Source organism: Nocardia cyriacigeorgica (assembly GCF_010858045.1).
Lineage (GTDB): Bacteria > Actinomycetota > Actinomycetes > Mycobacteriales > Mycobacteriaceae > Nocardia > Nocardia cyriacigeorgica_E.
In genome coordinates, this window is sequence record NZ_JAAGVC010000030.1 from 1 (window position 1) to 57,250 (window position 57,250).

Annotated in this window: 55 protein-coding genes and 1 pseudogene (1 of these 56 cut by a window edge); 23 read left to right on the plus strand and 33 right to left on the minus strand. The window is 69.4% G+C overall.

The window, feature by feature from the left end:
* Positions 1-116: 116 nt before the first annotated feature.
* A pseudogene (locus GV790_RS21310) lies at positions 117-1,934 on the plus strand (thioester reductase domain-containing protein); the annotation flags it as partial.
* A gap of 32 nt (positions 1,935-1,966) precedes the next feature.
* On the opposite strand, the gene GV790_RS21315 reads toward GV790_RS21310, so the two are convergent.
* Together GV790_RS21315 and GV790_RS21320 are read right to left on the minus strand one after the other, a co-directional pair.
* The gene (locus GV790_RS21315) at positions 1,967-2,887 is read right to left on the minus strand and encodes an NADP-dependent oxidoreductase (RefSeq protein ID WP_163815314.1); all 921 of its coding nucleotides are present in this window, start codon (positions 2,885-2,887) and stop codon (positions 1,967-1,969) included.
* A gap of 106 nt (positions 2,888-2,993) precedes the next feature.
* Entirely contained in the window at positions 2,994-6,230 is a 3,237-nt protein-coding gene (locus tag GV790_RS21320) for a BTAD domain-containing putative transcriptional regulator (RefSeq protein ID WP_256673444.1), read from the minus strand.
* A gap of 136 nt (positions 6,231-6,366) precedes the next feature.
* Between GV790_RS21320 and GV790_RS21325 the strand changes: the two genes are divergently transcribed.
* Both GV790_RS21325 and GV790_RS21330 read left to right on the plus strand, forming a co-directional pair.
* Complete coding sequence (locus tag GV790_RS21325) at positions 6,367-6,810, plus strand: DUF4267 domain-containing protein (RefSeq protein WP_163815317.1); 444 nt, start codon at positions 6,367-6,369, stop codon at positions 6,808-6,810.
* A 57-nt stretch (positions 6,811-6,867) separates the two neighbouring features.
* Positions 6,868-7,527, plus strand: coding sequence for a hemerythrin domain-containing protein (locus GV790_RS21330; RefSeq protein WP_163815319.1), 660 nt, complete (start codon positions 6,868-6,870; stop codon positions 7,525-7,527).
* Between the two features lie 86 nt (positions 7,528-7,613).
* Here GV790_RS21330 and GV790_RS21335 read toward each other — a convergent pair whose 3' ends face one another.
* The 4 genes from GV790_RS21335 to GV790_RS21350 form a co-directional block, all read right to left on the minus strand.
* Complete coding sequence (locus GV790_RS21335; protein WP_175585966.1) at positions 7,614-7,895, minus strand: hypothetical protein; 282 nt, start codon at positions 7,893-7,895, stop codon at positions 7,614-7,616.
* 97 nt (positions 7,896-7,992) lie between these two features.
* Positions 7,993-8,859: a DMT family transporter gene (locus GV790_RS21340; protein WP_163815321.1), complete on the minus strand. Its 867-nt coding sequence runs from the start codon at positions 8,857-8,859 to the stop codon at positions 7,993-7,995.
* A gap of 188 nt (positions 8,860-9,047) precedes the next feature.
* Positions 9,048-10,778, minus strand: a complete 1,731-nt coding sequence (locus GV790_RS21345) for an FAD-dependent oxidoreductase (RefSeq protein WP_163815323.1) — start codon at positions 10,776-10,778, stop codon at positions 9,048-9,050.
* A 112-nt stretch (positions 10,779-10,890) separates the two neighbouring features.
* Positions 10,891-11,322, minus strand: coding sequence for a nuclear transport factor 2 family protein (locus GV790_RS21350; RefSeq protein ID WP_163815325.1), 432 nt, complete (start codon positions 11,320-11,322; stop codon positions 10,891-10,893).
* Between the two features lie 93 nt (positions 11,323-11,415).
* On the opposite strand from GV790_RS21350, the gene GV790_RS21355 reads away from it, so the two are divergent.
* Complete coding sequence (locus tag GV790_RS21355; protein WP_163815327.1) at positions 11,416-11,925, plus strand: MarR family winged helix-turn-helix transcriptional regulator; 510 nt, start codon at positions 11,416-11,418, stop codon at positions 11,923-11,925.
* A 30-nt stretch (positions 11,926-11,955) separates the two neighbouring features.
* Here the strand turns inward: GV790_RS21355 and GV790_RS21360 are convergent, their stop codons facing one another.
* On the minus strand, positions 11,956-12,357 hold the full coding sequence (locus tag GV790_RS21360; RefSeq protein WP_163815439.1) for a MerR family transcriptional regulator: 402 nt from the start codon (positions 12,355-12,357) through the stop codon (positions 11,956-11,958).
* Positions 12,358-12,385: 28 nt separating this feature from the next.
* On the opposite strand from GV790_RS21360, the gene GV790_RS21365 reads away from it, so the two are divergent.
* A complete protein-coding gene (locus GV790_RS21365) occupies positions 12,386-13,081 on the plus strand; it encodes a methyltransferase domain-containing protein (RefSeq protein ID WP_163815329.1) in 696 nt (231 codons plus the stop codon).
* 180 nt (positions 13,082-13,261) lie between these two features.
* On the opposite strand, the gene GV790_RS21370 is transcribed toward GV790_RS21365, so the two are convergent.
* The gene (locus GV790_RS21370) at positions 13,262-15,505 is read right to left on the minus strand and encodes a glycoside hydrolase family 3 C-terminal domain-containing protein (RefSeq protein ID WP_163815331.1); all 2,244 of its coding nucleotides are present in this window, start codon (positions 15,503-15,505) and stop codon (positions 13,262-13,264) included.
* Positions 15,506-15,620: 115 nt separating this feature from the next.
* On the opposite strand from GV790_RS21370, the gene GV790_RS21375 reads away from it, so the two are divergent.
* Both GV790_RS21375 and GV790_RS21380 read left to right on the plus strand, forming a co-directional pair.
* Positions 15,621-17,333: a cation:proton antiporter gene (locus GV790_RS21375; protein WP_163815333.1), complete on the plus strand. Its 1,713-nt coding sequence runs from the start codon at positions 15,621-15,623 to the stop codon at positions 17,331-17,333.
* 58 nt (positions 17,334-17,391) lie between these two features.
* Entirely contained in the window at positions 17,392-18,054 is a 663-nt protein-coding gene (locus tag GV790_RS21380; RefSeq protein ID WP_163815336.1) for a GntR family transcriptional regulator, read from the plus strand.
* A gap of 21 nt (positions 18,055-18,075) precedes the next feature.
* Here GV790_RS21380 and GV790_RS21385 read toward each other — a convergent pair whose 3' ends face one another.
* Positions 18,076-18,585: a nucleoside deaminase gene (locus GV790_RS21385; RefSeq protein WP_163815338.1), complete on the minus strand. Its 510-nt coding sequence runs from the start codon at positions 18,583-18,585 to the stop codon at positions 18,076-18,078.
* The gene (locus GV790_RS21390; protein WP_163815340.1) at positions 18,582-18,905 is read right to left on the minus strand and encodes a hypothetical protein; all 324 of its coding nucleotides are present in this window, start codon (positions 18,903-18,905) and stop codon (positions 18,582-18,584) included. Before GV790_RS21390 ends, GV790_RS21385 begins: the two co-directional genes overlap by 4 nt.
* A gap of 80 nt (positions 18,906-18,985) precedes the next feature.
* Between GV790_RS21390 and GV790_RS21395 the strand changes: the two genes are divergently transcribed.
* The 3 genes from GV790_RS21395 (at position 18,986) to GV790_RS21405 (ending at position 20,944) form a co-directional block, all read left to right on the plus strand.
* Positions 18,986-19,522 carry an ankyrin repeat domain-containing protein gene (locus GV790_RS21395; protein WP_280213697.1) on the plus strand — a complete coding sequence of 179 codons (537 nt, stop codon included), beginning with the start codon at positions 18,986-18,988 and terminating at the stop codon, positions 19,520-19,522.
* Between the two features lie 64 nt (positions 19,523-19,586).
* Positions 19,587-20,363 (plus strand): SMI1/KNR4 family protein, encoded by a 777-nt coding sequence (locus GV790_RS21400; protein WP_163815342.1) that lies wholly within the window; start codon positions 19,587-19,589, stop codon positions 20,361-20,363.
* Between the two features lie 209 nt (positions 20,364-20,572).
* Positions 20,573-20,944 (plus strand): hypothetical protein, encoded by a 372-nt coding sequence (locus tag GV790_RS21405; protein ID WP_163815344.1) that lies wholly within the window; start codon positions 20,573-20,575, stop codon positions 20,942-20,944.
* Between the two features lie 146 nt (positions 20,945-21,090).
* On the opposite strand, the gene GV790_RS21410 is transcribed toward GV790_RS21405, so the two are convergent.
* From GV790_RS21410 to GV790_RS21425, 4 genes are all read right to left on the minus strand, one after another.
* The gene (locus GV790_RS21410; protein ID WP_163815346.1) at positions 21,091-21,885 is read right to left on the minus strand and encodes a DUF72 domain-containing protein; all 795 of its coding nucleotides are present in this window, start codon (positions 21,883-21,885) and stop codon (positions 21,091-21,093) included.
* 17 nt (positions 21,886-21,902) lie between these two features.
* A complete protein-coding gene (locus GV790_RS21415; protein ID WP_163815348.1) occupies positions 21,903-22,784 on the minus strand; it encodes an NAD-dependent protein deacetylase in 882 nt (293 codons plus the stop codon).
* Between the two features lie 56 nt (positions 22,785-22,840).
* Positions 22,841-24,190 (minus strand): NADP-specific glutamate dehydrogenase, encoded by a 1,350-nt coding sequence (gene gdhA, locus GV790_RS21420; protein ID WP_163815350.1) that lies wholly within the window; start codon positions 24,188-24,190, stop codon positions 22,841-22,843.
* A 168-nt stretch (positions 24,191-24,358) separates the two neighbouring features.
* The gene (locus GV790_RS21425) at positions 24,359-25,228 is read right to left on the minus strand and encodes an NAD(P)-dependent oxidoreductase (RefSeq protein ID WP_163815352.1); all 870 of its coding nucleotides are present in this window, start codon (positions 25,226-25,228) and stop codon (positions 24,359-24,361) included.
* 140 nt (positions 25,229-25,368) lie between these two features.
* Here GV790_RS21425 and GV790_RS21430 point away from each other — a divergent pair, with 140 nt between their 5' ends.
* The 3 genes from GV790_RS21430 (at position 25,369) to GV790_RS21440 (ending at position 26,979) form a co-directional block, all read left to right on the plus strand.
* The gene (locus tag GV790_RS21430) at positions 25,369-25,725 is read left to right on the plus strand and encodes a winged helix-turn-helix transcriptional regulator (protein ID WP_163815354.1); all 357 of its coding nucleotides are present in this window, start codon (positions 25,369-25,371) and stop codon (positions 25,723-25,725) included.
* A 240-nt stretch (positions 25,726-25,965) separates the two neighbouring features.
* Positions 25,966-26,715, plus strand: a complete 750-nt coding sequence (locus GV790_RS21435) for a nucleotidyltransferase domain-containing protein (protein ID WP_163815356.1) — start codon at positions 25,966-25,968, stop codon at positions 26,713-26,715.
* Between the two features lie 39 nt (positions 26,716-26,754).
* On the plus strand, positions 26,755-26,979 hold the full coding sequence (locus GV790_RS21440; protein ID WP_163815358.1) for a hypothetical protein: 225 nt from the start codon (positions 26,755-26,757) through the stop codon (positions 26,977-26,979).
* 62 nt (positions 26,980-27,041) lie between these two features.
* Here GV790_RS21440 and GV790_RS21445 read toward each other — a convergent pair whose 3' ends face one another.
* Both GV790_RS21445 and GV790_RS21450 read right to left on the minus strand, forming a co-directional pair.
* Positions 27,042-27,638, minus strand: coding sequence for a hypothetical protein (locus GV790_RS21445; protein ID WP_163815360.1), 597 nt, complete (start codon positions 27,636-27,638; stop codon positions 27,042-27,044).
* A 76-nt stretch (positions 27,639-27,714) separates the two neighbouring features.
* Entirely contained in the window at positions 27,715-29,355 is a 1,641-nt protein-coding gene (locus GV790_RS21450; RefSeq protein ID WP_163815362.1) for an Eco57I restriction-modification methylase domain-containing protein, read from the minus strand.
* Positions 29,356-29,653: 298 nt separating this feature from the next.
* Here GV790_RS21450 and GV790_RS21455 point away from each other — a divergent pair, with 298 nt between their 5' ends.
* The gene (locus GV790_RS21455; protein WP_163815364.1) at positions 29,654-31,015 is read left to right on the plus strand and encodes a M20/M25/M40 family metallo-hydrolase; all 1,362 of its coding nucleotides are present in this window, start codon (positions 29,654-29,656) and stop codon (positions 31,013-31,015) included.
* A 22-nt stretch (positions 31,016-31,037) separates the two neighbouring features.
* Positions 31,038-31,565 carry a YbhB/YbcL family Raf kinase inhibitor-like protein gene (locus tag GV790_RS21460; RefSeq protein WP_163815366.1) on the plus strand — a complete coding sequence of 176 codons (528 nt, stop codon included), beginning with the start codon at positions 31,038-31,040 and terminating at the stop codon, positions 31,563-31,565.
* A 68-nt stretch (positions 31,566-31,633) separates the two neighbouring features.
* On the opposite strand, the gene GV790_RS21465 is transcribed toward GV790_RS21460, so the two are convergent.
* The 3 genes from GV790_RS21465 to GV790_RS21475 form a co-directional block, all read right to left on the minus strand.
* Positions 31,634-33,463: an AMP-dependent synthetase/ligase gene (locus GV790_RS21465; protein ID WP_163815368.1), complete on the minus strand. Its 1,830-nt coding sequence runs from the start codon at positions 33,461-33,463 to the stop codon at positions 31,634-31,636.
* 206 nt (positions 33,464-33,669) lie between these two features.
* Positions 33,670-34,338, minus strand: coding sequence for a GTP cyclohydrolase II (locus GV790_RS21470; RefSeq protein WP_163815371.1), 669 nt, complete (start codon positions 34,336-34,338; stop codon positions 33,670-33,672).
* Positions 34,339-34,423: 85 nt separating this feature from the next.
* Positions 34,424-35,905: a PfkB family carbohydrate kinase gene (locus GV790_RS21475; RefSeq protein ID WP_163815373.1), complete on the minus strand. Its 1,482-nt coding sequence runs from the start codon at positions 35,903-35,905 to the stop codon at positions 34,424-34,426.
* Between the two features lie 345 nt (positions 35,906-36,250).
* Between GV790_RS21475 and GV790_RS21480 the strand changes: the two genes are divergently transcribed.
* Positions 36,251-36,616, plus strand: a complete 366-nt coding sequence (locus GV790_RS21480) for a hypothetical protein (RefSeq protein WP_163815375.1) — start codon at positions 36,251-36,253, stop codon at positions 36,614-36,616.
* A 14-nt stretch (positions 36,617-36,630) separates the two neighbouring features.
* On the opposite strand, the gene GV790_RS21485 is transcribed toward GV790_RS21480, so the two are convergent.
* From GV790_RS21485 to GV790_RS21495, 3 genes are read right to left on the minus strand one after another with little or no spacing between them, the layout of a single operon-like run.
* A complete protein-coding gene (locus tag GV790_RS21485) occupies positions 36,631-37,710 on the minus strand; it encodes a quinone-dependent dihydroorotate dehydrogenase (protein WP_163815444.1) in 1,080 nt (359 codons plus the stop codon).
* A gap of 8 nt (positions 37,711-37,718) precedes the next feature.
* Entirely contained in the window at positions 37,719-37,970 is a 252-nt protein-coding gene (locus tag GV790_RS21490) for a DUF5703 family protein (RefSeq protein WP_130916523.1), read from the minus strand.
* A complete protein-coding gene (locus GV790_RS21495) occupies positions 37,970-39,004 on the minus strand; it encodes a hypothetical protein (RefSeq protein ID WP_163815377.1) in 1,035 nt (344 codons plus the stop codon). Before GV790_RS21495 ends, GV790_RS21490 begins: the two co-directional genes overlap by 1 nt.
* Before the next feature lie 160 nt (positions 39,005-39,164).
* Here GV790_RS21495 and GV790_RS21500 point away from each other — a divergent pair, with 160 nt between their 5' ends.
* The 6 genes from GV790_RS21500 (at position 39,165) to GV790_RS21525 (ending at position 45,324) form a co-directional block, all read left to right on the plus strand.
* On the plus strand, positions 39,165-39,515 hold the full coding sequence (locus GV790_RS21500) for a hypothetical protein (RefSeq protein ID WP_163815380.1): 351 nt from the start codon (positions 39,165-39,167) through the stop codon (positions 39,513-39,515).
* 6 nt (positions 39,516-39,521) lie between these two features.
* Positions 39,522-40,076, plus strand: a complete 555-nt coding sequence (locus GV790_RS21505) for a hypothetical protein (RefSeq protein WP_163815381.1) — start codon at positions 39,522-39,524, stop codon at positions 40,074-40,076.
* Between the two features lie 22 nt (positions 40,077-40,098).
* A complete protein-coding gene (locus tag GV790_RS21510) occupies positions 40,099-42,258 on the plus strand; it encodes an MMPL family transporter (protein WP_163815383.1) in 2,160 nt (719 codons plus the stop codon).
* Between the two features lie 165 nt (positions 42,259-42,423).
* Entirely contained in the window at positions 42,424-42,855 is a 432-nt protein-coding gene (locus tag GV790_RS21515) for a hypothetical protein (RefSeq protein WP_228806514.1), read from the plus strand.
* 107 nt (positions 42,856-42,962) lie between these two features.
* Positions 42,963-43,967, plus strand: coding sequence for a BtrH N-terminal domain-containing protein (locus tag GV790_RS21520; protein WP_163815386.1), 1,005 nt, complete (start codon positions 42,963-42,965; stop codon positions 43,965-43,967).
* Between the two features lie 196 nt (positions 43,968-44,163).
* Positions 44,164-45,324 carry a hypothetical protein gene (locus GV790_RS21525; protein WP_163815389.1) on the plus strand — a complete coding sequence of 387 codons (1,161 nt, stop codon included), beginning with the start codon at positions 44,164-44,166 and terminating at the stop codon, positions 45,322-45,324.
* Positions 45,325-45,601: 277 nt separating this feature from the next.
* Here GV790_RS21525 and GV790_RS21530 read toward each other — a convergent pair whose 3' ends face one another.
* The 6 genes from GV790_RS21530 to GV790_RS21555 all read right to left on the minus strand — a co-directional run bounded on the left by GV790_RS21530 (position 45,602) and on the right by GV790_RS21555 (position 50,453).
* Entirely contained in the window at positions 45,602-46,693 is a 1,092-nt protein-coding gene (locus tag GV790_RS21530) for an MBL fold metallo-hydrolase (protein ID WP_163815391.1), read from the minus strand.
* Positions 46,694-46,839: 146 nt separating this feature from the next.
* Positions 46,840-47,127 carry a hypothetical protein gene (locus GV790_RS21535; protein ID WP_163815393.1) on the minus strand — a complete coding sequence of 96 codons (288 nt, stop codon included), beginning with the start codon at positions 47,125-47,127 and terminating at the stop codon, positions 46,840-46,842.
* Positions 47,128-47,345: 218 nt separating this feature from the next.
* Positions 47,346-47,948, minus strand: a complete 603-nt coding sequence (locus GV790_RS21540) for a 2'-5' RNA ligase family protein (RefSeq protein WP_163815396.1) — start codon at positions 47,946-47,948, stop codon at positions 47,346-47,348.
* A complete protein-coding gene (locus tag GV790_RS21545) occupies positions 47,941-48,783 on the minus strand; it encodes a hypothetical protein (RefSeq protein WP_163815313.1) in 843 nt (280 codons plus the stop codon). The genes GV790_RS21540 and GV790_RS21545 overlap by 8 nt, the downstream gene beginning before the upstream one ends.
* Entirely contained in the window at positions 48,741-49,451 is a 711-nt protein-coding gene (locus GV790_RS30790) for a hypothetical protein (protein ID WP_218586451.1), read from the minus strand. The genes GV790_RS21545 and GV790_RS30790 overlap by 43 nt, the downstream gene beginning before the upstream one ends.
* A gap of 357 nt (positions 49,452-49,808) precedes the next feature.
* A complete protein-coding gene (locus GV790_RS21555) occupies positions 49,809-50,453 on the minus strand; it encodes a class I SAM-dependent DNA methyltransferase (protein WP_163815398.1) in 645 nt (214 codons plus the stop codon).
* A gap of 356 nt (positions 50,454-50,809) precedes the next feature.
* On the opposite strand from GV790_RS21555, the gene GV790_RS21560 reads away from it, so the two are divergent.
* Positions 50,810-51,559, plus strand: coding sequence for a recombinase family protein (locus GV790_RS21560; RefSeq protein ID WP_163815400.1), 750 nt, complete (start codon positions 50,810-50,812; stop codon positions 51,557-51,559).
* A 220-nt stretch (positions 51,560-51,779) separates the two neighbouring features.
* Here the strand turns inward: GV790_RS21560 and GV790_RS21565 are convergent, their stop codons facing one another.
* The 5 genes from GV790_RS21565 to GV790_RS21585 all read right to left on the minus strand — a co-directional run.
* Positions 51,780-53,474, minus strand: coding sequence for a hypothetical protein (locus tag GV790_RS21565; protein WP_218586452.1), 1,695 nt, complete (start codon positions 53,472-53,474; stop codon positions 51,780-51,782).
* Between the two features lie 149 nt (positions 53,475-53,623).
* Entirely contained in the window at positions 53,624-54,736 is a 1,113-nt protein-coding gene (locus GV790_RS21570) for a serine hydrolase domain-containing protein (protein ID WP_163815402.1), read from the minus strand.
* A 77-nt stretch (positions 54,737-54,813) separates the two neighbouring features.
* A complete protein-coding gene (locus GV790_RS21575; RefSeq protein ID WP_163815404.1) occupies positions 54,814-55,680 on the minus strand; it encodes a helix-turn-helix domain-containing protein in 867 nt (288 codons plus the stop codon).
* Positions 55,681-55,833: 153 nt separating this feature from the next.
* A complete protein-coding gene (locus tag GV790_RS21580; RefSeq protein ID WP_163815406.1) occupies positions 55,834-56,706 on the minus strand; it encodes a heme ABC transporter ATP-binding protein in 873 nt (290 codons plus the stop codon).
* 205 nt (positions 56,707-56,911) lie between these two features.
* Positions 56,912-57,250 carry the final stretch of a FecCD family ABC transporter permease gene (locus GV790_RS21585; protein ID WP_163815408.1) on the minus strand. The gene runs 741 nt beyond the window's last position, so only the last 339 of its 1,080 coding nucleotides appear in the window; its start codon lies off the right edge, out of view; the stop codon is at positions 56,912-56,914.

Here is a 57,250-nt window from a genome sequence, read left to right on the forward strand (position 1 = left end):
CTGCCGCGTCGATCGCGGCCTCGGTCGGCACCACCACCGCGAGCAGATAGGCGCGCACGCTGCTGCCGTAGACGAAGATCTGCCGGATCAGCGGGCTGCCCGCGAACACCGGTGAGCTCACGGCGTCGATCGCCGCCTCGGTGCGTGCGGTGGCGGCCGAGGCCGGGCTGGAACCGTATGAGATTCCGCGCGAGTTCATCGTGGAGACCGAGCCGTTCACGATCGAGAACGGGCTGCTGTCGGGAATCGGTAAGCTGCTGCGCCCGGCGCTGGAGCGCCGGTATGGTCCGCGGCTCGAGCAGATGTACCGCGATCGCGCCGAGGGGCGTTCGGCGCAGCTGCGGGACCTGCACATCAGCGCGGGCGAGGTCGCCGTGGTGGACACGGTGCTGGGAGCCGCGCGCGCCGTGCTGGACTGCACGCCCGAACAGTCGAGCCCGCAGGCGGGTTTCGCCGACCTCGGCGGTGATTCGCTCTCGGCGCTGTCGCTGGCGAAGCTGCTGACCGAGATCTTCGGCGTCGAGGTGCCGGTCAGCGTGGTGACGAGCCCGGCGACCACGCTGGGCGATCTCGCCGAATACATCAGCACCGCAAGGGAATCCGGTGCGCAGGTGGTGTCGTTCGCGAGCGTGCACGGCGCCGGGGCCGAACAGGTGGCGGCCGCGGACCTGACGCTGGAGAAATTCATCGGCGCCGACACCGTGGCGGCGGCGCCAGGGCTACCGCTGGCTGCGACGACGTCGACGGTGTTGATCACCGGCGCCAACGGCTACCTCGGGCGGTGGCTGTGCCTGCTGTGGTTGCAGCGGATGGCGGCCGTCGGCGGGCGGGTGCTGTGTGTGGTGCGTGGCAAGGACGCCGACAGCGCGCGCCGCAGGCTCGACGCGGCGTTCGACTCCGGTGATCCCGAGTTGCTGCGCCGCTACCGGGAATCGGCCGATGCCCACCTCGAGGTGATCGCCGGCGATATCAGCGCGCCCCGGTTCGGGCTCGACGAACCGGCCTGGCAGGAGTTGGCGCGGCGCGTGGACCGTGTCGTGCACTGTGCGGCACTGGTGAACCATGTGTTGCCGTATGAGCAGTTGTTCGGCCCCAATGTGGTCGGTACGGCCGAGGTGATCCGGTTGGCGCTCACCCATCGGCTCAAGCCGGTGACCTATCTGTCGACGGTGGCGGTGGCCGCCGACGTCGATCGCACGGTGTTCACCGAGGGCGGCGATATCCGGGCCGGTAGCCCGGTGCGGCGCAACGGCGCCGGGTACGCCGCGGGGTACGGTAACAGCAAATGGGCGGGGGAAGTGCTGCTGCGCGAGGCGCACGATCTGTGCGGCCTGCCGGTGGCGGTGTTCCGCTCGGATATGGTGCTGGCCCATCCGCGCTTCCGTGGGCAGCTCAATGTGCCGGACATGTTCACCCGGCTGCTGATCGGGCTGGCCGCCACCGGACTCGCGCCCGCCTCGTTCTACCGCCGTGCCGGCGACGGTGCGCGGGCGCGGGCCCACTACGACGGGCTACCAGCGGATTTCACCGCCGAAGCGATCACCGTGCTCGGCGCCGCCGTCGACGCGGGCCATCACAGCTTCCATGTGGTGAACCCGCACGATGACGGGATCTCGCTCGATACGGTGGTCGACTGGCTGATCGAGGCCGGTGTCGCGATCGAACGCGTCGACGACTACGCCGAGTGGGTGACCCGTTTCGAGGCGGCGCTGCGTGGGCTGCCGGAGCCGCAGCGCAGCGCCTCGGTGCTGCCGCTGCTGCACGCTTTCGCCCGGCCCGCGCCGGCGTTCGCGGGTTCGGCCATTCCGGCCGCCGAGTTCCGGGCCGCGGTGCGCGCCGCGCAACTCGGCCCGGACGCCGACATCCCGCACCTGAGTGCGGATCTGATCACCAAATACCTGGGCGACCTTCGATGGCACGGGCTGATCCCGTGAGGCATCGGTGTCCCCGGGGGCGGGCTGCTCGGTCAGGGCTGGAGCACGTAGCGTCCGCGCGTCCCGCCCTCGGCCATCGCCCGGTGGGCGTCGGCGGCTCGGGACAACGGCAGGACCGCATGCACTCGGGCGGGCAGGCGACCGGACTCGGCGAGGGCGAGTAGCTGCTCCAGTCGCGTGCGGTCGGACTGGGTCAGCAGCGCGTTCACCGTGATGCCGCGTTCGGGTGCGGGCGCGAGATTGGGCCGGACACCGACAAAGGCGCCGCCGTCGCGGACGGGGGTCAGGCCCCACGTCTGCTGTGAGCTGGTGTCGACGACCGCGTCCCAGCCCGGTGCGGCCTCGGTGACGAAGTCGGCGCCGAGACCGCGCACGAACGCCTCGTCGGCGGGGCGGGCCAGACCGGTCACCTTCCAGCCGCGCTCAGGGGCCAGCGCGGCCACATAGGCGCCGATCGCACCGGCCGCGCCGGTCACCAGCAGCCGGTTGCCGTCGGCGGGTGCGTCGCCGAGCAGGTCGACGATCCGCGCCGCACCCAACCCGTTGAGCGGCACTGTCGATGCCGCGACCAGGTCGAGCCCGTCGGGCACCACCGCCACCTCGGCGGCGGGCACGACGAGTTGTTCGGCATACGTGCCGAAGTCACGGTCGAATCCGAGGACCACGCCGGCGACCCGGGTGCCGGGCGTCAGGTCCACTCCTGGCCCGGCAGCGAGCACGGTGCCGGCGAAATCCCAGCCGAGACCGGTGTGGGCGGGTTGGTCGATCATGCCGAGTTCGTGGAAGAAGCCGCTGACGACGCCGAGGTCGGTGGGGTTGACCGGCGCCGCCGCGACCGCCACCCGTACTTCGCCTGGTCCGGGCTCGGTGACGGGTACGTCGATGATCTCGATCGAATCGGGTCCGCTCGGCGTGCGGACGACGGCGGCCCGGAAAGTTGCTGTGCTGCTCATGGGTGACTCCTCCATCAGTTCGGTTCTGATGGCTCGACAGTGGTCCCGGGGCTTTGGAAGGCGCTTGGAGCCGGCTTGGAACGCCGTGCCGGTGCCGGGGAGCGGATCAGCTCAGGTGCGCGTTCCACAATCCGGCGATGGCGTCGGCGCGGGCGAAGTGGGCGTCGGCTTCGGCGTCGCGGCCGAGGAATCGGGCGAGTTCGCCGAGGGTGTGGGCGACCGGACGCACGGCCAGCGACAGGCTTTCCGCGCCGGCCGGGGGACCGTCGCGGTGGGGGAGCAGGTCGGTGTAGATCTGCTCGGCGGCGGCGCGGTCGCCGACGGCGAGGATGGCCATGGCGCGCAGGCTGGTCAGGAAGGTGAAGAAGAAGTCGGGGCGGATCGGGGTCGGTGCGGTGCGGGTTCGGCGCGCTTGCTCGGTGTGGCCGGCGGCGTGCAGGGCGAGGGTGTGCAGATCGGCGACCATGGGGCCGAGTGCCGTGTGCAGGGCGCGGATGTCGTCGAGGTGGTCGCCGAGGGTGCCCGCGTTGAGCCAGGTCGCCGCGAGCGCCAGGCACAGGAAGCCGGTGGCGTGCACCGATCCGGCGCGTTCCAGGCGTTCGGTGGCGTCGATGTAGCAGTGTTCGGCGTCGGCGAACCGGCCCTCGATGAGCAGCAGTGAGGCCAGCGCGATCTCGGCGGCGCCGATCGCCTCCGGCATCCGGTAGGTGCGGGCCAGTTCGAGTGCCTGCCCGATCAGCTCGCGCATGGTGGCCGGGTCGTTGGCCCCGGCGGCGTTGGCGGCCAGGTTGAGCAGCCCGGTCACCCGGTAGACGGGCAGATCGTGCTCGATGCCGATCCGCACCAGCTCACGGGAGTACTCTTCCCGGCCCGAGTCGCGTGCCAGGACCAGTAGCGCCCCGGCGCGCAGGCGCGGTGAGGCGGCCAGTGCCAGCGCTTCCCGCCCGGCCGCCATGACGGTCGGGTCTGCTTCGCCGACCAGTTCGTGGGTATAGGCGATGAGCAGGTGGGCGCGCACCTCTGCGGCGAGGTCGGTGCGGTCGAGCAGTCGGCGGAGGCGGTCGACGATGGGATGGTCGACCGTACCGTAGGTGCGGGCAAGCCAGGGGGTGGGTTCGGTCCAGGCGGTGAACGCCGCGATCATCAGGTCGTCGCGGCCAAGGGATTCGGCGTAGGTGACGGCGTGTTCGCGGGTCTGTCTGGCCGCGGCGACGTCTCCGGCTCTGACCTGGGCGCGCAGCAGCCTGCCGCACAGGTCGATGCGTTCGTCCGGGTCGCTGGAGTTGGCGACGGCGTCGGTGAGCAGTGTGGCCGCCACGTCGTGGGCGTAGCGGGCCTCGGCCAGTTCGGCGGCGCGCACGCAGTAGCCGACGGCCTTCGGTGAGCCGGCGCGCGCATAGTGGTGGGCGAGGGCGGCGATATCGCCGGTGCCTTCCAGAGCGGCGGCGATCCTGGCGTGCATCCTGGTGATGCGCAGTCGGCTGACGTCGGTGACCAGTGTGTCCCTGACCAATGCGTGGACGAATCGGACCCGCCCTGGCCCGGGCTCGTCGAGCAGCCCGGCGATGACGCCGGCGTCCAGTGCGTCCAGCACGCCGTCCTCGTCGGTGTCGGCGGCCTGCACCAGCACGTCCACCGAACTTTCCCGGCCCGCGACCGCGGCGAGCCGCAGCACAGCAACACTGCTTTCGGGGAGCCGGGCCAGGCGGCGCCGCAGGACGTCGCGGACACCGTCGGGCACCTCCGACAACGCGATCAAGGCGCCCTCGCCGTTGAGCAGCCGCGCACTCTCCCGCACATAGAACGGGTTGCCGCCGGTGCGTTCGGCGATTCCGGTCACGGTCGCTTCATCGGCCCGGCATTCGGCGCGCACGAGCTGGGCGACGGCGGCGCGGTCGAGTCCGGCGAGATCGAGCCGCAGCGGCGCGGTGCGGGCCAGGGCGGCCAGCGTCGCGGTGAGGTGCTCGCTCTCGTCGGCGCGGTAGGCGGCGACGACGAAGATCGGGGCGCGCGTGTCGAGGCAGCCGCCGAGTAGTTCCAGCGTGGCGGCGTCGGCCCAGTGCACATCGTCGACGACGATGGCGACCGGACGCTCGGCGGCGGCCGCGGTGAGAAAGGCCCACACGGCCTGCCGCAGCCGGAACCGCCCGGCGGCCGCGTCACCGGTGACCGCTGCCGCATCCGACAGCAGCGGCGCGAGGTCGTCGGCGAACTCGCCGGCCGGTACGGTCGCGGCCACTGTGCGCAGGACCTCGACCCACGCCCAGGCCGGCGGGGCGCTGTCGAGATCGGGGCAGCGTCCGGTGGCCACCAGCCACCCGTGGTGTTCGAGTCGGGCGGTGAGGTGTTCGAGCAGTGTCGATTTGCCGAGCCCGGCTTCTCCGGTGACGAGCGCGACGCGCCCTCGGGATTCGATCGCATCGGTCGCGGCCGCCAGTAGTGCGGCGAGTTCGTCGTCGCGTCCGACGAACGTCCCCGCGTCGGGTGTGCCCGGATCGGTGCCGGTTCGAATGCTGTTGTCCGGCACGGTGTTCGCGTGGGGTGCGTCGTTTCGGGGTGGTGGGCCGGCCTCGCGGAGGATGTCGGTGCGCTGGGTGAGGATCGCCTCTTCCAGCGCGAGCAGATCCGGTCCGGGGTCAAGGCCGAGTTCGTCGGCGAAGGTGGCGCGGGCGCGGCGGAGCGCGGCGAGCGCATCGGCCTGGCGGCCGCTGCTCCACAGGGCGAGCGCGTGCAGTCGCCAGCCCTCCTCGCGCAAAGGATGGTCGCGGGTGAGGATTTCGGCGTCGGGCGCCACCGTCGCGGGAAGATCGAGACGCAGGCGCGCCGCGAGGTGCAGTTCCCGGGCCACCAGGTGCAGCTCGCCGAGGCGGCCGGTCTCGGTGACAGCCCATGGTTCGTCGGCGAACTCGGCGAACGCGGGTCCCCGCCACAGGGCCAGTGCCTCGTCCAGCCTGGCGCGGACCGCGCCGGGGTCGGTGCGCGTGCGGGCCTGGTCGAGCAGTTCTTCGAAACGCCAGGCGTCGACCGCCGACTGCGGCAGGCGCAAGGCGTAGCCGGGTGCGGCGCTCACCAGCAGGCGGGCCGGAGTGCGTGGCGGGCGGCCGGGTTCGAGCAGACGGCGCAGGTTGGAGATGTAGGCCTGCAGCGACGCCAGCGCGCGGGCGGGCGCCTCGCCGCGCCACAGGTCCTCGACCATGCGGTCGACCGGCACGACGTGGCCGCGCGCGGCGACGAGCAGGGCGAGCACGCCACGTTGGCGCGGTCCGCCGAGGGGAATGGGTTCGCCGTCGGCTTCGGCCGCGAACGACCCCAATACCCGGATGAAGACCATGACCTGGCACATCGTACGCACCACCGCTGTGACCGGTGTTCCAAGTCGGTTCCAGGTGACCTCCAAACCCGCGCACGCAGTCTCGGAGCAGACCGAACACGGTCCCATCGGACGGAAACGATCCGCCGACCAACCGAGGAGAACCATCATGACGAAGTATCGCTTGACCACCGTGCTGGCCGTGATCTGCGCGGCCGCGCCCCTGTACTTCGGGCTGAGCTTCCTGCTCGCTCCCGGCAGTGCCCCCGCCGGTTTCGGTATCGAGCCGTGGCCGACCGGCAACGCCGACGGCTATTTCGTCGTCAAGGGTGTGCGCGACCTCGCCATCGCGGCCGTCACCTTCCTGCTGCTCGGCCTCGGCCTGCGGCGCGTTCTCGGCTGGGTGGTGCTGATCCACGCCGCGATCCCGGTCGGTGACGCGCTCGCGGTGGTGTCGCACGGCGGCAGCGTGTCGACGGCGCTGATCGTGCACGGCTCGGCGGTGGTCGTCGTCGCGCTGACGGCGGTCCTGCTGCTGACCGAGCGGACGCGACCGGCAGGCACCGATCCGGTGGCGCGCGGCCGTGTCGCACGTTCCCTCGTCGGCGCCTAGCGCCGCAGGCGCATCGAACCGCAAGCGAACACCACCGATGTTGAAAGGCAGGAACAGATGAGCGTCGACACCCAGGACATGAAGATCGTGCACCGCGCGTTCCGGCGCGAGTCGCGGTTGCTGATGGAGCTCGTGGCGGCGGTTGCCCCTGGTGACACCGCGCGCGCAGCGGTGATCGCCGGCCATTTCCGCGACTATCGGCTGGGACTGAAGAACCATCATGAGGGCGAGGACGAGCTGCTGTGGCCGCCGCTGCTGTCCCGCGTCGATCTGGGCGCCGATGTCATCCTGCGGATGCAGCGACAGCATGAGCGCGTCGAAGCCACCTTGGCGAGCCTGGACAGCGCGGTCCCGGCGTGGGAGGCAACGGCCGGTGCCGATGAACGCGACGCGCTGGTCGCGGTCCTGGCCGATCACCGGGCGGTCTTGGTCGAGCACCTCGACGACGAAGAGACCATGCTGCTTCCGCTCGCGGCCGACCACATCACCGACAAGGAATGGGCGTCGCTGGGTGAGCATTTGGTGGCCAACACACCGAAACCGACTCTGCTCACGCTGTTCGGTCTCGTCCTCGAGGACGCCGACCCGGCCGAACGTGCGCTGCTGCTGGGTGTGCTGCCGGCACCGGTGCGCGTCATCTGGTACGTGATCGGCCGTCCTCGCTACGTCCGCCACATCCGGCGCGTCCGCGGGTTCGCTCGGACTGCGGTGCGATGACCGCGGCGCGACCACCGGCAACGACGGGTTGCCGGTGGTCGTTCGTCGCCACCCAGACCGGGAGGTGTGGCGAACGCCGGGGTGTCTCAGTCGAAGCGGCCCAGGGGTTGGGTCGAGTACCGGAACGCGCCACCGAACAGTCGCGACACCGCGAAGTCCACGTACTCGACCGTGACACCACGAGCCTGCACGTCGCGGCCGACGCGCTCGAAATTCGGGTCGGTGATATAGGTTTCGGCGTCGATGGCCAGACCGTTGGTGGCCATCCCGGACTCGCCGACGAAAACGTGGTTGCCGTGGACGAGGACGTCGCCACCTTCGAGGAACGGGCCGGCCTCACCGTCGAGCTCCGGTGCCGGGATCGACACATACCGACCACCATGCAGAGCGCGTCGATCGACAAAGATCGGCAACCGACCGGCAATTGTCGCTGTCCACGGACGGCCATCATGCCCGGCGGCGCGATCATCCGGCGTGCTCGGCGGGCACGGCCTCGGCCTGGGCGCGAGAAAGCTGCACGGCCGCAACACACATCACCACCACCGACGCCAGCACCACCACGACGCCAACGGTCCCGGTGTTCAGTGTTTCGTCGAGGACAGTCAGGCCCAGGAACATCGCCGCGAGCGGCTCGGCCACGGTGAACGCCGGCAGCGACGCCGAGAGCGCACCGATCTGATACGCGCGCTGTTGCAGATACAACCCCAGCAGGCCCGCCCCGACCATCGTGTACGGCTCCCAGCTGCGCAACACGGTGGCGATGCCGTCGCCGAACAGTTCGACCACATGCTGGGTCACCGCCGCCGACACACCGAACAACAGCCCCGCCGCCGCCCCCAGCAGCAGCGCCCGCACCGCGGTGGCCCGCACCGCGACCGCGGCCGCCACCGCCGCGGCGACGAGCCCGAGCACCAGCATCAGCGGGCCGAACCAGTGTGACCACGGCGCGTCCCGCACCCCCGGCGACGGATCACCCACCACCAGGAAACACGCCAGCGCGACCGACAGGGCGATCGCCTGTGCCCAGGCCGTCCGCGTCACCGGTCGGTCGTTGTAGCGTGCGGCCAGCGGTAGCGCGAAGATCAACGACGTCACCAGGATCGGCTGCACGACCAGCACCGACCCCAACGCCAGCGCCACGATCTGGAAGACGAACGCGCCGCCGTCCCCGACGATCCCCGCCCACCAGCGAGGACTGCGCGCCAACCCGGCCAGGAAAGCCGCACCCTCGGGCACCTCGGCCGCGGCCCGCTGCTGCGCGACCGCGGCCACCGCGAACCCGAGCGCGGCGAGGAAGGCACACACCACCGCGGCGACCGGGACATTGCTCACCCGCACCAGTGTGCCGCGCCGGGCGTCGGGTCGGCGGGATCGACGCGGTACCGACGGCTGAGCGTTCACGGGCAGCGTCCTCGCGCGGCCCGTTCAGGAGGGGCCGCGCCGACGCGATCCGACGCGACCGGCTCGGTGACCGACGCGACGACGTTGTCGCGAACCGGTCGAGATCGCGTGGTGTGCGGTCAGTTGTCGTGTTCGACCAGCGGCTGGCCGCCGGAGATCTCGACGATCGGCAACCGCAAAGCGGCAGGGGCGGTGGCCGGCACCACCGGAGCGGCCGGTGCGATGGGCGCCAGCCGCCGATACGGTGCGCCTAGTTCGGGCCGTAGATCCGGCTCACCCTTGTTGGGCCACAGGGCGATCGCGCGTTCGGCTTGGGCGGTGATGGTCAGCGACGGGTTGACCCCGAGGTTGGCCGAGATGGTCGAGCCGTCGATGACGTGCAGGCCGGGATGGCCGTAGAGGCGGTGGTACGGGTCGACGACGCCGCTGGCGGGGGAGTCGCCGATGGCGCAGCCGCCGATGAAATGGCCGGTCGCCGGGATGTTGACGATGCTGCTCGTGGCGCCGGTGGGGAAGCCGTCGATCTTGTCGGCGACGCGTTCGGCGACCTCGTGGCCGATCGGGATCCAGGTGGGATTGGGTTCGCCTTCGCCCTGTTTGGTCGTCATCTTGCGGCCGAACACGCCGCGGGTGGTGTAGGTGGTGATGGAGTTGTCCACCGACTGCATCACCAGCAGCCCGATCATCTGCTCGGACCAGCGGTGCGGATTGTGCATGTGCAGCAGGTCGCGGCGATTGCGCCGCAGCTGATGCAGGTACTGACGCCAGCGCGGGCGCACGCCGTCGTCGCCGACCATCGCGGTGGTGATCAGCGCCAGCGCATTACTACCTTTGCCGTAGCGCACCGGCTCGATATGGGTGTGCTCGTCGGGATGGATCGAGGAGGTGATCGCGACGCCCTTGGTGAAATCGGCGTCGCGGCGGCGGCTGCGCACCGACAGCAGCTCCTCGGAATTGGTGCGCGACAGATAGCCGAGCCGCGGCGAGATGTTGGGCAGCGAGCCGCGATCCCGCAGCCGGTGCAGCAGTTTCTGCGTGCCGAGCGCGGCCGCGGAGAACACCACCTGTTCGGCGGTGAACACGCGCGCTCCCGCGCGAGCCCAGCGGCCGGTGCGGCGGGTGTGCACCTCGTAGCCGCCGCCGGGGCGGGGCCGCACATCCACCACCGTGGTCAGCGGATGCACGCGCGCACCCGCCCGCTCGGCCAGATACAGGTAGTTCTTGACCAGGGTGTTCTTGGCGTTGTGGCGGCATCCGGTCATGCATTCGCCGCAGTGGGTGCAGGTGCGCCGCGCGGGGCCGACACCACCGAAGAACGGGTCGGGCACCTCCTGGCCGGGCCGTGCCCCGGCGCCGCCGAACAGCACACCCACCGGGGTCTGGCGGTAGGTGTCGCCGACGCCGAGTTCGTCGGCGACTTCACGCAGGATCCGGTCACTGGGGGTGGTGGCCGGGTTGGTGGTGACGCCGAGCATGCGCTTGGCCTGGTCGTAGTGCGGTGCCAGTTCGGCGCGCCAATCGGTGATACCGGCCCACTGCTTATCGGCGTAGAACGCCGCAGGCGGCTCGTAGAGGGTGTTGGCGTACACCAGCGAGCCGCCGCCGACACCGGCGCCGCTCATGATGAAGGTGTTCTTCAGCAACGTCAGCCGCTGGATGCCGAAGCAGCCCAGCCGTGGCGCCCACAGGAATTGCCGTGCCTGCCACGACGTCGCGGCGAATTCGTCGTCGGCGAAGCGGCGCCCGGCCTCGAGCACGCCGACCCGGTAGCCCTTCTCGGTCAGCCGGAGCGCGGACACGCTGCCGCCGAATCCCGAACCGATCACCAGCACGTCGTAGTCGAACGCCATCTGCCTGTGTCCTCCATCACCGTTGACCTGTTGTTCGAGCGTAGAGCGGTGCGCGACGCCGACAGCAACGACTGGCGGCCACAAAATCGAGATATTCGGCCAGTCGGGCGGGTTACAGGGTGCGTGGCAGCGCGTCGGTCAGCGCGACCGGGGTGATGTCGAGTGCGTCGAAGCGCCAGCCCGCCGAGGTGCGGCGAGCTCGGTAGCGGCCGATACCGGCCGCGACGGCCGCGGTGCTGTCGTCGATGACGAAGACGGCCACGTCGTGCGCGCGCACAGTCGCGGTGTCGCCGTCGATCTCGATGACGAGGTTGGACTTGTTGTGCAGGGTGCGCGTGTAGGTGTCGTGCCCTGCGCGGGCGAGAGCTTCGAGGGCGTCGATGCCCTTGGCTTGCCCGCGAATGGAGCGCACCACGACGTCGTCGGTGAAGATGCGGTCGGTGTCGGCCAAGCCCTCGTCGATCCAGAGGCTGTGGCGGGCAACGAGATCGGCCAGCTCGGCGCGGTCGGCGAGGGTACGGATCAGGGATTCGGTGGGGGTCATGGGAACTCCTGCAATCTGTTCGGGGCACTAACGTTAGTGCCACAAATGAATGTAGGTCGTTAGTGGCACTAACGCAAGGGGTAGGCTCGGTGCATGGACACCGATGAGGAGATGCGCTTCGACCGCGGCGAGTCCACTCCGGCGCGGCTGAAAAAGCAGCTTTCACGCCTGACCTCGATGACGGCGGCCCAGATGACGCGCCTGTCGCGCGAGGCGCTACGGGCCACGGGGGCGCGCAAGGATCACTTCGTGGTGCTGGCCGCGCTCGCCGAATTCGGGCCGGCGAGCCAGGCGACGCTGTCGGAGCGAACCACCGTCTACAAGAGTGACCTCGTCTCGGTACTCAACGACCTCGAAGAGGGCCGATGGGTGCGCCGCACCCCGGACCCGGCCGATAAACGCCGCAACGTCATCACCATCACCGCAGCCGGCGAACAACGCCTCGCCGAACTCGACCGCGTCCTAGACACGGTCAACGAACAGATCATGACCCCACTCGATCACGAGGAACGCGCACAGCTGTTCGCGCTGCTGGGGCGAGTCAACGCCCACCTCGCCGCAACCGCACGCACAGCCGATGCCCTGGGCGGGCACATCACCTAGCGGGGCCCTCCCGCGCGGCGACCATGCCGATCATCGGCCTCGGGCCGACTCGGCTGCGAGGTGGGCCCGGTAGTTCGGGCAGGTCGTGATGTCCTCGTGCGAGCAGTTCATGCCGGCTTCGAGCAGATCCAGCGCCGAACGCAGTGCCGCCATCCTGGCCTGCAGCGCACGGTGGTTGCGCTGCAGCACGTCCTTGCGGGCGGCCGGGTCCGCGGCGGCGAGGAACGCCCGGATGTCCTCGAGCGGCAGGCCGGCCCGCTTCGCGATCATGATCGACGCCACCCGGACGAGGTCGTCGTCGGTGTAGCGGCGGCGGTCGCCGGCGACGCGGGCCGGATGCAGCAGGCCGACCGACTCCCAGTGCCGCAGAACGTGTGTCGGCAGGCCGAAGCGGTCGGCGACCTGGCCGATCGTCAGCACACTTGACTTCATGTCGACATTAAGTCGAATTATGGCGGGCATGTCCACTCTTCTTGATGTCCTCGACGCCATCGATGCGCAGCCGATGTCTGTGGAACTGCGCGCACGTTCCTACGCATTGCTCGGCGATCTCACCGGCCGGACCGTGGTCGACGTCGGCTGCGGCGGTGGCCGCGCGGTCGCCGAACTGGCCGAGCGTGGGTGCCACGCCGTCGGGATCGATACCGACCCCGAGATGATCGCCGTGGCCCGGGAGCGCTGGCCGGCCGGGGAGTTCCACGTCGGCGATGCCTGCGAACTGCCGTTGGCCACCGGGTCGGTGGCCGGCTACCGCGCGGACAAGGTGTTGCACACGGTCGACGACCCGGTGCGCGCCGTCGCCGAGGCACACCGGGTGCTCGCTCCGGGCGGGCGGGCCGTGCTGCTCGGCCAGGACTGGGACACGGTGGTCATCGACTCGGACCAGCCGGAGACCACCCGGCGGCTGGTCCACGCGAAGGCGGACTCGCTGCCGTCGCCGCGCATCGCCCGCCGCTACCGCAACCTGCTGCTCGACGCCGGTTTCAGTGACCCGGTCGTCGAGGTGCGCACCAGCGTGTTCACCGACGACACCGCACTCGCCCTGGTGCGCCGCATCACCGATGAGCAGAGCTGGCTCGCCGAGCAAGCCGAGCGCGCCCGCACGAACCGGATCTTCGTCGCGGTGCCGATGTTCGTCGTCGCGGCGCGGAGATAGCGACCTGCTGACTGCGCCGGCCCCGAGACCGCGGCGGTGACCGTCGAAGCCGGCCACTTTCTCCCGGCGGCGTGCGCGGCGGTCACAGAGCCCCTCGTGCAGCTCGGCTCTGGCCGGGGTCGCGGAACGGCGCGACGGCTCACGGTCGGCTGTGGCCGGGGTCGCGGGAACGGCGACGGCTCACGGTCGGCTGTGGCCGTCGGTGGCCGACAGCAGGGCGTCGAGGTCGGCGGGGGACATGCCGAAGCCGGTGAGCCGGTCCAGCGGGATGGAGGCGAGCATGCGCATCATGTCGACGCCGAGGGCTTGACCGTCACCGTCACCGCCGCCGGTCATCGCCGCGAACATCTGTGACAGCACCGCTGCCGCGGCCGGGTTCGCCAGCACCTCGCCGAGGGTGGACTGCCGGGTGATCGGCAGGCGCAGCTCGTCGCCGGGCACCTCGACGTCGGCGGTGGCGCGGATATCGCGGCTGGACGCACCGGCCATCACCCGGTAGGTGCCGCCCTCCACCACCCACGCCTCGGTGCGGGTCTCCCAGTAGGCCAGAGCCTCGCGCTCGATCGGAATCGAGACCCGCTGGCTCGCACCGGGTTCCAGCTCATCGGTGACCGCATGGCCCCCGAGCTCGCGCGGCGGACGGGTGACCGCCGATTCGGGCAGCGCGGTGTAGATCTGCACGACCTCACGGCCGCGCCGGTCACCGGTATTGGTGATGGTGACCTCCACGGTGAGCCCGCTCGCGCTCGACTCGACCGCCAGGTCCGAGTAGGTGAAGCTGGTGTAGGACAGGCCGTGTCCGAACGGGAAACTCACCGCCATCTCGCGCGCGTCATACCAGCGGTAGCCGACGAAAATACCTTCGCCGTACCGGATGTGGGAGTTCTCGCCGGGGAAGTTCAGATACGCGGGCACATCCTGAAGCCGCCGCGGCACCGTCTCGGTGAGCCGGCCCGAGGGATTGACCCGCCCGAACAGCACATCCGCCAGCGCGCCGCCCGCGGCCTGACCGAGCAGCGCGCCGTCGACGATGGCCGGCGCGAGCTCGACCACCGGCGCCAACCGCAGCACCCCACCGTGGGAGAGCACCACCACGGTCTTCGGCTGAACCGCCACGACCTCGGCCAGCAGGGCGAGCTGGTCGGCGGGCAGCTCGATGTCCTCGCGGTCGAAGCCCTCCGATTCCTGGCCCGCGCCCAACCCGAGAAACACCACCGCCACCTCGGCCGCACGCGCCGCGGCGACGGCCTCCGCCACCAGCACCGGATCGGGTGTGCTGGTGTCGGTGCGGAATCCACGCGCATACCGCACCTGCCCGGGCTCGGCCGCGGCAGCGATCTCCTCGAGCGGCACATCCACACGGGTCGGATTCACATGCGAACTGCCGCCACCCTGGTAGCGCGGGGTCTGCGCGAACTCGCCGATCACCGCCAGCGACTGCCCGGCACGCAACGGCAGCAGCTCACCGTCATTGCGCAACAACACCACACAACGTGCGGCGACCTCACGAGCCAGCCGATGATGTGCGTCCGGATCCGGCGCCGCCGGGGCAGCAGCCCGCCCGGCGAGCACCTTCGCCGCCAACTCGGCCACTTTCTGCGCGGCCCGATCGACCGCGGCAACCTCGAGCGCACCGGATTCGACCGCTGCCACCACCTGCGCGTCCGGGTCGCCGCCACCGCCGGGCATCTGCAGATCCAGGCCCGCGGCGACGGAGGCGACCCGGTCCGACACCGCACCCCAGTCGCTGACAACCAGCCCGTCGAAACCCCAGGTATCGCGCAGCACGTCGGTGAGCAGCCACCGGTTCTGCGCGGCGTAGACGCCGTTGATCCGGTTGTAGGAACACATCACCGTCCACGGCTGCGCGGTGCGCACGATATGGGCGAAGGCTCGCAGATAGATCTCCCGCAATGGCCGTGCGTCCACATCCGAGCTCGATCGCATCCGATCGTGTTCGGCATTGTTGACCGCGAAATGTTTGAGCGAGGCGCCCACCCCCTGGCTCTGCACACCCCGCACCCACGCCGCACCCAGCACACCGGTGAGCAGCGGGTCCTCGGAGTAGTACTCGAACACCCGCCCGCAGCGCGGATCCCGTTTGATGTTGATCCCCGGCCCCAGCAGCACATCCACCCCGAGGGCGCGCGCCTCCCGGCCCAGCGCTTCGCCGACCCGGCGCACCAGAGCCACATCCCAGCTCTGCCCGAGCCCGACCGCTGGCGGGAAACAGGTGGCGGGCCTGCTCGCGGCCAGCCCCAGATGGTCGGTGGCGCCGGTCTGTCTGCGCACCCCGTGCGGGCCGTCGGTCAGCAGCATCGACGGCACCGGGCCCACCGCCTTGGTGGTCCAGAAATCCGCGCCGCTGCCGAGGGCGGCCTTCTCGGCCAAGGACAGTTCGCTGATATCCGTAGTTGCCGTCATCGTCAGCTCCGATCGGTCGCCGCGGTCAGGGAAACGCTGCACCGCCATCGAATCACGGCCGCCGCCCGCGTCGTACGGTGCTACCGGGACACGCCGTCAGCGCTGAGGAGGGTTCGTGGAGATCACCCTGGTCGTGGTCGTCGGCATCATCGCCATCGTGGTGGTCGCGGCGTTCTCCGACACGCTCGGCGTGGCCGCGCCGCTGAGTCTGGCGGTGGTCGGTATCGCGCTCAGTTTCGTGCCGGGCATTCCGCATCCGCAGGTCGAACCCGAGCTCATCTTGTCCGGTGTGCTGCCGCCGCTGCTGTATTCGGCGGCGGTGAACATGCCTGCGGTCGATTTCCGGCGCAACCTCAAACCCATCACCGGCCTTGCGGTGCTGCTGGTCGTGGTCACCACCCTCGGCACGGGCTGGTTGTTTCATCAGCTGCTGCCCGATATCGGCTGGCCGGCGGCGTTCGCGCTCGGCGCGGTGATCAGCCCGACCGATCCGATCGCGGCGACCTCGGTGGGCCGACGGCTCGGGTTGCCGTCGCGGTTGCTGACGATGCTGGAGGGGGAGGGGCTGGTCAACGACGCGACCGCACTGGTGCTGCTGCGCTCGGCGGTGGCCGCGCTGGCGGCGACGGTGTCGCTGTGGCAGGTGCTCGGCGATTTCGTCCTCGCGGTCGTGGTCGCGGTGATCGCCGGACTGCTGGTCGGTTGGCTCGGGGTGCGGGCGCGGGCCATGCTCGACGATCCGGTGGCCACCACGGCGGTGTCGTTCGTGATCCCGTTCCTGGCCTATCTGCCGGCCGAGGAATTCCATGGCTCGGGCGTGCTCGCCGTCGTCGTCGCCGGGTTGGTCAGCGGGCACCTGAGCCCACGCCGTCTCAGCGCCCAGGACCGCCTCGTCGACGCCACCAACTGGCGCACCGTCGCCTTCCTGCTGGAAAGTGCGATCTTTCTGCTCATGGGCCTGAGCCTGTCCGGCCTGATCGACGATGTGCGCGGCGAACAGCTCAGCGCCGCGCAAGCTTTCGGGATCGGGCTGCTGGCCGCGCTGGTGGTAATGGTGATCCGCGCGGTGTTCATCATGCCGCTGGTGGCCTTTCTCCGGCTGGACCAGCGCCGCGCCGCCGAAGTCAAACCGCGCCTCGAGCAGATCAGCGCGCGCATCGCCGACACCGGCCTGCCGCCGGAGAGCAAACGCCTGCAGATGATGCTGCGCCGCTTCGGCAAGGTCTCGGCCACGGTCGACTTCCGGCTCACCGAAACCGTCGGTGCCCGCGGCGGAGCGGTCCTGGCCTGGTCCGGGATGCGTGGCGCGGTCACGGTCGCGGCGGCGCAAACCCTGCCCGCGCAGACCCCGATGCGGTCGGAGCTGGTGCTGATCGCGTTCGTCGTCGCGATCACCACGCTGCTGGTGCAGGGGCTGAGCCTGCCCGCGGTGATCCGCCTCGTCCGCGTACCCGGCGACGATCCGGTGCGGTTGCGCGACGACTTCGCCGAGTTGCGGACGCTGCTGTCCGAGGCCGCCGAACACGTCCTCGACACTCCCGGTCTCGCCGACGACGACGGCAACCCGTTCCCGGATGCCCTGGTGGGAATGGTTCGCGACGACACCGTCCGGAAGGGCTCGGCCGCGCAGGCGGATCTGCCTGCCGACGGTCCCGACCCGCGCGAACAGTACCGGCAGCTGCGGCTGCGGGTACTGGGTGCACAGCGGACGGCGCTGCTGCGCGCCCGTGACGGCGAACGTTTCGGCGCCAAGGCGCTGGCCCGGTGCCAGTACATGCTCGACTTCGACGAAGCCCGCCTGCAGCAGCTGGGACGTCCCGGGCGTTGACCCACCCCCGACGCAGGTGGGATACCAAATCTGGGCGAGGGGATGCGAGAATGCGGTGATGAGTGCGTCGGCTGGGTTCGCCTCCGAATCCGAACGGGTCACCCGGATCCTGCGGGATCAGATCCTCGACGGTGTGCGGGCACCAGGATCCAAGTTGGTCGAACGCGAACTCGCGGCCGAACTCGGTGTCTCCCGGCTGCCCGTGCGGGAAGCACTCAAAGCGCTGGTGACAGAGGGATTGGTGACAGCGCGCCCGCGCAGCTGGGCCGTGGTGCGCCAGTTCAGCGCCACCGATATCGCCGACCTGATCGAAGTGCGCTCGGCGTTAGAAGTGCTGGCCTTCCGGCTCGCCGCGCAACGCGCCACCCGCGCCGGGCTCGACGAACTGCGCCGCGATCTCGACGCCGAATGGGATGCCGCCCGCGCCGGTGATGCCGTCACCGCGCGCCGGGCGGCCGCCGATTTCCACGAAACCGTCATCCGGCTCACGGGCAACGAACTGCTCGGCGAACTGCAGGCCGGGCTGCGCAGCCGGATGCGCTGGCTACTGGGCCGCCACGACGATCTGACCACCGTGGCCCGCGAACACCAGCAGCTCTTCGATGCCATCGCCAACCGTGATCTGGCCCGCGTCGAGGCATTGGCCGCCGCCCACATCGACACCAGCCGCGCCCTCGCCGCGCAACGCGACGCCGCCGACATCCACGACGGCGCGGACTGACACCGGCCCGCGCGATCGCGGTCAACCGCGCAGCCGTGCGGCCATGTGCTGGTGCAGCTCCTTGATCTCGGCTTCGAGGCTGGGTTCCGGCCCCGCGACCGGCACCGTCGGCGCGACGGCGGTGATGGGGAGCGCGGCCACCGGCCCGGGTGGCAGACCCCATTCGCGCTGCCAGCGGCCGAGCTGTTCGGAGCCGACCGCGTACACGATGCGACCGAGACCGGCCCAGGCGTGCGCGGCACTGCACATCGGGCAGTGTTCGCCGGAGGTGTAGACGACGGCGCTCGCGCGCTGTTCGGGCGGCAGGTGGATCCCGGCCCAGCGGGCGATCTCGAACTCCGGATGCTGGGTCGGTTCCCCGGTGACGATGCGGTTGCGGGCTTCGAACCGGATCGAGCCCTCGGCGTCGACCAGGATCGACCCGAACGGCTCGTCACCGTCCTGGAGCGCGGTACGGGCCAGGTCGACGCATCGGCGCAGATGCTGCCGGTCCTGATCGGTGATCTGGTAGCCCTCGCCTGATTCGCTCATATCCCCACGATACCAACTCTGGTATACCAACAAGTCGCCTCCTTGGTGTCGGCAACCACAGTCCCGGTCTTCAGCTGGACAAACTCCCGCACCGAGTCGATCATCTTTGGTATACCAAAAGCTGAGGAGTCGGCGATGACCCGCAACCATTCGAGCAGACGACGTTCGCTGCCGGCGAGCGTCACCCTCGCCGCGTCGGCGGCGATCCTGACGGCTACCGTGGCGTGCACCGCTGACCCGGCGCCCACGCAGACCTCGGTCTCGACTCCCGTGCCCGCATCCGCCGGCGCACCGGCCTCGATCGAACCGAACCCGGGCACCGGCCCCGGCGACCCCGCCGCACGACCCGGCCCTCGACGACGATCTGTTCGCCGCGGCCGCCGCCGATGCCGCGACCCGAGTGCGCGAGCTGCTGGCCCGCGGCGCCGATATCGAAGCCCGCGGACCACACGAGCGCACGCCCCTGATCGAGGCCACCAAGAACCGTGCCACCGACGCCGCCCGCGCACTCATCGAGGCCGGGGCCGACGTGAACGCCGTGGACGCCCTGCAGGATTCGGCCTTCCTGTATGCCGGCGCCGAAGGACTCGACTCCATCCTCGACCTCACCCTCGCTCATGGCGCCGACCTGACCAGCGTCAACCGCTACGGCGGCACCGCGCTCATCCCGGCCGCCGAACACGGTTCGGTCACCACCGTGCGCAGGCTCATCGAGGCCGGCGTGGCGGTGAACCACGTCAACACCCCGGGCTGGACCGCGCTACAGGAAGCGATCGTCTACGGCGACGGCAGCAGCCGCTACCAGCAGGTCGTCACCGATCTGCTCGCCGCGGGCGCCGATCCGAACATCCGGGACAGCGACGGCAACACCGCCCTCGACAACGCGCTCGCGCGCGGACAGGCCGAGATCGCCGCGCTGCTCCGCGCCGACAGCTGACAACTCACAGCCCGGAGGCAGGCGCGATGCGCGAATCACGCAGTGCGCCGGTAGTTTCGGTGTCATGCGTCCGCTGCTCACCCGACTGGACCGATGGCTCATGCTCAACCGCCCCGCCTATCGAGCCGGGTTGCGGCCCGGCGCGTCCGCGGACGCCATCGATGCCCTCGCCGCCCGGTTCGAGGGCCGGTTCCCGCCGCTGCTGCGTGAACTCCTCGGCTGGCACGACGGTGAAGGCGCCGACCATCGCGGCGCACTGCTGGGTACGTGGTCGCTGATGTCCACCGACAGTATCGAGTCCACCCTGGCAGATATGGCGTGGTTGGTCGACAACGACGACATGGCCGAGTGGTGGGGCCCGGACTGGATCCCGTTCCTGGACAACGGCTGGGGCGATTGCGTCTGCGTCGATCTCGCCGGCGCCTTCGATGGCGTTGCCGGCCAGATCGTCGAATTCAGCCACGACAGCGAATACCGCTCTATCACCCATCCCGGGCTGGAAGCCTGGCTGTTCACGATCGTGCGGGGATTCGAGGACGGCATCTTCGCACTCGACTGCCACGCCGGCGTCGACCGCTGGGATCCGGTCGACGACGCCGCCTATCGAGCGTTCATCAGCGAACACTATCCGGGTTACCCCGTCACCGTGCGCGTCGGCGACGACGAACCCGAACCCGAACTCGATTCGGGTCCGGCCTCGCACGTTCCACCGCTGCCCGCGCTCGACCTGGACCGCATACGCGGAAATCTGCGTGCCGCCGGGCTCGGCGACGTCGTGGTCGACACCGCCTTCGACCTACTGCCGCGCACCGATACCGGACGCCGGCCGCCATCGAGCTGAGCACGCTCGTCGCCGCCGACCGCGCACCACGGGTGCGGTTGCTCGCCGAGCGAGTAAAGCTGCCCGATCCGCGCGCTCACCGGCGTACCCGCTGCTGTCGTCGTGCGTCCGGGCGCCGCCGCCGACAGCAGGCCTGTCGCCCGACGAGACCGAGATCGCCCCGCACGGGTGAGCTGTTTGCCCGGCCGGTGTCCGGGCATCCGGCGCATATGGCTACAGAAACCGGACCAGGCGACACCTTGGGCCCCACCGAGAGCCTCGACTCCGACGAGGTGCGCAACGACGACGGTGACATCGTGGTCGACCCGCCCGAGGACTGGACCGGCGCCGACAAGTTCGGCATGACACCCGCCGAACAGCGCGCCGGCGAATCACTCGGACAACGGCTGGCCGAAGAAGAACCCGACCTGGGCGCCACCGAGCCGGGCGAACCCACCGCCGGGCGACCCGGCACCATCGACGAAGGCGACGACATCGACCAGCTGCCCGCCGACGACAGCGACGAAACCTTCGGCGAACACCGCGGACAAATCGACGGCGCCCCCGAGGACGGAGAGTCGTTCTTCCCGACCGAAGACTGACGACCCGCTGCACGCCCGACCGGGGGACGGTGCAGCCCGGCCGGGCGTCGGCGGCACCGGGACGCGACATCGGCTGCAGCTGTCGGTCGGCTGTGTCTGCGCGCGTTCAGCCCGGTCGGCCGACCACCCCGGTTGAAGCGTTGCGGTCACGCCCCGCCGACGGCAGGTGGTGCGGTCGCGGGCCGGATATCCGGTGTGCGGGTGACCTCGGCGCCCAGCGCGGCCGCCGAGCGCGCGAAAACGGTTGCGTCGTAGATCGCCGCACCGCCCGGGTCGTTGTTGAAATACACCTCCACCTCAGCCGCCCGCGGCCAGGTCTCGGTGAGGCGGCGCGCCCACTCGGCCAGGGTGCCGGGGTGATAGCGCGGCCAGGGCTCGGCGGTGCCGTGGTGCAGGCGCAGATAGCCCCAATCGGTGGTGCGCCACAGCGGTGTGACCGCCTGCTCGCCCGCATCCGCCCAGCACAGCGCCGCGCCCTGACGTTCGAGGACCTGCCTGGTCTCCTCGGTCCACCAGGACTCGTGGCGCGGTTCGACCGCCACCCGCGTGCGGTCCGGAAAACACCGCAGACACGCCTCCAGCAGCGCGGGATCGGCGCGCAAGGTCGGCGGCAGTTGCAGCAGGATCGGTCCGAGGCGCTCACCCAGGCTCGCGGCCCGGCCCATCAGCCGCGCCACCGGTTCCTCGGGCTCGCGCAGCCGTTTGATGTGGGTGAGGAACCGGCTGGCCTTGACCGCGATCCGGAACCCCGCCGGAGTGCGGGCCCGCCAGGAGGCGAAGGTCTCGGCGCTGGGCAGCCGGTAGAACGCATTGTTGAGCTCGACGGTGGCGAAGGACCGCGCGTACTGCTCGAGCCACAGCCGTTGCGGCACCCCCTGCGGATACAGCACCCCGCGCCAGTCGCGGTACTGCCACCCGGAGGTGCCCACCAACAACGTCATACCCGGGGCGTACCCGCTCACCGGCCGGTGACGCAGCCGCTCAGGCCACCGCGACCCGCGCTCGCGAGGTGGTCGGCCAGCGTGCTCAGCGTCGGCGAACATCCGGCATCGACGGTGTGGGTGGCCAGTTCGTCGCCGCGGGTGCGCCCACGATTGACGATGATCACCGGCGTCCCCGATTTCGCGGCGTGGCGCACGAACCGCAGCCCCGACATCACCGTCAGCGACGAACCGGCCACCAGCAGCACCTCGGCGTCGTCGACCACGTCATAGGCCGCGCGCACCCGCTGCTTGGGCACGTTCTCCCCGAAATAGACGATGTCGGGTTTGAGGATGCCGCCGCATCGCACACAATCCACCATGCGGAACGCGGCGGTATCGGCGATCACCGCGTCGGCGTCGGGCGCCACCTCCACACCGGTGGTGTCGGCGGCGTCGGCGAACCCCGGATTGGCGGCCTCGAGCCGATCCGCCAGCGACATCCGCGACACCAGATGATCACAGCTCAGGCAGCGCACCCGCGCATAGGTGCCGTGCAGGTCGATCACCCGGCGATGGCCGGCCTTGGTGTGCAGCAGGTCGACGTTCTGGGTGATCAACCCGCTCACCACACCGAGGCGTTCGAGCCGGGCCAGCGCGCGATGGCCGGGGTTGGGGCGCGCGGCGTCCATGCGCCGCCAGCCCACATGGTTGCGCGCCCAATACCGTTGCCGGAACGCGGCGTCGCCGATGAACTGCTGGAAGGTCATCGGGGTGCGGGGCGGGGAGCCGGGGCCGCGGTAGTCCGGGATCCCGCTGTCGGTGGACATCCCGGCCCCGGTCAGCACCGCGACCCGGCGCCCGGTGATCATCTGCGCGAGCCGCTCGATCTCGGCCCGCCCGGCGGTGTGATCGGGCATGCACCCAGGGTACGGACCCACCGCCGAGCCCTTGGCGCCCGCGGCCGAGACGGCGCTCAGATCACCCCGAGCGCCAGCATCGCATCGGCGACCTGGATGAAACCGCCGATATTCGCACCGGCCACATAGTTGCCCGGCATGCCGTATTCGTCGGCGGTGGCCAGGCAGCGGTCATGGATGCCGCGCATGATCTCGGCCAACCGCTGCTCGGTGTGTTCGAAACTCCAGGAATCGCGCGAGGCGTTCTGCTGCATCTCCAGCGCACTGGTGGCCACCCCGCCCGCGTTCGCGGCTTTCCCCGGCGCGAAGGTCACCCCGGCCGCGCCGAACAGTTTCACCGCCTCCGGCGTGCACGGCATATTGGCGCCCTCGGCGACGATATGGCAGCCGTTGGCGATGAGCTTGCCCGCGGCGACACCGTCGAGTTCGTTCTGGGTGGCGCACGGCAACGCGATATCGCAGGGCACCTCCCACAGCGAGCCGCCGGCCACGAAACGCGCCGCACCCGGCCTGGCCTCGGCGTAATCGGCGATCCTGGCCCGGCGTACCTCCTTGATCTCCTTGAGCAACTCCAAGTCGATGCCGTGCTCGTCGACGACATAGCCACTCGAATCCGAGCACGCCACCACGATGCCGCCCAGTTCGTGGATCTTCTCGATGGCATAGATCGCGACATTGCCCGAACCCGACACCACCACCCGCTGCCCCTCCAGCGAACGGCCGGCCGCGGCCAGGATCTCGTTGACGAAGAACACCGCGCCGTACCCGGTGGCTTCCCGCCGGACCTGGGATCCGCCCCAGGTCAAGCCTTTTCCGGTGAGCACACCGGACTCGTAGCGGTTGGTGATGCGCTTGTATTGACCGAACAGGTAACCGATTTCGCGACCACCAACGCCGGTGTCGCCGGCGGGGACGTCGGTGTGCTCACCGAGGTGGCGGTACAGCTCGGTCATGAACGCCTGACAGAACCGCATCACCTCGCCCTCGGAACGGCCCTTCGGGTCGAAATCCGAACCGCCCTTTCCGCCGCCGATGGGCAGCCCCGTCAGCGAGTTCTTGAAGATCTGCTCGAAGCCGAGGAACTTCACGATCCCCAGATACACCGACGGATGAAACCGCAACCCGCCCTTGTAGGGGCCGAGCGCGGAGTTGAACTCGACCCGGAACCCGCGGTTGATCTGTACCGCGCCGGAATCGTCGACCCACGGCACCCGGAAGATGATCTGGCGTTCGGGTTCACACAGCCGGCGGATCACCGCGGCGTCGGCATAGTGCGGATGCTTGGCGACCACGGGGCCGAGGCTGTCGAGTACCTCGTGCACAGCCTGATGGAACTCGGTTTCGCCGGGGTTGCGGCGCAACACCTCGTCGTAGATGTCGCTCAGCTTCGCGTCCAGGACAGCCACCCGCGGACTCCTTGTCGTCGTCGTTGCCTGCTCGGCCGGACCCTCCGGTCACCGCCGGATACGACCGGCCGAACCTCACACGCTAACCGCACCGGCGGTGAGGCCCGGACCACACGTCCCGGTCAGCCGCCACCGGCCGCCGTGCAGGCCCGTCGCCCGGGGCCGGGGTCAGGCGATTTCTTCGACCGTGCGCTCGAAGGCCAGTGCGCCATTGCCCTCGGCGATCTGACGGTCGAGCAGATGCTGCATCGGCGCCAGGAAATCGGGGGCGGCGCCGGCATCGCGGGTGGCACGCACGATCGCGTCGATGGCGGACTTGTGGAATGCGATGCCCTGCACGCCATCGCGGTAATCGCCGGTGTCGATGAGTTTTCCGTAGTCGGGCAGCAGCTGCGCCATCGCCGCCACCCACGCGGCCGCGCGTTCGGCGTAGGCCTGGGCCGACACACCGACCGAGCGCGTCATCGCCACACCGTTGAAGAAGCCGCCGAACATCCCGTACATCGCCGCCAGCAGCGCGAAGTCCAGGGTCGAGGCCAGCCCGGCGTCGGTACCGAAGTATTCGGCCGAGGCCAGCAGTTCCAGCATCGCGCGGTGCTCGTCGAAGACCGTCTGTGCGCCGCTGTAGAGGATGGACGCGCCGGGCTGCCCGATCATCGGCGGGACGGCCATGATGCCGCCGTCGAGGTAGTCGATGCCGCGGGCGGCGGCCCACTCGGCCGACGCCCGCGACTCCTCGGGCGTCGTGCTGGTCAGATTGATCACCGCGCGACCGGACAGCTGTTCGGCCACCGGGTCGAGGGTGGCGTGCACCGAGGCGTGGTCGAGCAGCAGCACGATGATCACCGGACTCGCGGCAACCGCGTCGGTGAGCGCGGCGGCACTGCTCGCACCGGCGGCGACGAGCTCGCCGTCCTTGCCGGGCGTGCGGTTCCAGACCGTCACGGACCGGCCACCTTTGAGCAACGTGGCGGCGAAGGCTCGGCCCATGGCGCCGAGGCCGAGGACGGTGACCGGTGCGGGGGTGGTGTCGGGCATGGAAGACATCTCCTGGGTTCGGTAGCGCGCCGATGCGCGCCGCATGCCCCAACACTGCGGTGTACCGGAAGACCCGACAAGTACCTACTATTTGGTCGGGTACTTACCACACCGTGTGTGAACAGGTAGCGAGGTCGGCAATGGGTGCGAAGAGATCCGGACCATACTTCTGCGGCATCGACGCGGCCATGGACGTCGTCGGCGGCAAATGGAAATCGCTGATCCTGTGGGAGCTGCACAACCACGGCATGCGCCGCTTCGGCGAACTGCGCCGCGGCCTTCCCGGCATTTCGGAGAAGATGCTCATCCAGCAACTCCGCGAACTCGAAGAAGACGAGATCGTCGACCGCACCGTCTACGCCGAGGTGCCACCGCGCGTGGAATACCGGCTCACCGAACTCGGCGCCGCCCTCAACGCCGCGCTCGGCCCGCTGGGGGAGTGGGGGCGCGAGCGGATCGCGCGAATCGGGGCGGACAAGATCCACGTCGCCTCCTAGGACCGGCGACGGCGTCGCCGAGCGCCTCGATCACGCGAGCGCCTGGAGTCAGGTCATCGACCGGCGCCGCGACAGGGATCGGCGCCGCGGATAATGCCGCGCACATCGCGCTGGTGCTCGGTACCATCGCCGGTCGTGGAGTGATGACAGCGCGGCACCCCTGATCGCGTCCCGGAGATCCGGGCGCGATGGATGGTGCTGCCCGCAGGTTCTTTCATCACTCCGATCCAGAGGACAGCCATGACCGACGAGCAGTTTCTCGCCCACCTCACCGACCGCCTCGCCGCGCTGCCCGGCGTCGAGGCGGTCACCCTCGGCGGATCCCGCGCCGAAGGCACCCACACTCCCGACAGCGACTGGGACCTTGCCGTCTACTACCGCCACGGCTTCGACCCCGCCGACCTGCGCGCCATCGGCTGGCCCGGCGAGGTGTTCGACCTCGGCGCGTGGGGCGGCGGGGTGTTCAACGGTGGCGCGTGGCTCACCGTCGACGGCCGCCGCGTCGACATCCACTACCGCGACCTGGCCACCGTCGACCGCGAACTCACCGAGGCCGAGGCGGGCCGATTCCATTGGGAACCATTGATGTTCCATCTGGCGGGCATCCCCAGCTATCTGCTGGTCGCCGAACTCGCGATCAACAGCGTCCTGCACGGTGCGCTGCCGCGCCCGGACTACCCGCGGGCCCTGCGCGAATCCGCGCCGCCGGTGTGGCGCGAACGCGCCGCGCTCACCCTCACCTACGCCGACAACGCCTATGCCGCACGCGGACACCGCACCGAAGTGGCAGGGGCGCTGGCGACAGCGGCGGTGCAGACCGCGCACGCGGTGCTCGCGGCCCGCGGCACCTGGGTGGTCAACGAGAAGCGGATGCTGAACCGCGCCGGGCTGCGCGGTGTCGATGACATCGTCGGCCAGCTGGCCTCGCAGCCCCAGCGTTTGCGTGATGCCATCGGGCAGGCGCGCGAGCTGTTCGACCGCGCCCAGTAGCGCACCGGCGCGCCCACCGCCGGACAACGAAGACGGCCGGTGGGCGCGAACCAGCGCCCCGCGGCTACAGGATTCGCCCGAATCACCATGCACCCCGGCGATATCGAGAAGACTCCACGCCCCGGGGCGCAGCAGCGGCTCGGCGTGTCGTCCGCCGGCACTCACCCCGAGAACGGCGGGAATTTCCCGCCGCTGGAGGTTCCCCGATATCTCGTCGAGGGCCTGCGCGAAGGCGCGGCGGCAGTGCTGGCCGCCAACCGGTGAATCATCGTGCGGCCCTGGCTGACGCCTACCGCTGACCCGCACACACGATCGGTGGCGGCGGGTTACCCGACGCGCACCAAGGCGGTGGCGCCGAGTTCGGATCGGGCCGCGGCCACGAGGTCGACCTCGATGGCCGCGATCGCGCGGTAGCTGGCGATGTAGTGCTCGATCAGCTTCTTGTGTTCGTCGAAGCCGATCGGCTCCCGCGCCACCGTCGCCGCGGCGGCCTTGGTCACCGAGTGCAGGGCCTGGCCGAGCCGGTCGCATTCTTCGAGCAGAGCGTCATCGGCGAGCAGGCGAATCACGTTGAACAGCACCGGAAGCCGGTCCAAGGTGTGCAGGATCTGGGCCTCGGCGTCGTCGACGGTCTCGGCGCTCCACTCCGCGCGCCGATCCAGCTGATCGGTGACCTCCTCGGAGATGGCGAGGATGTCGGAGACTGCGTCGAGCACCTTTTCCCGCCGCCACCGGTCATGATCGCGGCTCGCGGCAGCGCCGTGGGTGGCCTCGGTGGTGCGTTGCGCCGCCTCCACCGCCGCAGCCGCGCGCTCGTCGGCGGCGATGATCGCGCGCCGATGCGAGCGGTGGGTCGCCAGGATCGTCAACGACAGCGCAACGACGACAACAACCGAACTGATGAGGGGCAGCCACGCAGTCACGCCGCCATCATCGCACCACCGCCCGCCACGGCGTCCCGCGGTCGGTGATGCTCCCACTGGATGAGACGACAGCGGCCTACAGACCGAACGCGGCGTCGAGCAACTCATCGATCGCCGCGCACTGCTGCGCGGAGGGGACCGCGCCGGCGGCGAGGACATCGGCGACCAGGGCGATGATCTCGCGGGCCGCCGCGCATTCCGGGGCGGGCAGCGGCAATTGGGCCACGTACTGCGTCATCCAGCGGCGGCGCCCGGAATAGAGCCGGTTACCGCACACTTCGTCGTAGAAGCGCAGGCCCAGCCGCGAATTGGCGACGGCCAGCATCAGATAGGCCAGCTCGTCGCCCCCGATATCGGGCACCGACATCCAGTAGCAGTTGCCGTTGACGATCGCCCCGGACCGGTCGAGCGCGAAACGCGCGGTGGCACTGATATCGGGGAACACGATCTTGGGTGCCGCCCACCGCGCAGGCTGTTGCGGCACCCAGATCTCATACCATTCGCGCCCGCCCTCGGCGACGTAGCGGCGGCTGCGCAACCGGTCGGCATGCGCCTCCAGATAGGCGCGGGTATCCGGGTAGTCGGCCAGATCCACCACCGTCCGTCTGGCGTGGTCGAGCACGTACGGATACAGCACCCGGCTCGCCGGTGCGGGCGAGACCCGCCACGCCAGCACATCGTGCTGGGTGAGCAGCGGACGCAACAGCGACTGCTCCGGGCGCGGACTGCGTTCGTGCCAAGCGTCGGAGATGAACACCGGGTCCGCGGTGGTCTTGATGCCCACCCGGATGCGCGCTACCTCACCGAATCGGCGCCAGGTGCCCGCCTGCACCCGCTGCAACCACGCATCGCCTGCGGCATGCGAGCGTCGCCAGGGCAGGTGCGCGTCAACGGCCGATGCGAGATGCCCGGACCTGATGGCGATGGTGCGCCCACCGTGGTCGATGACGGTGTCAGCACCGGCGGTCAGCGCCTCGTACAAGCCGATCGCACTGTTCGGCACGGCGCGCGTGTCCTGGTAGGCGGAGGTGTAGACGCACCGGGACGCCCCATCGGGTGCCCGGTTGCGGGCGATGACGATCGCGGGCAGCACCGCGGCGGTGAACAGTTTGGTGTCACCGAGGTCGTAGAGCTCGAGCGGTTGCAACGACTGCTGCAATACCGCCCGCACGTTGGCGCCCGCCCGGGTGGTGAGGAACCGGTTCGAACACAGCAGCCCGACCACCCCGTCCGGGCGCAGCAGCGCGGGCAGCAACACCACGAACGGGTGGGTGAGATCGATGCGGCCACGCAGTCCGAACCGGGCGGCCAGTAGTCGGGCGGTCACCTGCCCGAGTTGCTGGACCCGCACATACGGCGGATTGGTGATCACGGCGTCGAAACCGGCGGTGTCGAGTTCGGTTCGTGCGTCCAGGAAATCGCCCGCGTGCAGGTCGACCGCGATACCGAGGCGCGCCGCCCGCACCCGCGCCACCCCGAGCGCGTCGCGGTCCAGGTCGTAGCCGGTGAGAAGCACCGCGACCCCGGGCCGACGTTCGGTCACCGCACGATGGGCCGCGAACAGTAACTCGCCATCACCGCAGGCGGGATCCAGGATCTGCAGTTCGGTACGTTCGTCGTCGAGATGGTCGGCGACGCGCTCGGCCAGGAACCGTGCGAGATCGGTGGGCGTGTAGTGCTTGCCGTGCCGCTTGATCTCGGCCGGACTCTCGCTCACCCGCTCTCCGCTCCGTCGGTGCCGGCTCCGTGTGGACAGCGTACGAGGCGAACGACCTGCGGCTACCGGAATTCGCTCAGGTGTCATGCCCGGCTCGGACACGGTCGCCGCCGACCACGCCGCATACCCGCCTCGCGCGCTCGACCGCACAAGCGACGGCACGCCGGATTCGGCTCACCGCGACTCGAACCCGCAGGACCCCGCCGAACGCCCCGACCAGCGGATCGGCGGCTGCCCGGGCGCCGCGCGACCGACCGAACCACCGGCAACCCCGCCCGCGGATGGTAGGAAAGGGTACGTGTCGGCAACTGGCGGAGTACCGGGTTCACAGCAACGTTCTCGCGCGGTGTCGGAGGTGGTGGATCTGGTCAGTGCGCTGATCCGGTTCGACACCTCCAACACCGGCGAGCTGGCCACCACCAAAGGCGAACAGGAATGCGCCGAATGGGTGGCCGAGAAACTGCGCGAGGTCGGCTACACCACCGAATACGTCGAATCCGGTGCACCGGGTCGCGGCAACGTCTTCGCCCGCCTGCCCGGTGCCGATTCCTCCCGGGGCGCGCTGCTCATGCACGGGCACCTGGATGTGGTGCCCGCCCGCGCCGAGGATTGGAGCGTGCACCCGTTCTCCGGCGCGGTCCGCGACGGCTATGTGTGGGGCCGCGGTGCGGTCGATATGAAGGACATGGTCGGGATGATGCTGGCGGTGGCACGCCAGTTCAAGATCGAGGGCACCGTCCCGCCGCGCGATCTGGTGTTCGCCTTCCTCGCCGACGAGGAGAACGGCGGCAAATGGGGCTCGCACTGGCTGGTCGACAATCGCCCCGACCTGTTCGACGGCATCACCGAAGCGGTCGGGGAGGTGGGTGGTTTCTCGCTGACGGTGCCGCGCCCCGACGGCGGGGAGCGGCGGCTGTATCTGGTGGAGACCGCGGAAAAAGGTTTGGGGTGGATGCGGTTGCGGGCCAAGGCCCGCGCCGGGCACGGCTCGTTCCTGCACGAAGACAATGCCGTCACCATCCTCGCCGGCGCCGTCGCACGCCTGGGCACCCACACCTTCCCGCTGGTGATCTCGGATTCGGTGGCGGAGTTCCTGGCCGCGGTGTCGCAGGAATCGGGCCTCGACTTCGACCCGCACAGCCCCGACATCGAAGGCACCCTGGCCAAACTGGGCTCGATCGCGCGGATCATCGGCGCCACTCTGCGCGATACCGCCAATCCGACGATGCTCGACGCCGGCTACAAGGCCAACGTCATCCCGCAGACGGCGGAGGCGGTGGTGGACTGCCGGGTGGTGCCCGGACGGCAGGCCGCCTTCGAACGCGAGGTCGACGAACTCATCGGCCCGGATGTGGAACGGGAGTGGATCACCAAACTCGACTCCTACGAAACCACCTTCGACGGCCACCTCGTCGACGCCATGAACGAGGCGATCCTCGCCCACGACCCGCAGGGCCGCACCGTGCCCTACATGCTGTCGGGCGGCACCGACGCGAAAGCGTTCGCCCGCTTGGGGATCCGCTGCTTCGGCTTCGCGCCGCTGCGGCTGCCGCCGGAACTGGACTTCGCGGCCCTGTTCCACGGCGTCGACGAACGGGTCCCGGTCGACGCCCTCGAATTCGGCACCCAGGTGCTGGAACACTTCCTGTTGCACAGCTGAACCGATCCGAGATGAGGAGCCAATGAGCTACAACCCCTATGACGCTCTCCCGCAGGTCCCGTCCTTCACCGTGACCTCCGACGATGTGGCCGACGGCCAGAGGTTCGGCAACGACCAGGTCAGCGGCGTGTTCGGGGCCGGAGGCAAGGATGTGTCGCCGCAGCTGTCGTGGTCGGGTTTCCCCGACGGAACCAAAAGCTTCGCCGTCACCGTCTTCGACCCCGACGCACCGACGGCCTCCGGTTTCTGGCATTGGGCCGTGGCGAACATCCCCGCCACGGTGACGTCGCTGCCGGCCGGTGCGGGCAGCCAGGGCGGTGAACTGCCAACGGGTGCGGTGCAATTGCGCAACGACGGCGGCTTCGCCGGCTTCGTCGGCGCCGCCCCACCTTCCGGGCACGGACCGCACCGCTATTTCATCGTCGTGCACGCCGTCGACGTCGACTCCCTCGACATCCCCGCCGACGCCAGCCCGGCCTTCCTCGGCTTCAACCTGTTCTCCCACACCCTCGCCCGCGCCACCCTGGTCGCCACCTACGAGCAGAACTGAGCAGGACAAGGCTGTGGCCCTGAGCGTGCTCGCTCAGGGCCGCAGCGCCATCGGCAGGTCTCGGACAGCTACTTGACGTTGATCACGCTGTCGGGGGCGGGGTCGGCGTAGAGCGAGGTGATCTGCTCGGCGTATTTCGCCGCGATCGGCTGACGTTTCAGCGACATCTTCGGGGTCAACTCGTCGCCACCGGGCTCCCACACCGTGCCGAGCACGGTGAACCGTTTGATCTGCTCCACCCGGGAGAGCTTCTTGTTGCCCGCCTGCACCGCGGCCAGCACCTCGTCGAGGATTTCGCGGCGCTGGGCCAGACCGGCGATATCGGTGCCGGTGGCATCGAGCTCCTTGGCCCGCACCGCCGCGATATCCGGGTCGAGCACGATGAGCGCCGAAATGTAGGGCTTGGCGTCGCCGATGGCCACGACCTGCCCGATCAGCGACGACGCCGCCTTCACCGAGTTCTCGATATTGCTCGGCGCGATGTTCTTGCCCGCCTCGTTGATGATCAGTTCCTTCTTGCGGTCCACGATGCGCAGGTAGCCGTCGGCGTCGAGGGTGCCGACATCGCCGGTGCGCAGCCAGCCGTCGTCATCGAAGGCCTCGGCGGTCTTGTCGGGCATATTGCGGTAGCCGCGGGTGACGATGGGTCCGCGCACCAGCACCTCGCCGTCGGCGTCCAACCGCAACTCCAGGCCGTCGACCGGGCGCCCGACCGTGCCGGGGCGCGGCTTGTCGAGTTCGGTGTAGGTGCCGACACCGGTGGTTTCGGACATGCCCCACACCTCCGACACGGTGAACCCGAGCCCGAGGAAATATTCGAGGGTCTCCGCCGGAATGGGCGCCGCACCCGAGGACGCCACCTTCAGCTGATCCAAGCCCAGCGCCGCCCGCAGCTTCGACAGCACCAACGCGTCGGCGATCGGATGCTGGATGCGCAACGTCAGCGGGCGGCCGCTGCCTGCCAGATCGGCGCGCGCGGCCGCGACACCGGTACCGATGGCCCACTCGGCCAGCGATTTCTTCACCCCGGTCTCGGCGGCGAGTTTGGCTTCGATACCGGCCTTGATCTTCTGCCACACCCGCGGCACCCCGAAGAACACCGTGGGCTTGGCGTCGGGGAGGGCCGCGGCGACCTCCCGCGGGTCGGGCACGGTGGTGAGCTGGATGCCGGTGAGCAGGTTCATCGCGTGCGCGGAAATGCGGTCGGCGACATGCGCGGCGGGCAGGTACGACACGATCCGGTCATCGATGCCCACCGACAGCGGGCCGTTGACCAGCGCGATCACCTGCGCGAGCACATTGCGGTGAGTGATCTCCACACCCTTGGACGGGCCGGTGGTTCCGGAGGTGTAGATGAGGGTGGCCAGATCGTCGGGTTGCACCGCCTGCCAGGCGGCGTCGAAATCGAAATCCTCGCTCGCGGCGGCTTCGACATCGTCGATGGTGAGTGCGCCGGTGACGGGGCCGTCCACCACGATCAGATGCTCGATCGGCACATCGGAGCCGGTGATGACATCGAGGAACTTCTGTTCGGTGACGACCACCTTGTTGGCGGCGTTGGTGAACAGGTGCGTGATCTGTTCGGCGGAGCTGGTGTTGTAGACCGAGAAGGGCGTGGCGCCCAGATGCAGGGCCGCGGTGTCGATCAGGTTGAACTCGGGCCGGTTGGTGAGCATGATGCCGACGGTGTCGCCGTGCCCAACGCCCAACCCGGCCAGCCCAGCGGCCAGCGCGCGCACGCGTTCACCGTATTCACGCCAGGTGATCTCCTGGGTGCCGCCGACGGTGCGCAAGGCGATCTGATCGGGGCGCAGGGCGAGGGTCTGCTGGAAGGCTTGCGGCACCGTGTAGACGGTGGTGCCGCTGGGATGGGCGTAGCCGATGTCTGTTGTGGTCATGTTCCGTTCCCGATGTCGCTGCATGAACCGAGCGTCTCGGCGGAGCCCCTGACTGGACAGCGCGCCGGCCTGTGCGGCACACCGGCTCACCGAGGCAGCACCGAGTGACGCGGCTCACTCATGGTAGCCGGAAACCGGACATTTGTGACCTGGGTTACGAAACCGGTCCGAGCGCACGACGGCACCCGGACCGGCGCGGGCCGGCGCTAGTTACGGCCCCGATGCTGGGTCTCGGGCCGGTCCAGCACGGCCGCCTGCTGTTCCCACACGGAGGTGTCGGCGGGAATCCAGTGACCGCGCCGCTGCCGCTTGGCCTGCAAATACTGCGCCGCCCGCTCGCTGAGCGGGGTGGTGGCCAGCGGGACCGCGGTGACCTCGATCCCGGCGTCGGTGAGGGCGGCGACCTTGTCGGGGTTGTTGGTGAGCAGCCGCACCCGGGTCAAGCCCAGTTCGAGCAGGCTGGTCGCGGCGTGGGTGTAGGTGCGGGCGTCGGCGGGCAGGCCGAGGCGCTCATAGCTGGTGAAGGTGTCGGCGCCGGAACGTTCGCTCTCGCGGTAGCCGTGCGCCTTCGCGACCAGCCCGCAACCGCGGCCTTCCTGCTCCAGATACACCAGCACGCCGGCGCCTTCGTCCTGGATGTGGTCGAGCGATTTGGCGAGTTCGGGGCCGCAATCGCAATCCTGGGAACCGAGAGCTTCGCCGTAGAGGCAGCGCGAATGCACCCGGACCAGGCAGCCGTTGGCCGGCTCACCGAACACGAGCACATGCCCGTCCTCGGCGCCGCCCGCCACCTCCAGAACCCGGACCCTGATATCGCGCCCGCCGCGGGTGAACCGGTGACCGGTGTCGCCGGTCGGTACCGCAACTATGGTCAACGCGCCTCCTGTGTCGTACGGGGTGTGGCCCCGCCGGTTCGGTGCGCTGCGCGATCGCCGCCGAACCGAACCTGAAGTGGTGTGGTCACCGCTCTTCCGGGCCGAGCCGGACGAGTCGGTCGATCTCGCCTGCCAGCGGCATGGCGCCCGGGATATCGCCGAAGGACTGGGTCGCCACCATCGCAGCGGTCGCCCACACGTAGTCCTGTTCCTGCGCCGGGCGGCGCGCCGACAGGAGCCTATACGCCAATGCCCCCGCGAACGCGGCCCGGGCTCCCGGGGAATCGCTGAGCGCGGCGGGGAAGCGGCCGACGTCGAGATCGAGCTCCTCCGAGCGCACCGTGCACGCGAAATCGTCGATGACACAGACGGTTCGGACGCCGAGGGCGCGCAGATGGCGGGCGATGTGATCGCCGGAGGTGGCTTTGACCTCCGGCACCATTTCGTCCAGTTCCCAGGTCGCGCCCATCAGATAGTCGACCGCCCCCAGATGCTGATACAGATGCTGCGGTGCGTCCACCGGCGGGGCCGGATGCACCATCAGCAGCGGCCGCTGCCGCATCTGCCGCACCCGCGCCATCACCTGCTCGATCACCGCCAACGGCTGTTCGAAGGTCAGCAGGATCGCATCGGAGGCGGCGAGCGCGGCATGCAGGGTGGGGCCGGTGAGTTCGCGTTCGCCGAGCCGGATCCGGTCGTCCTTGCAGCCGATGCTGGCCGCCACACCGGTGGCGGTGATCATCACCGAGGTCACCGGGGTGGCGGCGTCGCGCACGACGGTCACCAGCTCGGTGTCGACGTTCTCCGCGCGCAGATAGTCCAGGATCTGCCGTCCCGCCTCGTCGTCGCCGACGGCCGCCACCAACCGCACCTCCACGCCGAGGCGGGCGGCGGCCACCGCGCGGTTGAGACCTTTGCCGCCGGGATGCGCTTCGAAACTGCCGCGGGTGGACGTGCCGGCGGCAGGGACGTGGTCGACGCGGTAGATGTGGTCGATGACGGCGTCGCCGATCACCGTCAGCACCCCGGGTGCCGGCTCGTGCGCGGCCCCGGTGTCCACACTGATGCCCGCGTCGACGGGAGTGCCGAACACCGGGCCGGTCGTCAGCAGTCCCGCCAGCGCGCTGAACGCGCGGCGTTCCGGAGTGGCCCGCAACGAGCGCACGGTCGGGGTGGGCGGGATCTGCTCGGCGCCGGCGATCTCGTGCAGCCGCTGCCACTGCTGGGTGAGGTATTCGCGCCGCTCGCCGAGATCCTGCGCGTAGAGGCGGTCCGGATCGATGCCCTCGGGCGTGTCGTCCCGTAACAGGCCCAGTGACAATTCGGCATCGGTGATCAGGCGGTGGGTCGGCGGGAGATGACGGGCGAGGTCGCGGACCACCGGGAGCACCGCCTCCTCCGGTGCGAGGCCACTGCGGTGGGCGTGGCGGCGCACCGCGGGCAGATCCAGGAGCGGGCCGACGTCGATTTCGGTGGTGCGCAAGCGTTCCGGGCTCAGACCGGACCGTTTGCACAGCCGCGTGAGGATGTTGCGCACGGCGACCATGCCCGAGTCCTGCTGGACCATGGCGTCCCCACCTTTCGGCATTTCCCGGTCGTGAACGAGGTTTAACCACCAGACATTCCGGCAATTACCATATCGCAACGGCAATTGACCGCCATTCCCGGCAAATGACAGACTGGATGGTGAGAGAGCGCCGCACCAGACGGACGGGAGGCCCTGGTGATGACAACGACGCTGAGGTTCCGCAGCCGCCGCAGGCACACACAGCCCGACGGCCACCTCGGGACGGACCCGGACGCATCCGCAACTCGCGATAACGCCCGACCATCCCGCTCCGCACGACGGTAGCGACGCCGCGCCGGGAATGCCCGGCCCGGTCTCGGTGCCGGAGTTCGTCAGGAGGCAGCTGTGACCATCCACGCCACCGACTGGTCGATGACCAGCGATATCACTCCCGAAACAGCCCATCGGGTACCCGGTGAGTCCAGCACGCCCTGGCGGCTGAGCTGGCTACCGGATCGGCGGCTGAGCGCCGAGCAGGCCCGCGCCGGCATGGAACTCGACGAAATCGTCAGCGATCCGACGCTGGTCTATGACCAGGCGGCCCTCGCCCGCGGTGCACAGTGCGCGGGCATGCTCGGGCTGCTGTGGGAACACGCTGTCGTACTGCTCTGCAAGCGGCTCAGCGCCCGGCTGTGCGAGAGCGCGACGGTGCCCGCGGACCTGGACGAGGACTTCCGGTTCGCGGGCGGCCCGCCGTGCGTACTGAGCTGATCGCGCCGCGATATTCAGGCGCGCGCGGTGTGTTCGGAGCCCACGGCCTCGGCCAGGCTCGCGTAACCGTTCTCGCGCAGCTTCTGCGCCAGCCCACGATGAATGCGGCGCGTCCACAACAGACCGCCGTAGATGAATCCGGTGTAGCCCTGCAGCAGGCTGGCACCCGCCCGGATGCGTTCCCACGCCTGATCGACGGTTTCGATGCCGCCCACCGACACCAGCACCAACCGGTCACCGACGCGCGCGTACAGCCTGCGCAGCACCTCGAGCGAACGATCGGCCACCGGGGGACCCGACAGCCCACCCGCCCCGATCTGCTGCACCGTCGCCGGATCGCTGGCCAGGCCGCTGCGTCCGATGGTGGTGTTGGTGGCCACGATCCCGGCCAGACCCAGCTCCACCGCCAGATCGGCGACGGCGTCGATATCGTCGTCGGACAGATCCGGGGCGATCTTGACCAGCACCGGCACCTCGACGGTGTCGAGCACCGCGCGCAGCAACGGCCGCAGCGACTCCACCGCCTGCAGATCACGCAGTCCAGGGGTGTTGGGGGAGCTGACGTTGACGACGACGAAATCGGCGAGCGGGCCGAGCAGCCGGGCGCTGGTGGCGTAATCCTCGGCGGCGTGCTCGGGTTCGACGATCTTGGTCTTACCGATATTCGCCCCGATCGGCACCGTCTTACGGCGCCGGGAGTGCAGTCGTGCGGCAGCGGCGGCCGCGCCCTCGTTGTTGAAACCCATCCGGTTGATCAGCGCGCGGTCGGCCGGCAGCCGGAACAGTCGCGGCGCGGGATTGCCGGGCTGGGCCTGCGCGGTGACGGTGCCGATCTCGGCGAACCCGAACCCCATCGGACCCCAGGCGTCGGCGCCGGTGGCGTTCTTGTCGAAGCCGGCGGCCAGACCGAGCGGCGCCGGGAACTCCACGCCGAACACGGTGCTGCGCAAGATCGGATCGTGGTCGACCAGCAGCCGGTTCAGCACCGCGCGCGAGGGCGGGAAGGCGGTGGCCGCGCGCAGGGCGGCGAAGACGAGATGATGGATGCGTTCCGGGGGAACCAGGAACATCACCCGCAGCAATAATCGGTACAGCATCGAGCTCACATCCCCGGCTCGGCGGTGACCGGGCTGCTCAGCGGGGTGCGGCGGCGGCGAAGCAACACCCGTCGGCTGCCGTCGGTGTAGGCGCGCACCCGCGACAGTTCCCAGCCGCCGTATTCGGCCTGGATCGCCAGGCGCATCGACGCCGTCACCCTGGTCACATCCGGTGGCAGCCGCAGCGGCACGTATTCGTAATCGTCGGTGCTGGTTTCCCAGCCGGCCGGTAGCGCCGCGCGGCGGCTCGCTGCCATCACTGCCCTCTCTTCCGCTCGTCCGCGCGAATCCGCTGCAGACCGTCACCGGTCGCGGACCCGACGAACAGATCGCCGCTGCGCTCATCGACGGTCACCGAGTTCGGTTGCCCGACGGTGGGGTAGCGGCCCACTTCCTCCGGTATACCCGTCGACAGATCGAAACCGACGACTTCGTTGCTCTGCGTGCACGTCACCCAGACGATGTCCGACTCGTTGTCATAGGCGAGCGCGTAAGGCGACGATCTTACCGGGAAACGCTGATGCAGTACGAGCGGTCCGGTCGTGTACACCAGCAGTTCCCCACCCGCGGTATCGGTGACGACGATGCGCCCGAACCGGTCGCCGATCATGTTGGTGGCCCCGTCGCCGGCCCGCAGTGCCAGCCCGAGGTGGTCTTCGGCGGGGTCGATCTCGGTGATCGAGGTCTGGTGGCGATCCAGCACCGCCACCCGGTCGCCGGCAACGGTCACTGCGTCGGCCGAGATCAACCCGTCCACGCTGTCGGTGACCTCGCCCTCGGCGTCGAGCCAGAGCACCCGGCCGTCGGCGGTGCCGATCACCAGCCCGCCGTCGGCACCCGGGTGCACCGACCGCGCGTCGGCGTCGACGGGCACGTCGGTGACCGCACCGCTGGTGACGTCGACGCGCAGCACCCGCCCGGACGCCGGGATCAGCACCTCACCAGGTGCGCCCTGGACCACGGTGGCGCCGGGCGCCGCCAACGCGACGGTGCGCGCGCGTGTCTCGGCCGAGGGGTCGGCCGCGTCGATGAGATAAACCGCGGGGGTGCCGGCGCGCGCGTCCAGAGCGGCGATGCGGCCGGTCTTCGCCTCGGCGACCAGCGCCCCGATCGGCGCGGGCGCGCTCAGCACCGTGCCCGCGGGGGCGGCGCCCTGGTCCGGGGAAACGGCGGCGGTGGCCGGATCGCGGGTGGGCACCTTGTCCGGGTCGGTGTCGGACGAACAGCCCGCCAGCAACGCCAGCACCGTCACACCAGCCACTACTGCGGGGACCGAGCCGCGTGGGCGCATCCACGAACTCCTCTACCTTGTGACACAACCGCGAACCACACCATCTGACCACGTGCGCCGCGGTGAGCACGCGGGAGGGGTTTGGCGACCGCCTCCGGCGGATAATTGTGGCGGGGAGTTACGGTTGAGCCAGCACAGCGTCCAATGTCAGGAGTTCCGGTTGAAATCAGAACATCCTTCGGGATTTTCGATCGATGACTTAACAATTGGTTCGTTTGCTCATGGTTTCGGGACGACCGACGACGGCCGCCCCTTCGCCTTCCGCACGGTCCGCTCCACGCTGCGCCTCGAGATCTACCGCCCCGACCTCGACACCGAGGTACCCGCCCCCGAAGACGTCGTCGCCGTCGCCGAGGTCAAGGTCACCGATATCGACCTCGACGACGAACGCAGCGTGACCGCCCTCGTGCGTGACCTGGTGCCAGAGGCCGTCCCCACCGTCGCCGACCGCGACGTCACCACCGTCCGGGCGCTGCTCGGCCGAATCAGTTCCGTGATCGATGGTATGTAGGTAGTGATGCGTTACACACCCTTCTCCCGCGCCGTCCGACCTGTCCGCGCCGCACTGACGGCCGCGGCGCTGGTCGCGCTGGCCGCCACCTCGGCCTGTGGTTCGGGAGTCGACGACGATGCCGTCGCCGCCGCCCGCTCCGCGGCGAACGCGGCCCTGTCGTCATCGGCGGCCGCCACCTCCTCGTCGGTCGCCGCGCGGGTGCTGCCGACCGCCGCCGAACTCGACGCCCAGATCAAACGGGCGCTGGACCCGGCGTTGCCCGATGCGGAACGCACCGCGCTCATCGAAGACGGTGAGGCGTTCCGCGACGCCATCCCGGACATGTACAAGGCGTTGCAGGACAATCCGCACGCCGTCTACGGCGTCACCGATCCGGTGTTCGACAACCACGACGGCACCCTGACCGCCACCATGCGCCTGGACAAGGACGGCACCGGCACCCAGATCCGCACCACCGTCGTGCATTTCGTCTACCTCGACGGCAAGTGGAAGATCTCGCGCACCGATCTGTGCGGCATCCTGCGCTCGGCCGACTACCGCACCCCGGCCTGCGGCTGACCCGGCGACCGCACCGATACCGATGATCTCCACTGGCTCGCAACGGTGGGGGCGGTTCGTCTACCGCCACCGCTATCTCGTCTTCGCCGTCTTCCTGCTCGCGGTCGCCCTGTCGGGTTTCTACGGTCGCGACCTATCGGGCCGGTTGACCCAGGAGGGCTGGTTCGACGAATCCAGCGAATCGGTCGCCGCGTCGAAACTGGCCGACGCCACCTTCGGCCGCGACACCGACAGCGATCTGATCCTGCTCTACACCGCCCCCGACGGCCGCACCGTCGACGACCCGGACATCCGGGCCGCGGTCACCGCCCAGCTGGCCGGCCTGCAGGCCGAGCATCCCGACCGCGTCCTCAAGATCGACAGCTACTGGGACAGCGCGTTCACCAGCGGGTTCGCCGACGACTCGCGTACCCATGCCTTCGCCAGCGTCGGTCTGCGCGGCGAGGGCACCGCCACCGTGGACAACTACACCGCCATCAAATCCGATCTGCACGCCGGGGTTCCCGGCGCCGGGCCCGCGGGCACCACCGTCCAGCTCGCCGGGCTGCAACCGGTGGTGGAGGGCATCAACCACGGCATGCAGGACGACATCCATCGCGCCGAGTTGATCGCGCTGCCGATCGTGGCGATCCTGCTGTATTTCGTGTTCGGCGGCGTCATCGCCGCGCTGCTGCCGGTGCTGATCGGCGGGATGACGATCCTCGGCACCCAGGGCATCATGCGGCTGCTCACCGACCACATCGAGGTCAACGTGTTCGCCAGCGCGGTGGTGACATTGGTGAGTCTCGGCCTGGCCATCGACTACGGGCTGTTCACCGTCACCCGGTTCCGGGAGGAGCTGGCGGCCGGACGCGGTGTCGAGGACGCGGTGGCGCGCACCGTCGCCACCGCGGGACGCACGGTGCTGTTCTCGGCGGCGATCATCGCCGTCAGCCTCGGTGCGCTGCTCATCTACCCGAACGGGGTGCTGCGGTCGGTGCCCTACGGTGGCATCAGCTCGGTGCTGCTGGCCGCGGTGTTGTCGGTGACGGCGCTGCCCGCGGTGCTGGCCATCATCGGGCACCGCATCGATCTGTGGGGCTGGCATCGGTTCGCCAAATCCAAAACCGCCGAAGAGATCGACGCGGGGTTCTTCTCCCGGCTGGCGATTCTGGCGATGAAACGGCCGTGGCTGGTGATCGTGCCGATCGTGCTGGCGCTGCTGGCATTGATCGTGCCGTTCCGTCATATCGAATTCGGCGGGCTGAGCGAACGTTATCTCGCCGACGACAATCCCGCGCGCGTCGCGCAGGAACAGTTCGATGAGCTGTTCCCCGGCTTCCGCACCGAACCGCTGAAACTGGTGGTGGTGGGCGCCGACCCGCAGCAGCTCAGCGATATCCGCTTCCAGGCCAACCACACTCCCGGTTTGACCGGGCCGTTCGAACCGGCAGCGCCCACCAAAGACGGCATCAACGTCCTCAACGCCGGCCTGGTCGACGAACGCGCGGCCGACACCGCCATCGCCACGCTGCGCGGCATCGACGCACCGGACGGTGTACGGGTGATGGTGGCCGGGGTGCCCGCCCTCGAACGCGACAGCATCAACGGCCTCATCGAAGGGCTTCCGTTGCTGGCGGCGCTGCTGGTGGCCGCGGCCCTGGTGTTGATGTATCTGGCGTTCCGGTCGATGGTGCTCGCGGTCAAGGCGGTGGCCATGTCGGCGCTGAGCCTCGGCGCCACCCTCGGCATCCTGACCTGGATCTTCGTCGAAGGACACGGCGCGGAGCTGTTCGATTTCACCCCGGGCCCGTTGATGTTCGCGGTGCTGGTGCTGATCGTGACGGTGGTGTTCGGCCTGTCCACCGATTACGAGGTGTTTCTGCTGTCGCGGATGTCGGAGGCGCGCGCCGAGGGCGCCGACCCACCCGAGGCGATCCGCTACGGCATCGCCCACACCGGTGGTGTGATCACCTCGGCGGCGGCGATCCTCATCGTCGTCACCGGAGCGTTCGGGTTCTCCGATCTGGTGCTGATGAAATACATCGCCTACGGCATGATCGCGGCGCTGATCCTGGACGCGACGGTAGTGCGGATGCTGCTCACGCCCGCACTGCTGAAGCTCATCTGGCGTGATCGACGCCGACCCGGCCGGGCACAGCCGGCCGTCGCTGATGTCGAAAAGGCTTCGGATCCGGTCTGATCCGTCAGACATTGCGTCGACGATCGGTGTGCTCCGAGGCCCTCCACTGCTGAGAAACCGTCCAGTCGGGTTCAGGGCAGGATCTTGACAGATCATTGATCGGCCGGCGGTCATCCGCCGCCGTGAGGTGGTCGATCATTGTTGCCTCGGAAGGACAATCGAACGATGCGTGTCATCAAGCGCGGAGCCCGCCTGGGCTTGGCCGTCGCGGCGATTCTTACTGGATCGCTGACCATGGCCGCCCCGGCGAATGCCGCCTCATCCCCGGTCGCGGCATGCGGCGGGGGCAGCTATCACGTCATCGATAGCCACAATCTGGACGGCCTGGCGACGATCTATCTGCTCTACAACGGCAGAACCAACTGCGTCGTCACGTGGAAGACCGCCTACATCGGCACCAAGACCGGCCTGCGGGCCGGTGTCGGCATCTGGGGGGCCGATCAGCCACAGATCGACCAGGGCTTCTACGCCTACTACGCCGGACCGGTCAAGGTGGATGCTCCCGGCAAATGCATCGGGTGGGGCGGCCTCGCGCACAAGCCGGGTGCGGCACGGGCTGTCGAATGGAACGCGCCGGGGCCGAGTCACTGCGGCTGATCCTGGTGGCCTCGCATGCCGGGGCCACCACGACCGGCCGCGTGTGCGATAGGCCGGGGCGGTGAGCCGCTGGACTCTCCTGCTACCGGAGGGCTCATGATCAGAGCATGATCGTCGAGGGTGTCGAGGCGCGCGGCATGCAGCACTGCGAGACCACCGCGCTCGGAGTGCTGCTGCGGCATCAAGGGCTTGATCTGTCAGAGCCGATGCTCTTCGGTCTCGGTGCCGGGCTGTCGTTCGTCTATTGGGACAGCAAGACATTGGATTTCCCGTTCCTCGGCGGGCGGGTCAAGCCGTTCGAGTTGACCAGGAACCTGGCGGACACGCTCGGGCTCGGGCTCGAGGTGCGGGAAACCAGGTCCGCGCGCAAGGCCTGGCAGAACGTGGCGTGCGACATCGAGGCGGGCCGGCCCGTCGGGTTGCAGCTCGACAGCTACTACCTGGACTACTTCGGGTCGAGGGTGCACTTCGGCGGGCACATCGTCGCCCTGTACGGCTACGACTCGGACACCGCCTACCTGGTGGACACCGAACAGCAAGGCGGCGCCGTCACCACCAGCCTGGACAGCCTGGCCCAGGCCAGGGCCGCGCGCGGACCGATGACGGCCCAGCATCGCTCGTTCACCCTTACCGTCCCGCGTGAGGTGACCGAGGTAGGGCTCCGGATCGTGCCCGCCATCACCGCCTGCGCCCGCACGTTCCTGCACCCTCCGATCGCCAATCTCGGCTATCGCGGAATCGCCAAGGCAGGCACGGTGGTCCCTACCTGGTTCGACCGCACCGACAACCCGCAGCGCGACCTGCCGCAGGCCGCGCTGCTGATGGAGAAGGGCGGCACCGGCGGCGCCCTGTTCCGCAACCTGTACCGCGACTTTCTCGGCGAATGCCGCGACATCCTCGATAGCGACAACCTGCGTACCGGTCACCGGCTCTACACCAACGCCGCCGACGGGTGGACGGAGGTCGCCACCCTGATCGCGGAGGCCGGCCGATCAGGGGATCGGCACCTGCTGGACCGGGCAGGCACGCTGCTCGGCGACCTGTCTCGCCTCGAGCACGAAGCGATGGAGGTACTGAGTCGTCTCGGAGCCGATGACGTGGCTCTGAGCTGATCGTTGCGAACGTCCGGGTGCCGCAGGGTGTCGGCCACCGCGATCGCGACCGTCGTTGGGTGAGCGCCGCAATGATGAGCTGTCGCAGCGGCCGGGTTCGGCCGGACTGAAATCCACAGAGTTCTCTCACACGACAGGGGAGTTCGACGTCGGCCCGGGACAGTAGAGTCCGCCGAGAACGACGAGGAGATCGAACATGGTTGGTGGACGCCACGGATTCCTGTTGCCGGCCGGCGTGGCCTCGGTCGCGGCGGGTGCGTTGCACCTGTTCGGGGCCGGGCTGCACACCGAGCACGCGACGCTGGCCCGGCTGATGGTGCTGCTGGCGGCCGCGCAATGCGCGGCGGGCCTGCTGGCCACGGTCACGACACGAAAAGTCGTGCCCGCCATGGTGATCGGGGTGAACCTCGTGGCCGTCGCGGTGTGGGGGTACACGCGGTTGGCCGGGCTGCCGTGGCCCGACGGGTTGTCCGCGGCGGAATCACCGCAGTTGCTCGACACAGTGTGCGCGGTGCTGGGCACGCTGGCCATCGCCGGTGCCGTGCTCGCCCTGGTGCGGCCCGCCGCGACGTTGCCCACCACGTCGACCGCGACCGCCGCCAGCCTGGCCGGAGCCCTCGCTGTGGCGGCGATGCTCGGCGGCGCCGGACATGTGCACAGCCATGGCGACGGCGGCCACTCCCATGCCGCCGGCGAAGAGCACACCGGCCACGACCACGACGCGAGCGCCGCATGGCCGCGGCCGTGGGATCCGGCGAACCCGATCGATGTCTCGGGTGTGCCCGGCGTGACGCCCGCGCAGGAGCAGCGCGCCGCCGAACTGATCCGCACCACCCTGGACACGTTGCCCGCCTTCGCCGACGTCAGCACGATCGGCGCCCTGGGTTTCCGTTCCATCGGCGACGCGTCCACCGGCCACGAGCACTACATCAACACCGCCTACATCCGCGATGACCGGTTCCTCGATCCCGCCTACCCGGAGTCGCTGGTCTACCGGGTCGACGGCGATCGGCGCACTCTGGTCTCGGCGATGTACATCGCCAAGGACAAGACGATCGACGATCCCGAATTGGTGGATTTCGGCGGCCCGCTGATGCAATGGCATGTGCACGACAACCTGTGCTGGAAGCGCGGCGACAACGGTCCGGTCGTCGCCGGTGTCACCGACGACCAGGGCACATGCCCGCCGGGTTCGGTCAACCCGGGCGCGGGCAACCCGATGGTGCACGTGTGGATCACCGCCCATCACTGCGGCCCCTTCGCCGCCCTCGAAGGCCACGGAGCCGGACAAGCCGCCGGCACCGACGGTCGCCGCACCGACACCTGCGCCCACGATCACTCCGGCGGTCACCGCTGAACCACCCCTGCCGTCATACGAGAGGCGGAGGTCTCAGCCGCGAAACGATGCGCACTCCCGGGGCCCTCGCATCCGTGGGAATCACGGGCCGTGTGGACGGCGGTCCGAACGAGCATTCGCGCTGAAGGGGTTCGGACCGGACCGCGGGAGGTCAGGTGGCAGGGCGCTCGGCGAACCGGCAGCAGACATCCTCGTTCAGACCATCCCACTGGACATCACCGGTGTCATAGGCGGCTGAACGGCCGATTCATGGGCAGGTCTGTCACGGCCCGCGGCCTCAGAGCGCGAAGGTGAGCAGGGCCGGGGCGATGTAGTCGGTGGGGTCGAGCAGTGCGTGCAGCTCGGGCCGCCTGTCCGCCGGTATCCGGTCCAGCTCGCTGCGCAACGGCTGATCGTAGGTGGCGGCGGGGGCGGTGAAGCCGGGCAGCCAATTGTCGTGATGGGCGGGCACGAAGATCTTGGGGCGGATGGCTTCGATGTAGGTGCGTGGGTCGCGCAGGCCGTTGGTGAGCTGGTTGAAGCCTTGGATGGCGCCGATCTGCAGGTCGGTGGGAGGCAGGCCGGCGAAGACGTCGAACACGTGCGGCGCCTTCTCGGTGAGTGGGCCGGCCGAGTCGTGCCAGACCAGCGAGAAGCCGCCTGCGCGAAGCTGATACAGCAGGCAGCCGCCCTCCTCGTCGCGCAGGCGCGGCAGGCCGACGCGCAGGTCGTCGAGAGTCGGGGGATGTTCGGCGATCGCACACAGATCCGGCACCGGGAAGAACGGTGCCGAACCGTTGACCGGGTCGGGTGCGGTGGGCCCGGAATGCAGATGCCGCACCGCCGTCACCTCGATATCGCCGATGCGGAACTCGTGGATCTGCCCCGGTGCGGCGCCGGCGTCGCCGAGCGCGACCGTGCCGAACGTGGGGTCCGGCACCTGCGCGCGGATGGTCGCGCAATGTTCGGCGGTGCCGTGCACGACCGCGCCGCTGGCCTGCGCGATCCGGCCCGCGTCACCCGCGTGGTCGAAATGCCCGTGCCCGATCAGGATCGCCGCAGGCCGTAGATCGGCGAGATCCTGCGCGGTCGCAGGCACATACCCAGCGCTGCTCAACCGCGGCACCCACGCGTCCAGCAACACCACGGTACCGGCGAACGCCACCGCGTAGGTCGCACATCCCACCCACGACAGCACCACCCGGTCCGCGCGCACCGCACCGGTCACGGGGTCGACGACGTCGCCACCGAAAAACCGCTGCCGCGCCGCCACCGTCCGGGGCTCGGCCCCCGCGGCCGCCCCGGCGCCGAGGGCGATCAACGTGCCCGCGCCGAGCGCACCGCCCAGCATCATCCGCCTGCTCATCACTCGCCGCGCCACATCGCACATGCTGTAACAACACCACGTGCCGGGCGTCCGGACAAGGATTCGGGTTCACCGCGGCGGATCGTTGTAGTCGCTCGAACACCAGATCACCAGCGCCACGACTGCCACCGGAATGCCGATCGCGAGCATCATGCCGATCGATGTCGTGCTCACCGCCGCCCTCCGAAGATCGTCCAGCGCGCGAAGGATGACCGTGGCGCGGCGCATTCGACATCCGCGACGGCCATGACCCGATCCAGCGTTATGGCATCGATGTGGGCGGCCGACGGCATGATCACTATGTCGGCGCCGCAGGATCGGACCTGCTCGACTAATCCCAGCCACGGCGAATCCGCCCAGTGCAACGGGTAGCCCAGTCGCCGCGCTACTCGGCGGATCTGTGCCGCATCCCAATCAGGCGTGGGTGAGGACGGGTCGATCCAACCGAGCGCGAACATGGATGGTCTCCCTGGTGAGTCGTGGAGTCGGACCATCCGGTAGCGAGGCTTTCGACACCGGCCTATCGCGGCTGCCGAGGCTATGCGTCGGCCGGTGGTGGTCGCCGGCGTCACCCGCTACCGGATGCGACTTCAACTCTGCCGCGGCGTGCACCCGGCGGGAACGGTGTGCCGTGGGGGTGGTGTTCGCGCAACGTCCGTATTCGCCGGTCTACGGGCTAGGGACCGGTGAGCGGTATACGCGCCATCGTGTCCCATCGGTACCCGTGACCTCGCCGTTCGAGTGCCACCATGGCGACTTCTGAGACTGTCGCCTGCACCGGACCAACGCGGTGTACGTTCGCGTCGACGGCCGCAATGGCTTCGGCAGTCAACCCCTCATAGATCGGGTAGGCGATTGTGACATGCGGGGCAGTGCGGGAATCCTTGATGGGCGCATCCGCAAGTATCGACGTTGTTGCCGCACGGAGGGCGTCACGTAGTTCGCGTATCTGTTCGCCGGGTGTGGCGAGGAATCCGATGGCCGCGCGAATATGTGCCAACCGCTCCAATGTCAGGACAAAAGGTTTCCAGAGCGCGCAGGCTTCTTCGGCTGCGGCGGCTATCCGCGCGCATTGCCGGGCGTTGCTAGCTGGGCCGCGCGAGATACGGTCCAGCGTGAGAGGCAGACCATCAATCGGGGTCGCCGCGAAACGGTGCGGATCCAGCGCGCGTTGGACTTCTGTCGACGCCGCGTGCAGCTGCGTTGCGTGTTCAAAGGTGAGGAACCAATAGTGGCCGAGCGGGCCGTCCTGCCCTTCGCGAAATATCAGCTCACTCACCTCGGCCACCTAGAGCTTGAGCGTCGAGCAGCATCGTCCGAATCTCACGCAGCTGTGGCGAATCGCCCCACCGGGCGGCAGCCTCGCCGACGAACTCCATACCGCGGCACCGAACCGGCGTCATGAACCCGCCCCTCGCGCAAGCGAATACCTCACCGATCATCGCCATTGCCGCATCGAAGTCTCCATCCGAACTCATCACCTGCGACCGCGCCATATCGAGCTGCACCAGTGCCCGGCCCCACGGCGACTGCTCGGCCGGCATCTCGCCCAACGCTATCCGGCCATAACGCTCGACCTCGCGCGGCATCGCCAATGACAGATAGGCGGTGGCGGCGTTACCTGCGAGCTGGGCGCTGCTGTAACCCGCGAGCGAAATGCTGGACCGCGGCGAAATCCCTGCCTCGCTGCGCGACTGAACCTCGTACGCCTGGTCGACCGCACGGCGAACGCCGTCGGCATCTCCGAGCTTTCCCTTCGCCCGCGCAACGCCGTTGACAGCCAATCGGATTCGCTGCGAATCTGCCGTCGCCTCGGCCAGGCCCGCCTCGGCGAATCGAAGCGCCTCCTCGTAACGCCCCGCGTAGTACTCACAGAAGCTCTGCATCCCACGTGCCCACGCCACCGGATTCGGATCTGCCGCGTAGCAGCCCAATTGGTAGGACTCGAGGCAGTAGGCCCGCCCTATCGGAGAGCTTCCTCGACCAGCCGCGATGTAGCCGAGCAACCCCGATGTCTGGCCGGCGATCGCGAACAGGCTGATTCGCTGGTGTGGATCGCCGCACTCATCGATCAACGACTCCAGCGATACCCGTTGCTTGCGCAGCCACGGCACGAGCTCGGTAACTGCTGGCGCGCTATGCCACGATCGACGGCAAGGTCCGCTTCTACGACCAGCACGCCCTGGTGCCGTTGGACGGCGTGGTTCCGAAAGCCTGGCGTGAAGCTGTGGTCGACGACCGCGACCGGGTCGAGCGCATACCGTACGAGCTGTGCGTGCTGGTCGCGTTGCGTGACGCGCTGCGACGGCGCGAAATCTACGTCGAGGGCGGCAACCGGTGGCGCAACCCAGAAGACGACCTGCCGGGTGATTTCGAGCAGGCCCGCGAGGTCCATTACGCCGCGCTGCGTCAGCCGCTGGATGCGACCGAGTTCATCACCGATCTGCGCGCACGGATGACGGCCGGGCTGGAAGGGTTGGACAGGGCCCTGAACGAGGGGAGTACCGGCGGGGTGCGGATCACCAAACGCCGTGGCGAGCAGTGGATCTCGGTACCGAAGCTGGACAAACTGGTCGAACCGGAGAACCTGACCGCAATCAAGGACGAGGTAGCCCGCCGCTGGGGCACGATCGACCTGCTCGACGTGTTGAAGGAAGCCGACTTCCTGACCGACTTCTCTACGGAGTTCGTGTCGGTGGCCTCGCGTGAGTCGATGGACCGCGACACGCTGCGGCGGCGGTTGCTGCTGGTGCTGTTCGCCGTTGGGCACCAACATGGGCATCAAGGCGATCGTGATTACCGGCGAGCACGAGGAGACCGAAGCCACGCTGCGGCATGTGCGGCGGCACTTCGTGACCCGCGACAACATGCGCATCTCCTACGACATCTTGTCCTGGACCGACGAATGGTACGTGCGCGAGGCAGTCCAGGTAGCCGGTGCGTTTGTCCAGCCCGGCCCGGCGCATCTGTTCGGCCAAGGCGTTCTGGCGCCCCGACGCCGGTGTCGCGGACCCGCAACGGCCGATATCCAGCCGCAGCAGGTCGTCCCAGACGGTCGCGCCGAGAGCATAGCGCAGTGTCGGCGTCCATCTCGGGCATCGGCTCCGGATCCGACTGGCAAGCCCGACATATGCAGAAGTCAGGACTTACTGCGTGCGAAAAGAATCGCTTGCTGAGCTTTCGCGTCCGGGTCGAGCAGCATCTGAGCCTCGACCATGAATCCGGCCTCGCGCAGCCAGGATGCCACCTGGTCAGGCTGCCGGCGGTGGACATGAACATTCATCGGGTGACCGCCATAGCCGTCCGTCTTCAACAACGACTCGTCGCCGACGTGAAACAGCAGCTGCAGCGGTCCGCCGGGACGCAATGCTCGGCGGAAGTGCCCGAACACAGTCGGCACCTCGGCGTCAGGGATGTGGATCAACGACTGCCAGGCGAGCAGGCCTGCCACCGAAGCGTCGGGGAGGTCCAGGTCCGTCATCGAGCCAACCTCGAACCGCAGGCCGGGGTGGTCGCGCCGGGCCACGTCGATCATCACCGGGGAGAGGTCGACACCGAAGGCGTCGACACCGAGCTCATGCAGGTGGGCGGTGACTTCGCCGGGGCCGCAGCCGACGTCCGCGACCGGCCCACCGCCAGCGACCCGCACGCTGTCGGCGAACAACGCCAGAGCCGCGCGAAGGTACTGGTGTCCGGCGAGAGCGCCGCGCACTTGGTCGGCATAGCTGACCGCGACCGTGTCATAAGAGGTTCGGGTGTCGGCCAACCAGTCATTCGTGGTCATGACCGGCACGATATTCCATGATCACGACCTCGTGGACGGCCGACGCAGAGAGAACCGATCATCGGCCCGCCGACCGGCCCTGAACTCCGCCGCGTTTCCGCGGACCGCAATGCAGGAGAGCACACCACGGCGCTGACCACCGAACAGCGCCGCCATAACAAGCCAGCATCCGTGCTGCGATAGTGTCGTCAAACGGTCCTTTGACGACACCCGCCGGGGGCGGCGTCCGGTCCGCGCGGATCGTGCGGAAACAGCACTCCCGATCCATTGCCGTCCGTTCCATATTGACGACAGGGTTTGACGACAGATAGCGCGGTGAACGAAAGCGATCAGATCGGAGAGGGAACACCGCAGTCATGGCCGAACTCGTCTACACGCGGGTCTCCACCGCCGAGCAGAGCACCGCGCGCCAGACCCACCTGCTCGCCGAGGCCGGTCTCGTCGACGGCGCGCACGGTGTGCGACTGTTCGCCGATCCGGCCACCTCATCCAAGATCCCCGCGCTGCACCGCGACGGCTTCCGCGAGCTCGCCCGATACGCGCGCCCCGGCGACCGGCTCACCGTGTCCGAGCTCTATCGGTTGTGCCGCGACCTGCAAAACGAACTCACCCGCGAGGGCCTGGCAGCCGCCCGCGCCAACGGCGCGATATCGGGGCGCCGCCCCCAGGTCGCCACGAACGGGGACCTCGAACAAGTCCGCCGCCAATATCGAGAAGGCGCCAGCATCGCCGCCCTCGCCCGACAACACCGAGTCAGCCGCGTCGCGATCCGCACCGCACTCGCCGACCTGCTGCCCGACCGGCCCGAACAACCCGCCCCCACCGATATCGACGAACCCCGCCCGATCCGAATCGAGATGCCGGGTAAGCTCGCCCACCACCTCACCGCCCACACCGCCGACCTCGGCGAAACCGAACGCCACGCCCTACGCGACGGCCGGCAGATACGGCGAGGCCAGGGCTACAGCCTGCACGTCACCGCCCCACCACACATCCACCAGGCACTGCTGGCCGCCGCCGAACCCCTCGCACACAGCACCGCGGCCGCCGACCGCAAGGCATATCGGATCTACCGCGACCGCCTCGCCCAACAACCCCCGGCCTGACCGGCACCCAGCGCGCGTAACCCGCCCTCTACCAGCGGGGTACGCCATATCCGCCCGAAATTCGGCCGATACTACGGCGACCCCATATCCGTTGGTTTTTCGGCGGTTACTACCGGAACCCCTCCTAGGAAGTGGAACGGATAGCTGGCGGAATGCTTGCGTCGAGCCGGAAAGAAGTGCTCGCGCTGCATACTTCACCGATAGAACCGAACCGCTTCGCTCAGGGCACGAGCCTGGCCATCGCGGCATGCAGCAGCGACGGATTGGCTGCCGCTGCTTTCACTACCTGCCAGTCTTCGTCGTCGAGCAGTTCAACGATGATCGCCGGTGGCAGGGCACGGTGGCCGGCGGCCCATGGTCTGGCCTGGCGATCGGTGAGGCACGCGAGCAGAGCTGCGGCCGTCGCGTTGGAGTGGCGGGCGATCTCACGGAACGCCTTGCGTACCGGAGGCCGGTGTTGTGCCAGGTCCTCCAGCAGGGATGACGTGGTGTCAGGATTTGCTGCGACTTTCGCCATCACCCGGACACCGTGCGATGCGACCATCGCCCGCAACTGGGCTTCGGACAGGCCTGGGTGCGGCGCGATGGACTCGAGCACCTTCGCATCCGGGTCGCGGGCGAGCGCGTCACGCAGCCCGGTCGGCAGATCGCGTCGCTGGGCGATGAGCATCCGCAGGGTCGAGTTCGGGGACGCGGCCAGTTCCTCGGCCTCGGCCGTCGAGGCTGAGCCGATACGCGGTAGCAGAGTCGAGCCGATCCGGGTGGCTTCGGCAAGGTGGGAGAGGACGTCGAGTGGCAGGCGCGGATGGTGGGCCAGTCGGCGCTGGACATCGTGGCCACGGTCGAAGGCCAGGGCACGGATCGTGCCTTCGTCGATGGCGGGATTGTCCGCGAGATGCGCGCGAACCCACGGGACAGAGTCCTCGGCGAGCCTCGCGTAGAGGTGCTGCGGCAGATCGGTGCGTGCTGCCAGTTCACAGCGAAGCAGTGTCGAGGAGTGGTCGGCGAAGCCCACCGCCGCGTCGACCGGTGTGGCCGGGTTCCGCAGGGCCAACTGCTGGATCTCGTGCACGGTGGATTCGTGGGAGCCGTCACAGGAAGCGCCCGGTGGCAGAGCACAGTCGGGTCGCGGGCAGTTCGGGTCGTGAACGAAAGGAATTGGCTCGCGGTCGCAGACCAGGCAGGAGCGTGCCGGCGGCAGCCCAACACCGGTCAGCAGCGCCGCCAGCGCGGCGGGCGGCGCGGCCTCGTTGGCCGCCACCGCGCGGCGGACCGAAGCATGGGGATGCGCCGCAAGCTCGGCGGCAACATCCGTTGTCGCCCACAGTGCAAGCTCCGCGACGACCCTGACGTCGGGATCGCAGGCCAGCGTCTGCGTCACATCGCGCGGCAGACCAGGACAGGCCGCCAACTTCTCCCGGTTGTCCACTAACGGATCGGCTGCCAGTAGCCGTGCCCACTCCGGCCTGCCGGAGCCCGCCTCCAGCAGAGCGAGCGCGACACGCGGGTGAGCCAGCGGATCAACATCTTCGGCGGCGAATCGACCAGCGCGAGCGAGCCGTACCGCGGCCCCCTCGAAGCGCGCGAGCGCGGCCACCTGTGTGCCGATCAGGTCCGGGCGGCAGGCCAGCACCTCGGCGAGGTCGGTGTCCGCAGCCGCGATGAGCCGATCGACCAGCTCCGATGGCAGCGCGGGGTTCTCGGCCAGCCCGTGGAGATCATGACGCACAGCCCGATCCTGCCCCAGCAGGCGATCGAACGGCCAGCGGATACGAGCAGCATGCCATAGGAATATGACCTCGGCCGTTCCGCTTCCCTGGTAACGAGACAACGCGCGCCGGTGGCCCTGGCGGTCCGGCCCGACCGTGGCGAAGGCTGAAGCAGAGGCACAAGGCAGGAGAGCGTCAATGTCCAAGTCCCGGTGGTAAGGGCGGCGGGAAGATGACCGCCGCCGCGGCCGCTCGCATCCAGTCCGCATCAGCGAAGAATCCGAGCAGCAGTTCGGCGAAGTCAGGCTTCGCCTTCCTGCCACCGGACGCCGACACATACGCCCATAAGCGGGAATCAATCACACAGGGCGAGGCGGGTGAACGCTTCGAGTGCGGTATCGATGGGATGGGGTCGGCGGAGGGAGCCGGGGGTTTTCCAGCGCTGGAGGTTCACCATCACCGACATCTGGCGGGCGCCGTCGTCGCTGATCATCGATACCGCGCCGGCACCCCAGGCCGAGCCCTCGTGGCCCCAGAAGGTGCCGTGACCGGGGATGGTCGTTTTCTGTAAGCCCAGGCCGTAGTCGATGAGCTCGCCTTCGAAGGAGATGACCGGGACGGTGCGCCGCATCTGCGTCAGCGATTCCCGGCTGATGATCTCGCCGTCCGCAAGCAGGCGGTAGAAGCGGTTGAGGTCGGCGACGGTGGAGATGAGTGAAGCCGCGGGCCCGACCCACGACATGTCGTACACGCTGTAGTCGCGGGGCGGGTCGATCATGCCGAACCATGCCTCGTAGTGCAGTGAATGCGGTCCGGTGAGGTACGGGCCGTCCGGCAGTTCGGTGTCGCGCAGTCCGGCCCGCTCGATGACGTCACGGGTGATGACTTTCTCGGCCGCGTCTCCGGTGACCGACTCCAGGAGTTGGCCCAGCAGCAGGTAATTGGTGTTCGAGTACACCCCCGGTGTGGCGCCGGGCTTCGCGGTCGCGGGTGCGGACACGCCCATCTCGATCAGCTCGGTCGGATGAAAACGGGTGAACCGCTGCGTTTCCAGGCTCGCCGGTGTCGTTGCGGCCAGATCGGGGAATGCTGCCAGCGACGGGTAGGCGTGCGGGAGGTATTCGGCGAATCCGCTGGTGTGGTTGATCAGCATCCGGACCGTGATCGCCGAACCTCGTTCGCCGGGAACCAGCCGCGGCAGGTAATGGCCGATGGGTGTGTCCAGTCCGATCGCGCCTGCCTCGACCTGCCGCAGGACGGCGGCGGCGGTGAAGGTCTTGGTGAGGCTGCCGACGCGGTGACGCATGTCGGCGCTGACGGGGCGGCCGGTGGCCAGATCGGCGACGCCCGCGGCGCCCTGCCAGGTGTGCTCGCCGGCACGTACTTCCGCGAAAACTCCTGGCATACCTGCGTGATGCACTGCGTCCAGGGCGGTCTGGAGTGCGGCGGGCTCGAGGGTGTCGGTCACGGCGAAGGTCCTCTCGGTGTCGATGGGTGCGGATTCGAGCCGCGGCCGGTTCACCGACCGCGCCCGAGGCCCCACCACTATCGACCGGCCCGCCCCGGCCGGTATTGGAAAAATTCTCCCCACGCCCGGTGCCGGTGCCGGGCGATCGGCGGCAGATAGTGCGTGGTCAGCGCGCCCGGTGTGCGGTCGGTGAAGATCGAGACGTCACGGCACAGATGGGCCTGATCGGCGTACCCGCACTCGGCGGCGACCTCGGCGGCAGGTCGTCCGGCCAGCAGCGCGTCGACCGCGCACCGGAATCGGACCAGCATCGCCGCCCGCTTGGGGGTGAGGCCGATCTGCGACTCGAATCGCGCCCCGAACCGTTTGTGGCTCCATCCGACGGACGCGGCGAGCTCACCGACGCGGACCTGTCCACCGGAGCCGATGATGCGATGCCAACCCGCCAGGATCTCCGGATCCGGGGTGCGCGCCGAGTTGTCCCATTGCGCCAGGAACGTTTTCGTCACCGCGAAACGCTCATCCCAGCTGCGGCAGGCGGCCAGTTGCGCACGCAGTCGCCGGGCACGCGGACCCCAGAGATCCTCCAGATCGACCGCGCCGCGGCCCAATTCGGCGACGAGACCGCCCCACAGCGCGTAGGCCTGGATCGGCGACACACGGACCTCGACGCATTCGGCTCGTTCGCTGCGCACGCGCATCGCTTCGAGCGGCAGCCCGGCGAGGAAGCCGCCGACCTTGCGTCGCCCGAACGCGTCCTCGACGACGGGGTCGGCGTCCCCGAACGGGATCACCAGGGTGACCGCCGCCGCCCCGGCCACCTGGAGATCCAATCCGGTGCCACCGACATCGCGGTAGCCGATGATCGCGGCACCCGCGGGCGCGGCAGCGGCCGGGCCCGCGATATCCCAGGCCGGTGCGCCGTCGAGCTCCACAACGTCCATTCCGCCAGATTACGGAGACCACATACTCCAGGCCGCGCCGTGTGATCGATCGCCAACGGCGCCAATCACTGTCGAGGCCGGTCCGATCACTCGGCCGCGGCGTCTGCGCGCAGGTCGGGCGCGAACGCCGGCGCGGCTTCCCGGACCAGCCGCCTACCCGGCGATTCCGCCGCGCACCGGCAACACCAGCTGCGCACCCGTCACCGGGTGATCGAGCACCTCGACCGGGTACTGGTAGACCCGCGTCAGCAGTTCGGTGGTGAGGACCTCGCGGGGTGGGCCGTCGGCGGCGATGCGGCCTGCGTCGAGGACGGCGACGCGGTCAGCGTAGGCGGCGGCGACGCCGAGGTCGTGCAGGACGACGACGACGGCCGCGCCGGCCTTGGCCCGCTGGGCGGCCAGGCGCAGCACGGCCTCCTGGTGGCCGAGGTCGAGGGCGGCGGTCGGTTCGTCCAGCAGCAGGGTGGCGGTGTCCTGGGCGAGGACACGGGCCAACGCGACGCGGGCCCGTTCGCCGCCGGACAGGGTGGGGAATGCCTGCTCGGCCAGGTGGGTGACATCGGTGGCGGCCATCGCCGCGGCGATGATCTCGTCGTCGCGTTCGCGCAGTGTGGTGCGCTGCCAGGGGGCGCGGCCCATCGCCACCACCGCACCGGCGGAGAACGGGAACCCCACGGTGTGGCTCTGCGGCAGCACCGCGCGGCGGCGGGCCATATCCAGCGGCGTCCACTGGGTGACCGATCGGCCGTCGAGTTCGACAGTGCCTTCAGTGGGATCCAGTTCGCCGGCCAGCACGGCGAGCAGCGTCGATTTGCCGGCACCGTTGGGGCCGACCAACGCCACCACTTCGCCCGCGGCGACCTCGAAATCGACGTCGGCGAGCACTCGGCGCACCTTCGCGCCACCGCCGCGGCGGTCGACGCTCACCCCGCTCGCGCGCAACGTCACCGAGCCACGGTCGGGCGCGGCCGGCAGTTCATGTGCCCGCGCGAACACCGTGTCCAATCCGGCCTTGAGCCCGGTCATCCGGCGACCATCCTCGGTGTGCGGCCCGCAGTGTTCTCGGGCGTTGCCACAACGGCGATGCCGGCCGCATCGGTGAACACGAGCCGGTCGCATGGACCGACCGGGCGTGGCCGGTCGGCGGGCCGGTGGATGGTCCCAGCATCATGTGCCGCCCGGCGCGCGGTGCACGACGCGTCGGGGCCCCTCGGCGCGCGAGGCCGCTCGATCATGCCCAGCCTCCCGAGCGTGCCCGGGTGCGGCGCAGCAGCCAGAAGAAGAAGGGGCCGCCGATCAGCGAGGTCAACATGCCCAGCGGGAGGTCGGCATTGTCGACCAGCGAACGGGCGGCCACGTCGGCGGCCAGCAACACCACCGCGCCGAGCACGGCGCTGAGCGGGATCAGCACCCGATGCCCCGGCCCGACCAGCATGCGTACCAGGTGCGGCACGATCAGCCCGACGAACAAGATGATGCCGCTGAACGCCACACCGGCGGTGGTCAGGATCGCCACCATCACGATGACGTTGCGCCGCAACCGCTCCACATCGACACCGAGGTGCCGGGC

Coding starts and splice junctions, on each gene's coding strand:
- GV790_RS21460 (WP_163815366.1), top strand. CDS start 31,038: ATGAGCTACAACCCCTATGACGCTCTCCCGCAGGTCCCGTCCTTCACC.
- GV790_RS21350 (WP_163815325.1), bottom strand. CDS start 11,322: ATGACCCCCACCGAATCCCTGATCCGTACCCTCGCCGACCGCGCCGAG.
- GV790_RS21400 (WP_163815342.1), top strand. CDS start 19,587: ATGCGTCCGCTGCTCACCCGACTGGACCGATGGCTCATGCTCAACCGC.
- GV790_RS21370 (WP_163815331.1), bottom strand. CDS start 15,505: ATGACGGCAACTACGGATATCAGCGAACTGTCCTTGGCCGAGAAGGCC.
- GV790_RS21430 (WP_163815354.1), top strand. CDS start 25,369: ATGGGTGCGAAGAGATCCGGACCATACTTCTGCGGCATCGACGCGGCC.
- GV790_RS21530 (WP_163815391.1), bottom strand. CDS start 46,693: ATGTGCGATGTGGCGCGGCGAGTGATGAGCAGGCGGATGATGCTGGGC.
- GV790_RS21555 (WP_163815398.1), bottom strand. CDS start 50,453: ATGACCACGAATGACTGGTTGGCCGACACCCGAACCTCTTATGACACG.
- GV790_RS21515 (WP_228806514.1), top strand. CDS start 42,424: ATGCGTGTCATCAAGCGCGGAGCCCGCCTGGGCTTGGCCGTCGCGGCG.
- GV790_RS21525 (WP_163815389.1), top strand. CDS start 44,164: ATGGTTGGTGGACGCCACGGATTCCTGTTGCCGGCCGGCGTGGCCTCG.
- GV790_RS21580 (WP_163815406.1), bottom strand. CDS start 56,706: ATGACCGGGCTCAAGGCCGGATTGGACACGGTGTTCGCGCGGGCACAT.
- GV790_RS21425 (WP_163815352.1), bottom strand. CDS start 25,228: ATGCCCGACACCACCCCCGCACCGGTCACCGTCCTCGGCCTCGGCGCC.
- GV790_RS21380 (WP_163815336.1), top strand. CDS start 17,392: ATGAGTGCGTCGGCTGGGTTCGCCTCCGAATCCGAACGGGTCACCCGG.
- GV790_RS21410 (WP_163815346.1), bottom strand. CDS start 21,885: ATGACGTTGTTGGTGGGCACCTCCGGGTGGCAGTACCGCGACTGGCGC.
- GV790_RS21385 (WP_163815338.1), bottom strand. CDS start 18,585: ATGAGCGAATCAGGCGAGGGCTACCAGATCACCGATCAGGACCGGCAG.
- GV790_RS30790 (WP_218586451.1), bottom strand. CDS start 49,451: ATGCCCATGTTGGTGCCCAACGGCGAACAGCACCAGCAGCAACCGCCG.
- GV790_RS21465 (WP_163815368.1), bottom strand. CDS start 33,463: ATGACCACAACAGACATCGGCTACGCCCATCCCAGCGGCACCACCGTC.
- GV790_RS21405 (WP_163815344.1), top strand. CDS start 20,573: ATGGCTACAGAAACCGGACCAGGCGACACCTTGGGCCCCACCGAGAGC.
- GV790_RS21415 (WP_163815348.1), bottom strand. CDS start 22,784: ATGCCCGATCACACCGCCGGGCGGGCCGAGATCGAGCGGCTCGCGCAG.
- GV790_RS21330 (WP_163815319.1), top strand. CDS start 6,868: ATGAGCGTCGACACCCAGGACATGAAGATCGTGCACCGCGCGTTCCGG.
- GV790_RS21495 (WP_163815377.1), bottom strand. CDS start 39,004: ATGCGCCCACGCGGCTCGGTCCCCGCAGTAGTGGCTGGTGTGACGGTG.
- GV790_RS21435 (WP_163815356.1), top strand. CDS start 25,966: ATGACCGACGAGCAGTTTCTCGCCCACCTCACCGACCGCCTCGCCGCG.
- GV790_RS21560 (WP_163815400.1), top strand. CDS start 50,810: ATGGCCGAACTCGTCTACACGCGGGTCTCCACCGCCGAGCAGAGCACC.
- GV790_RS21535 (WP_163815393.1), bottom strand. CDS start 47,127: ATGTTCGCGCTCGGTTGGATCGACCCGTCCTCACCCACGCCTGATTGG.
- GV790_RS21355 (WP_163815327.1), top strand. CDS start 11,416: ATGGACACCGATGAGGAGATGCGCTTCGACCGCGGCGAGTCCACTCCG.
- GV790_RS21320 (WP_256673444.1), bottom strand. CDS start 6,230: ATGTGCCAGGTCATGGTCTTCATCCGGGTATTGGGGTCGTTCGCGGCC.
- GV790_RS21510 (WP_163815383.1), top strand. CDS start 40,099: ATGATCTCCACTGGCTCGCAACGGTGGGGGCGGTTCGTCTACCGCCAC.
- GV790_RS21315 (WP_163815314.1), bottom strand. CDS start 2,887: ATGAGCAGCACAGCAACTTTCCGGGCCGCCGTCGTCCGCACGCCGAGC.
- GV790_RS21490 (WP_130916523.1), bottom strand. CDS start 37,970: ATGGCAGCGAGCCGCCGCGCGGCGCTACCGGCCGGCTGGGAAACCAGC.
- GV790_RS21360 (WP_163815439.1), bottom strand. CDS start 12,357: ATGAAGTCAAGTGTGCTGACGATCGGCCAGGTCGCCGACCGCTTCGGC.
- GV790_RS21345 (WP_163815323.1), bottom strand. CDS start 10,778: ATGGCGTTCGACTACGACGTGCTGGTGATCGGTTCGGGATTCGGCGGC.
- GV790_RS21575 (WP_163815404.1), bottom strand. CDS start 55,680: ATGGACGTTGTGGAGCTCGACGGCGCACCGGCCTGGGATATCGCGGGC.
- GV790_RS21520 (WP_163815386.1), top strand. CDS start 42,963: ATGATCGTCGAGGGTGTCGAGGCGCGCGGCATGCAGCACTGCGAGACC.
- GV790_RS21365 (WP_163815329.1), top strand. CDS start 12,386: ATGTCCACTCTTCTTGATGTCCTCGACGCCATCGATGCGCAGCCGATG.
- GV790_RS21505 (WP_163815381.1), top strand. CDS start 39,522: ATGCGTTACACACCCTTCTCCCGCGCCGTCCGACCTGTCCGCGCCGCA.
- GV790_RS21325 (WP_163815317.1), top strand. CDS start 6,367: ATGACGAAGTATCGCTTGACCACCGTGCTGGCCGTGATCTGCGCGGCC.
- GV790_RS21475 (WP_163815373.1), bottom strand. CDS start 35,905: ATGGTCCAGCAGGACTCGGGCATGGTCGCCGTGCGCAACATCCTCACG.